Raw genomic sequence first — 57671 nt, forward strand, 5'->3', positions numbered from 1 at the left:
CCGCGCCCGCCGCGTGCGAGCGCACGAACGACTGCTGCAGCGCCGCGCGCCGCTCCGCGGGGATGTGGCGCACCGCGAGCGCGCCGAATCCGGTGGAGACCCCGTAGGTGGGTTGTTCGGCGGCGGCGAGCGCGTCGATGTGCTTGCGGGTGGCGTCGATGTCGCGTTCGGTGGCCGCGTCCAGTTCCACCGTCGCCCCGCCGCGGGCGATGTCGACGACCTGCCGCCCCGTCAGCGCCCCCGACTCGATCTTGTGCACCTGAGCCTGTTGCATTCCTCCATGCCACACGTGCGCGGCGCGGCGCAGAAGCCCGGTTAGAGTGGTTCTGTCTGAGATACCAGACAGCGGGGTGCGGCATGGGAGACAGCAGCGAGGTACCCGCGCTGCGGCGCGGGCTGGCGATCTTGACGGCGATGGGCGGCCGGGCCGGACCGGTGTCGGCGGCGACCTTGGCCCGCGAGCTGGACCTGCCGCGTTCGACGACCTACCACCTGCTCGCGGAGCTCACCGCCGCCGGTTTCGCGGTGCGGCTGCCCGAGGAGCGCCGGTACGCGCTGGGCGTGGCGGCGTTCGAGCTCGGTTCCGCCTACCTGCGCCACGATCCGCTGGAGCGCCTCGCGGGCCCGGTGCTGCGCAGGCTCGTCGACGAGGTGGATTGCACGGCGCACCTCGGCGTGCTGCACGGCGGCGAACTGCTGTACCTGATCAAGGAACGTCCGTCGCGTCCGCAGACGCTGGTCACCGACGTCGGGGTGCGGCTGCCCGCGCACCTGACCGCGTCGGGGCGGGCGATGCTGGCGCACCTGCCCGCCGCGCAGGTGCGCGCGTCGTTCCCGGCCGGGTTCGCGCGCCGCACGGGGCGCGGCCCGCGCACGTTGCCGGAACTGCGGCGCACCCTGGCCGCGGAGCGCCGCCTGGGCTGGGCGGTGGAGGACGGGCACGTGACCGGCGAGTTCGCCTCGGTGGCCTGCCCCGTGTTCGGCCCGGACCAGTGGCCGTCGGCGGCGATCAGCCTCACGTTCCGCCACGTGTGCGAGCCGGGCGGCCGTGCGGACTGCGGTTCGACCTGGCCGCACCTGGCCGCGGAGGTGCGCCGGGCCGCCGACGATCTGAGCGGTCGAATCGGCGGGCGCCGCTGAATTCGCCGGTCGAATCACGAACTCGCGGTGTCACCGGCGCCCGTCGTCCGGGAAGGGCGCGCGCAGCGATGTGCCCGGCCCCCTTCGAAAAGGGGACCGGGCACTTCTTTCCCGCGGCGGAAAGTTCGGGCTGTCAGCCCTCGTTGCCGACACCGGTCTCGGAGTCGGAGTCACCACCGTTGCCACCGTCGGCGGCGGTGCACGTGCCCTCACCCAGAATGCCGATGCCGCAGAGCAGGTTGAGGCCGGTGCCCCCGGAACCGCCGGAACCGCCGTCACCGGACTCGCTGGTGATCGACGGCTTGTCGTCGTCTCCGCCGGCGAACGCCGCGGTGGATCCGGCGCCGAGCAGGGCCACGGCGACGGCGGTCGCACCAAGGAGGCGAGTAGAAGTGCGCATGCGAGTTTCCCCTCGTTGTTGCTGAATCGGATTCAACCGATTCCCGGCGAAGTCCGCGGAACGAACCTCTCGGTGATCGGCGAAAGAACCATCGCACCGATACCGGACTCCAGCAGCTCGGGTAGCGCTAAAGTGGGTTTCGAATGCCCCGTTGGTGCCATTTTCACGCTGCGTCGATCCGCGGCTCGATGACTGGGAGAAGACCGGGGAGTTCGCGATGACACCCCGACGCATTCCTGAATAATCCGAATTCATTCGCCGCTGATTCGTCGGCTCCACCTCGCCGATCCCCTCCCGTGAAATGGATGCGCACAGCGATGTGCCCGGCCCCCTCCAGGAAGGGGGCCGGGCACTTCTTTCCCGCGGCGGAAAGTTCGGGCTGTCAGCCCTCGGTGTTGCCGACGCCGGTCTCGGAGTCGGAGTCGCCACCGCTGCCGCCGTTGGCTGCGTCGCACGAGCCCGAGCCCAGAACGCCGATGCCGCAGATCAGGTTGAGGCCGATGCCGCCACTGCCACCGTTGCCGCCGTCGCCGGACTCGCTGGTGATCTCCGGGTCGTCGTGCCCGCCGGCGAACGCCGCGGTGGATCCGGCGCCGAGCAGGGCCACGGCGGCGACGGTCGCACCAAGGAGGCGAGTAGAAGTACGCATGCGAGTTTCCCCTCGTTGTTGCTGAATCGGATTCAACCGATTCCCGGCGAAGTCCGCGGAACGAACCTCTCGGTGATCGGCCAGAAAACCATCGCACCGATCCGCCACTACAGCAGCTCCAGTAGCGCCAAAGTGGGTCGCGAATGACCCCTTGGTTGCACGTGTCACGCTGCGTGGACCGGTTGCTCGCACGATGCGGCGACAGCGGGCGCTCCCGAAAGGGAATCAGATTTCCCGCACCGAAGAATCCGATCTTCGAATGCACCGGTGGCCGCGCCCTCGCGGGACGCGGCCACCGGTGCGGCTCGACCGAGCGGGATCACAGGCCCGCTTCGGCGATGAACTCCCTCGCGACGTCGGTCGGGTTGGCCTTGTCGACCTCCAGGCGCCGGTTGAGCTCGGTGAGCTTCTCCGTTGTCAACGCCCGCGACGCCCGGTTCACGACGTCGGTCTGCGCCGGGGTGAGCTTGCCTTCGCCCGCCAGCGGCACCACGTGCTGCGCCGGGAACATGTCCTGCGGGTCGTCCAACTGCACCAGGTCGTTCGTGCTGATCTGCGAGGACGTGGTGAACAGGTTCGCGACCTGCACGGTGTCGCCGGTCAGCGCGTCCACCGTGACGGTGCCCGCTTCGAGGTTGCGGATCTCGCGGAACTCGCAGCCGTAGACCTCGGCGATGCGCTTCTCCCAGCGGGTCTTCCACTCGGCGGGGGCGCCGAGCACGAACTCGCCGCAGCGCGGCCCGAGGTCGGTCAGCGAGCGGATCCCGGTGCCCGCGGTCGCCTTCGTCACCGTGAGCACGTCGGAGTCCTCCGCCGGGGCCTGCTCCAGCACGTCGAGCCCCGGCGGCAGCTTCTGCTCCAGCGCGGCGTAGACCTGTTGCGACTCCGTCGCCGGGTCCTGCTCGTCGACGTACTGCAGCAGGTTCCCGGTGTAGTCCGGGATGAGCGAGAGCTCGCCTTGGGCGACCGCGTTGACGTAGGTCTCCCGCGAGCCGATGCGCGGTTTGGTCTCCACCTCGGCTCCGGTGCCGCGCAGCGCCTCGGCGTAGATGTTCATGATCAGTTCGCTCTCGGTGAAGTCGGCGGAGCCGACCACCAGCGATCCGTCCGTGCCGTCCCCCGCTTGGAACGGGTCTCCGCCGCAGCCGGTCAGTCCGGCCAACGCCAAGCCGGCCAAGGCCAGCGCACCCCATCGCTTCACGGCAGTTCTCTTTTCCATCTCAGTGACGAGTTCCGGGCTTCACGCGCCGCCCGCGGCGGCCGCCGGGCGCCCCACCCGGATGCCCCGCGGAGTGAGGATCCGCGACAGCCTGCTCAGCAGCGCGTCGAGCAGCACGGCGAGCAGCGCGATGAACAGCGCCGCCGCGAGGGTCTGGCCGTAGGAGTACGTCTTGATGCCTTCGAGCAGGATGCTGCCCAGCCCGCCGAGGCCCACGTACGCGGCGACGGAGGCGGTGGCGACCACCTGCAGCATCGCGGTGCGCACCCCGCCGAACAGCAGCGGCGCCGCGTTCGGCAGTTCCACCTGCCACAGCTGCTGCAGCGGCGTCATGCCCATGCCCTTCGCCGCGTCGCGCACGTCCTTCGGCACGCTCTGCACGCCCGCGTAGGCACCGGAGAGCACCGCGGGGATCGCCAGGATCACCAGTCCGGCCAGGGTGGGCGCTTCGCCGATGCCCGCGAGCAGCACGAACAGCGTCACCAGGCCCAGCGTCGGCAGCGCGCGCATCGAGTTGCTCAGCACGACGACCGTGGCGCCGCCGCGCCCGGTGTGCCCGATCCACAGCCCGATGGGCATCGCGATGATCGAGGCGACCAGCACCGAGAGCACGCAGTAGTACAGGTGCCACAGGGTCTGCACGAGCAGGCCGGTGGAGGAGAACCAGTTGTCCGGGTCGGACAGCCAGCCCAGCAGCTCCGTGATGATCATGTCAGCGTCCCCCCGAGGTCGCCCGCTGCCACGGGGTGCACAGCCTGCGCAGCGCCACGATCAGCAGGTCGCCCGCCATCGCCAGCAGCAGTGTCAGCACCACCCCGATGAGGATCGGGGTCAGGTAGTCGCGCTGGAACCCGTCGGTGAACAACCGGCCCAGCCCGCCGATGCCGATGAGCGCACCGACGCTGACGAGGCTCACGTTGCTGACCGAGGCGACGCGCAGCGAGGTGCTCAGCACCGGCAGCGCCAGCGGCACTTCGACGGCGAAGAACCGGCGCCGCGACCGGTATCCGAGCGCGGTGGCGGCGGTGACGATGTGCTCGGGCACCGAGTCGAGCCCTTCCATCACCGGGCGGGCCAGCAGCGCCGCGTTGTAGATCGTCAGGGCGATGACCACGTTGATCGACGCCGTCGCACCGGTACCGATCAGCGCCGGGATGATCACGAACAGGGCCAGCGACGGGATGGTGTAGAGGATGTTCGCCGAGCCCAGCAGCACTCCCCGCACCTTCGGCACCCGCTGCGCGAACCGTCCCGCGGGAACGGCGAGCAGCGCGCCCAGCACCAGCGGCACCAGCGCCAGGTAGATGTGCTGGCCCAGCGACTCCAGCACCACTTCGCGGTTGCTGGGGCTGGAGAAGTAGTGCGTGAGCTCGTCGATCACGGCCGCTCCCCGCGGCCGCCCTCGATGACGTCGAGCACGTGCCGCGCGCCGACGACGCCGACGTAGCCGCCGTGCTCGTCGACGACGACGCCGAGTCCCGACGGCGCCGACAGCGCCGCGTCGAGCGCCCCGCGCAGCGCCGTGCCCCTCGTGTACAGCGACCCGCCCGCGACCAGGCCGTCTTCGGTGACGGGTCCGTCGGGCGCGGCACCGGGCGGCAGCCAGCCGCGCGGCCGGCGGTCGCCGTCGAGCACCAGCACCCAGCCGGTGGCGGTGCTGCGTTCGCCGAGCGCGATCGTGTCGACCTCGCCGGGTTCGATGCCGTCGCTGTCCACGAAGGACAGCCGCCGGTAGCCGCGGTCGCGGCCGATGAACGAGGTGACGAAGTCGTCGGCGGGGCGGGCGAGCAGCTCGTCCGGGGCCGCGTACTGCGCGACGTGCCCGCCGGTGCGCAGCACCGCGACCTTCTCGCCCAGCTTCACCGCTTCGTCGATGTCGTGGGTGACGAACAGGACGGTCTTGCCGAGTTCGCCTTGCAGCCGCAGCAGTTCGTCCTGCAGCCCTTCGCGCACCACCGGGTCGACGGCGCTGAACGGTTCGTCCATCAGCAGCACCGGCGGGTCCGCGGCCAGCGCCCGCGCCACGCCGACGCGCTGCTGCTGACCACCGGAGAGCTGCGCCGGGTAGCGGTCGGCGAGCGTCGCGGGCAGCCCCACCAGGTCCAGCAGTTCCTGCGCGCGCCGCCGCGTGTCGCGGCGGGAGGCGCGGTACAGCCGGGGCACGGTGGCGATGTTGTCGACCACGGTGCGGTGCGGGAACAGCCCGGCCTGCTGGATGACGTAGCCGATGCCGCGGCGCAGCAGCGCCGGGTCGGCTTCGCGCACGTCGCGGCCGTCCACGAGCACGGTGCCTGCGCTCGGGTCGATCATGCGGTTGACCATGCGCAGCAAGGTGGTCTTGCCGCAGCCGGAGGGCCCGACGAGCACGGTGATCGTGCCCGCCTCGACCTTCAGGTCCACGTCGTCGACGGCCACCGCGCCACCAGGGTATTCCTTGCGCACGGACCGGAACTCGATCAACCGAGCCCCCTCGGATCACCGACAGTCACTTGCCGACCGCCGCAAACCTGGCCGACCCTAACCCGAACGCCGGAATCTTGCGATGATCCGCAACGCCTGCGTGATCTTTTTACCCGTACTCAACAGCAAGATCCCACGATCCGGGAGCCCCCCTTCCCCACCCGAACACCCCGACCGACGAAGCCGAGCAGGGCGCGAAGCCGTACTTCAGGCGCCAAAGCAAGCCCGCTCGACGACCGAAGGCCGTGCCTTCGCGGCGTAGCCGTGCCTAGGGCGGCGAAGCAAGCCCGCCTTGCGGCGAAGCCGTGCCTGTATGTGCGAAGCACATAGCCCACGTCGAAAAGGTGACGACCCGCGGGTTCTCAGTGGCTTCCTCGCGAGGACAGCTTTTTCCCTCGTGGCGGAGCCACTTGGGAAAAAGATCCCGCAGCGAGGAAGGCACTGAGGTTCCGCCACCCGACCCCCAAAGCAAAAAGAGCCCGGCACCCTCACCGATCGTTAAGCAGCGGAAGTGGTCCGGTTTCCAGCAGCGCGCGGAATTCGCGTGACGGCATGGGCCGGGAGAACAGCCAGCCCTGGTAGGCGTCAACGCCCACTCCGGAGAGCACGTGGAACTGGGTCGCGGTCTCGACGCCTTCCGCCACGCACAACCGGCCCATGGCGCGCGCCATGCCGACCACGGCCTGCGCCACCGCGAAGTCCGACGGATCGCCGCCGACGCCGGCCACGAACCTCCGGTCGACCTTGATGATCTGCGCGGGCAGGTCCTTGAGCCGGGCCAGCGACGAGTACCCGGTGCCGAAGTCGTCGACGGCGAACCGCACGCCGCGCGCCACCAGTTCTCCCATCGCCTGCCTGGTGCGTGAGGGCAGGTCGACCAGCGCTGTCTCGACGAGTTCCAGGATCACCCGGTTCCAGTCGAGCCCGCATTCGGCGACGGTGTCGGCGACGACGTCGACGAAGTCGGCGCCGCCCGGCACCAGACCGGCGAGGTTCACCGCGATGCCCACTTGGCGCCCGTTCGGGGTCGGCCACGTCGACGCTTCCCGCAGCGCGGTGCGCAGCACCCAGCGGTCCAGTTCGCGCAGCAGGTCGCCCTGCTCGGCGACCGGCAGGAACGCGTCGGGGCTCAGCAGCCCGCGGTCGGGGTGCGGCCAGCGCACCAGGGCTTCGGCGGTGAGCACCGTGCCGTCGGAGGCGACCACGGGCTGGTAGTGCAGGGTCAGGCCGTCGTTGTTCAACGCTTCCCGCAGCTGCCCCTCCAGGTGCAGCTGCCGGTCGGCGGACGCCATGAGCGCGGGGCTGGCCAACGACACCTTGCCCGCGCCGCGCCGCTTCGCCTCGAACATCGCGGCGTCGGCGAACCGCAGCAGGTCCTCCCCGCCGGAGCCGCCGCCGCTGGGCACCGCGGCCCCGATCGACGCCGACACGCGGATCAGCTGGCCGTGCACCGGCACCGCCGTGCGCAGCAGGCCCGCGACCCGCGTGGCGAGCGAGTCGAGCCCGCCGACGGCGCTGATGTCGGAGCAGATGATGAGGAATTCGTCGCCGGACAACCGGGCCGCCGTGCACCCTTCGGGCAGGCCGCCTTCCAGTCTTCGGGCAAGCGCGACCAGCAGTTCGTCGCCCGCGTCGTGGCCCAGTGAATCGTTTACCCGCTTGAAGTTGTCGATGTCGCAGAACAGCACCGCGACCCCCGCGGAGTCGGCGCGGCCGAGCAGCTGCCCCAGCAGCTGCTTCACCGCAGCGCGGTTCGGCAGCCCGGTGAGGTCGTCGTGGGTGGCCTGGTAGCGCAGCGCTTCCGCGGCGCGGCGGCGTTCGGTGATGTCCTGGAACACCACCAGCCAGAACCGGGTGCCGTCGTCCTGCACGGACAGCGCCACGTGCAGCTCGCAGTACACCGGTTCGCCGTCGGAGCGGATCAGCAGCCGCTGCGGCACCTTCCGGCGTCCCGAGCGCGACGAGGCGCTCTCGTCGGAGGCCGCGCGCAGCCCCGAATCCCGCTCGTCGGGGTGCGTCATCTGCCGGGCGCTCATGCCGCGCAACTGCTCCAGCCGGTAGCCGAGCAGGTCGCAGAGCGCGTCGTTGGCGTCCACCAGGTGCTCGTCCTGGTCGAACAGGCCGATGCCGACGGGGGTGACCGCCACCAGGTCGGTGAACCGCTGCGAGGACCGCTCCATCCGGGTCAGCGCGGTGCGCTGCTCGGTGACGTCCTGCGCGGTGCCCACCAGCACCAGCCTGCCGTCGGGGTCGCGGATCGCCGCGCCGTGCGCGCGCAGGGTGCGCACGGCGCCGTCGCGCCGGATGAAGCGGTGTTCGATCTCGACCGGCTCGAACCGCCGCGCGAGTCCTCGCCACGCTTGATCGACCCGGGTGCGGTCCTCGGGGTGCACGCCCTCGATGTAGCCGTCGTAGGTCGTGGGATCTCCGGGCAGGTGCCCGCAGATCTCGCGCATCATCTCGGACAGCTGGGTGGCGCCGGTCGTGGCGTCCCATTCCCAGGTGCCGAGGCGGGCGGCGCGCTGCGCGTCGTGCAGCTTGCGGCGCTCGTCGCGCAACTGCCGCTCCAGCAGCCGCTGCTCGGTGACGTCCTGCACGGTGCCTTCGATGCGTTCGATGCGGTCGGCGGCGTCGCGTTCGACGCGCCCGGTGCACAGGAAAACCCGGTCGGTGTGGTCGTGCAGTTCGACCTCGACCAGCTTGCCCACCGGCGCGGAGCGCAGCCGCACCCCGAAGTCGTCGGCTTTCGGCTGGTCGTCCGGGCGCACCGCCACGACCATGTTCACGCCGTCGAAGACGTCCTCGGTGCCGCTGGCGTAGAAGAGCTCCTTGAGCACCGGGCTGTGGTACATCTGCCCGGTCTCCGGGTAGACGCTCCAGCTGCCGACCTTCGCGATGCGCTGCGCGTCGATCAGCCGGGCGCGTTCGTCGACGACCTCCACGCCGACCCGGCTCCCGTTGTCCGGCAGCAGGTCGCGCACGTCGGTCAGCACGGTCACGCGCAGCGCGTCATCGTTCGGGTGCGGCCAGGTCAGCACCCGCACCGCCACGTCCTCGGCGCCGCGCAGCCGGGACACCGGCCCGTCGCGGACCACGAGTTCCGCGAGCCGCGCGCCGAGCAGGTCGGCCGCGTCGACGACCCCTGCCATCCGGATCGCCTGCTCGGTGACCTGCACGATCGTGCCGTCCGCTGAGCTCAGGATCGCGGGGGCGTCCGGTAATTCGGCGATCTCGTCGATCGTGCCCGCGTCACCGGCTCCTGCCGCGTCCACCGCTTTTCGCGCCCTGGAAGCGGGCGTCCCGTCGTACCGATCGGTCACCAGCACCCCTCCTGCGTAGCGGCCACGTTTGCCGGGCACACGACCGAAGACCGACCATCCCGCACGTGATCGGCACCACAGCGAGTTCCGGTCCTGACCTTACCGGCAGCGGCTCGGATGCGAACCGCTGGTGGGCCTTCGGTCGAAGCCACCCGCACGTGTGACGGCGCGCACCGGCCCTCGTGACGCGATCGCTGCGAACGGGCCCCGGCGAACAGACCACTGGGGCGCACCGCGAACGGTGCGCCCCAGTGGTCCGAATGCTGCAAGCTGCCCGCGCGGCGAGCCGGCCGCTCACGCGGTGGCGACCCCGTCCGCCCGCGCGGCGGCGGCGACGGCGCTGATCACGGCGGGTGCGACCCGCGGGTCCAGCGGGCTCGGCACGATCTTGTCGGCGGCGAGCTCCTCGGCGACGACCTCGGCGATGGCCTCGGCCGCGGCGACCTTCATCCGGTCGGTGATCATCCGGGAATTCTCCTGCAGCGCGCCCTTGAAGATGCCGGGGAACGCCAGCACGTTGTTGATCTGGTTCGGGAAGTCGCTGCGCCCGGTGGCCACGACCGCCGCGTGCCTGCCCGCGACCTCCGGGTGCACCTCGGGGTCCGGGTTCGACAGCGCGAACACGATCGCGTCGTCGGCCATGGTGGCGACGAGCTCCTCCGGGATCTGACCGGCGGAGACACCGATGAGCACGTCCGCGCCGTCGAGCGCGGACTCCAGCCCGCCGGTGATCCCCCGCGGGTTGGTGTAGCCGAGCAGCTCTTCCTTGATCGGCGTGAGGTTGTCGCGCCCCTCGTGCACGACGCCGCGCGAGTCGAGCACGACGATCTCGCCGACCCCGGCGGTGTGCAGGATCTTCGCGCAGGCCACCCCGGCCGCGCCCGCGCCGGAGATGACCACGCGCATCGAGTCCATCGGCCGGCCCACGATCTTGGCGGCGTTGCGCAGCGCGGCCAGCACGACCACGGCCGTGCCGTGCTGGTCGTCGTGCATGACGGGGCAGTCCAGCGCCTCGATCAGGCGGCGTTCGAGTTCGAAGCAGCGCGGGGCCGCCACGTCCTCCAGGTTCACCGCGCCGAACGACGGGCGCAGCCGCACCATCGTCTCGACGATCTCGTCGACGTCGGTGGTGTCGAGCACCAGCGGGATCGAGTTCAGCCCGGCGAACGTCTTGAACAGCGCGGACTTGCCCTCCATCACCGGCAGCGAGGCGCGCGGGCCGATGTCGCCGAGGCCGAGCACGGCGGTGCCGTCGCTGACCACGGCCACCAGGTTCTGCGTCCAGGTGTAGCGGTCGGCGAGCGTCTCGTCGGCGGCGATGGCGCGGCTGACCTTGGCCACGCCGGGCGTGTAGGCGATCGACAGGTCACGCGCGCTGTCCAGCGGCGCGGTCACGTCGACTCCGAGCTTGCCGCCTTCGTGCGCGCGGAAGATCTCGTCGTCGGTGAGTTCCGTTCCGTTCGCGGAAGCGGAAGTGTGATCGTTCACAGTGGTCACGGCGTCCCTCCTGTTGCCATGGCCTGCGAAAACCGGGCGATCCCGGTCTCCGGAGCGAAAGGGTGGCGACCTGCCACCCGGCGACGCGCTCGTCAGGCTTCCGGGCGGTACCGGAACTGCGACGGGCGTCGGGACGACCGGCGTCGAATTCCCTGGTGCGGAAAAACGAACCGGTGGACGCTGCGGTCCGAACAGTCTGCCAGCACGGGTCCCGCGCTGTCAGCGACCAGGGTCACAGACTTGATCGAGCAGGTCGGCGTAACAACGGCACTTTCCGGCGGGCAGTTTTCAACGACGCAAGATTTCCGGATTTTCCGCCGGACCGTCACCCGCGCCACGGGGCCACCGTCACCGGCCCCGCACCCCGGCTCCTAGGCTGCTGATCGTGCAGGTTCGCTCCTTCGACATCCACGGCGTGCACGAGTTCACGCCGAAATCCTTCCCCGATCACCGCGGGCTGTTCGCGGCGCCGTTCCAGGAAGCGGCGTTCGTCGAGGCCGTCGGCCACCCGCTGCGGCTGGCGCAGACCAACCACAGCGTCTCGGCGCGCGACGTGATCCGGGGCGTGCACTTCGCGGACGTGCCGCCGGGGCAGGGCAAGTACGTCTACTGCCCGCGGGGTTCGATGATCGACGTGGTGGTCGACGTCCGGGTCGGCTCGCCGACGTTCGGGGGCTGGACGGCGCTGCGGCTGGACTCCACCGAGTACCGCGCGCTCTACCTCGCCGAAGGGCTCGGGCACGCGTTCGTCGCGTTGGAGGACGACACGGTGATGACCTACCTGTGCTCCACCCCGTTCACGCCGTCCGCCGAGCACGGCATCAGCCCGCTCGACCCGGAGCTCGGCCTGCCGTGGGCGGAGCACCTCGGCGGCGAGCCGGTCCTGTCCGACAAGGACCGCGTCGCGCCGACGCTGGCCGAAGCCGCCGACGCCGGCCTGCTGCCCGACTACCAGGCCTGCCTGCGCCGCTACGCCGAACTGCGCGACGCGGTGAGCTGACGCGACCGTCCTGGGATCCGCCCGGGCGGATCCCAGGACGCGACGATCAGAAGTCCTCGGCGAGCACTCTCTCGATGTTGCGCTCGGCCAACGCCGTGATCGTGACGAACGGGTTCACCCCGGTCGAGCCGGGGATCAGCGATCCGTCGGTGACGTACAGGTTCGAATACCCCCGCACCCGCCCGAAGTCGTCGGTCACGCGACCCAGGACGTTGCCGCCCAGCGGGTGGTAGGTGAACCGGTTCTCGAAGGCGCGCGTGTCGCCGAACAGGTCGTGCCGGTAGGAGGTGCCGTTGGCCCGGTTGATCAGGTCGAACACGGCCTTCGCCTGGTCGATCCCCGGCTGCCCCTGCGACTCCTGCCACCGCAGCCGCGCCGAGTCGGTGGCCGCGTCGTACTCGATGCGCCCGCGCTCCCGGGTGCGGGTGATCGCCAGGTACAGGCTCGCCCAGGTCTCGATGCCCGCGGGCACCGGCGCGATCTCGGCGAACACCGGGTTCACCGGGTCGGCGCGGTTGTCGATGCCCAGCGCGGGCATCCCGGACTGCACCAGCCCGGTGGTGTCCCACGGGTGGTTCGCCCGGCCCAGCATCACGTTGCCGTTGGGCCCCCACTGCTCGCCGAGCTCCCCGGAGAGCTCCGGCAGCGCCCCGGTCTCGCGAGCGCGCAGCAGCAGTTCGGTGGAGCCGAGGCTGCCCGCGCCGAGGAACAGGTGCTTGCAGGCGACCTCGCCGACGCCGCGCACTTCGCCCAGCTCGTCGATGCGCTCGGTGGTCAGCACGTAGGTCCCGTCCGCTTCCTGCCGGAACGAGCGGACCCGGGTGAGGGTCTGCAGCGTGACGTTGCCGGTGCCGATGGCGGCGGGGATGTAGCTCTTGTCGAGGCTGCGCTTGCCGTAGTTGTTGCCGTAGATCACTTCCGAGCCCAGCGCGGACTTCGGGACCTCACCGGCCTCTTCGCGCTGGAGGTAGTCGAAGTCGTAGACGTTGGGCACGAAGGTCGTGCCGAACCCGGCGCGGTCGGCGTGCGCGCGCGACAGCCGCGCGTAGCCGTAGGAGTCGCACTGCTCGAACCAGTCCCGGTCCACCGAGTTCACGCCGAGCATCCGGTTCGCCAGCGGGAAGTAGCGCCGGTACATCTGTTCGGCGTCGACGCGCGGCAGGATCTCCTCGAAGTAGTCCCGCTCGGGCGTGACGGCCATGCCGCCGTTGACCAGCGAACCGCCGCCGACGCCGCGGCCGACGTAGACGTCCATCTCGTCGAAGTGCATTCGGTCCAGCACGCCCGCGTACGGCTTGATGTCGCGGTTCACCAGGTCCAGCCACAGGATGCTCGCCAGCGGCGCCTCGGTGCGGGTGCGGAACCACATGCTGCGGTGATCCGGCTGGATCATGTCGGGGAAGATCTTGCCGTCGGCGCCCGCGGTGTCCCACAACCGGCCCATTTCGAGCATCAGCGTCGGCACGCCCGCCGAACCGAGCCGCAGCGCGGTGGTGGCGGCGCCGTACCCGGAGCCGATGACGACGGCGGGCACGTAGGGCCGTTCGGCGGCGGACGCGCCGCGGGTGGACACGGTGGTGAGGCCGAGGGCGGCAGCCGCCTGCAGCGCGGTGAGGCCGAGCATGCGTCGGCGCGAGAGACTCATGACGCGGGATGATGCATCGTGCACACAGCGTTGTGAACCCTGTTTACGTAAACGCTGCAAAATAAAGTGAACGTCGTTCACCCACCGTGTTCGCGATGCCACCCGCAACGACGGCCGCTCCCCCTGCCGCGAACACCGAAGCAGACCCCTGACCAAGGAAAACCGCACAACCCGCCGCGCCGCCCCCGCCCGAGCGCCGCCCGGCCGCCGCAACGCACCGCGCACGACCCCGCCTAGACTTCGGACGTGGCGGAATCCGGAGAGCACAAGGTCTTCCTGCTGCGGCACGGCGAGACGGAGTGGTCCAGCAGCGGCAAGCACACCGGGCGCACCGACATCCCGCTCACCCCGCGCGGTGAACGGCTCGCGGCCGCGGCCGGGCGCACCCTCGCCGACCTGCGCAGCACCGCACCGCTGATCGCCCTCGCCAGCCCGCGCGACCGCGCGCGGCGCACCGCCGAACTCGCCGGGTTCACCCCGGAGGTCGAACCGCTGCTCGCCGAGTGGGACTACGGCGACTACGAAGGCCGCACCACACCGCAGATCCGCGAACACGTGCCCGAGTGGACGGTGTGGACCCACCCCAGCCCCGGTGGCGAATCCGCGGCCGACGTCACGGCCCGCGCGGACGCGCTGCTGGCCCGCGTCACCGCCGAACTCGGCCGCGGGGACGTGCTTTTGGCCGGGCACGGGCACTTCGGCCGGGCGCTCATCGCGCGCTGGCTCGGACTGCCCGTCACCGAAGGCGTGCGCTTCGCCCTCGACCCCGCCGGGATCACCGTGCTCGGCCACGAACGCGGCGTCCCGCAGCTCGAACGCTCCAACCTGCCCGCCGCCGCGGGCTGATCACGAAGGAAGACCATGCCGCAGCAAGCCATCCGCCGGGTCGCCGAAGCCGATGTCCCCGCCGTCGTGCGGCTCGTGCACGCGCTCGCCGAGTACGAGAAGGCCCCCGACGAATGCCACCTCACCGAACCGGACCTGCACCGGGCGCTGTTCGGCGAGTCCCCCGCGCTGTTCGGGCACGTGGCCGAGGACGACGGCGAGATCGCCGGTTTCGCGTTGTGGTTCCTGAACTTCTCCACGTGGGAGGGCCGCCACGGCATCTACCTTGAGGACCTGTTCGTGCTGCCCGAGCGGCGCGGCTCCGGGCTCGGCAAGGCGCTGCTGCGGACGCTCGCGCAGGAGTGCGTGGCGCGCGGCTACGCGCGGCTGGAGTGGTCGGTGCTGGACTGGAACACGCCCGCGATCCGGTTCTACGAGTCCGTCGGTGCCGGCGGCATGGACGAGTGGACGGTGCACCGCCTCACCGGCGACGCGCTGCGCACCTTCGGGTCCGCCTGAGCCGTTCGCTGCCGCCCTGGAACCGCTCCCGCGGAAAGATCCTCGCGGTGCGGCGGCTCCAGGGCGCTCAAGCCGAACCAGCGCCCGGCTGCCGGGCTCCGGAAGCCGGCGTCACCGCCCGCCGGAACCGTCCCCGCCGGGACCGCCACCGAGCCCGGGACGCCCGTACAGCGACCACGGCCTGCCGTGCCGGTTGAACATCAGCCACAGCACGGCCACCGGCGGCACCGCGATCGCGAACCCGATCAGCGGCTGCTCCGACGGCCCGATCGCGTACCAGGCGATCCCGACCAGGATCAGCTGCAGCAGCAGCGCCGGCGTACGCGCCCAATGCCTGCCCTGCCACATGCCGATGCCCGCGGCGAGCACCGCCAGCGAGATGATCGCGAAGTACCCGGCCTCGGCGAACGTGTCGGTGCGGTCCAGCGTGTTCACCGCACCGAGGTCGGTGGCGGTGGTGCGCACCAGCAGCGCCACGACGAAGGCGAGACCCGCCACCGCCTCGGCGATCGTGAGGGCGGCGGCGATGCGCACGGTGCGCGGAGGAGCGGAGGGCGGCACGGCGGCATCGCCTTTCAGACTCGGACTGACTGCGGTGCAGGTCACATTTCGCGGCGGGCGCCGGACACCGGGCCCTACCACCGATCGTGACTCTGCGTGTGCACTTTTCAGGGTAATACCGCCCGAACGCCGCATGGCTCGGGCCGGGCACGAGCGCGAAGATCCTCACATGGCAGGTGCGGCGATCGTGGGCAACGGGGTGTCCCACCGATCCGTTCCGCACCCTGCCGGAGCCGGCGACTCGCGCGGGTGCGCTCCGGGGTTGCGCGCCCTCGCGAAGCCGGTGCCGCAGGTCGACGACCGAGCCAGGCGAGGCGCACCACGACGCGGGACGGCAGCGCGACGCGCCGCCCGCACGGTGTCTCAGCCCGCCGCCGGTCCCGTCGACGGGGATCACGGCGTCCCGCTCCGTCCCGTGCCTCCGGCCGGGAGGAGAACCCAGATCCGATCCAGGTGAGACCACCGCCGCACCGCCCTGCCGGGGCCGCGGCGCGGTGAGGCCGCAGGAACCGGCGGGACCACCTCGCCTAGGCTGCAGGTCGTGCGCGCCGTGCTTGTCGTCAACCCGCAGGCGACCTCGACCACCGCCGCCAGGCGGGACGTGTTGGCCCACGCCTTGGCCGACGTGGTGAAACTGGAGGTCGTGCAGACCCGGTACCGGGGACATGCCGCCGACGCCGCCCGAGCCGCGGTCGCCGACGACATCGACCTGGTCATCGCGCACGGCGGCGACGGCACAGTGAACGAAGTGGTCAACGGCATGCTCAGCGAGCCGCGGCCCGAGCACCGGATGCCCAGGCTCGGCGTGGTGCCCGGCGGATCGGCGAACGTGTTCGCCCGCGCCCTCGGCCTGCCCAAGGATCCGATCGAGGCCACCCACCGGTTGCTGCAGGCCATCGCCGCGGACAGCAGCAGACTCGTCGGGCTCGGCAAGGCCAACGACCGCTGGTTCACCTTCAACGCCGGCGTCGGCTGGGACGCCGACGTGGTCGCCGAGGTCGAGCAGCTGCGCGGCCGGGGCCGCGACGTCACCCCCGCGCTCTACGCCCGCACCGCCCTGAGCTGCTACTTCCGCATGTCGCGCCAGGCCCCGCAGATCACCGTGCGGATCGGCGACGAGCCGCCCACCACCGGTCTGCACACGGCGTTCGTGGCCAACACCGACCCGTGGACGTACCTGGGTTCGCGGCCGATGCGGATGAACCCGGACACCACGTTCGACACCGGGCTGGGCGTGTTCTCGCTCAGTGACATGAATGCTTACGTTGTGTTGCGATACATAGCGCAGATGCTCCGCGGTAGAGCTAAACCACACGGAAGAAACGCGCTGCGACGTGCAGATGTCGGTTACATCCACGTAGCCTGTCAGGAGCCGTTGCGTCTGCAGGTGGACGGCGACAACCTTGGCGAGCGCTCGGTGATCGAGTTCGTGTCGGTACCGGACGCGCTGCGGGTCGCTGTATAACCTTCTCGTAACGGACCAGGATCGCTGATCGACGACCCCGTCCGTGACCAGCGATCATTCGAAACCGCTGGTCAAGAGCCGTCGATCTTTCAGGTGAGTTGGCTCACGGCACGAGATCGAACTCTTGACATCACGGCAGTTCGTGAAAGCATTCACAAGCACACGGACTCCGTGAAAGCATTCACAAACACCCCGAACGAACTACCGGCGCGCCATGTGCGTGCCTAGCGAGGAGCAAGGAATCATGGACTGGCGCCACGATGCGGTTTGCCGTGACGAGGACCCGGAGCTGTTCTTCCCCGTTGGGAACAGCGGTCCTGCGCTGCTGCAGATCGCCGAGGCGAAAGCCGTGTGCCGGCGTTGTCCCGTTGCCTCCGAGTGCCTGGCGTGGGCACTGGAGAGCGGCCAGGACGCCGGCGTCTGGGGCGGCATGAGCGAGGACGAGCGGCGTGCCCTCAAGCGTCGCAGCTCGCGCACTCGGGTGGCTCGTACCAACGCCTGAGCAGCGGACCTGCTGACAGCGTAGTGGGTCGGCCCACAAGCACTCCGGCCGACCCCGCGCTACCCCCCGGACGACCCGACACGGCGGTCGTCGAACAACAGCACATCCCCGACAAGAACCGGGGTCGATCAGCGTCGATGCCGGCCAGCGGCCACCCCCAAGGCGCACTGACCGAGCGGACCGACCCCAGGCAGGCCACCCCGTAAAGGCTTGCCGACCCGATCGACGCGCTTGCGGCGCCAGGGCTTCAGCGGCGGTACTTCAACGGAACGCGCAACACTGCTTCCGTACCGCGCTGCCGGCCCCGACCGCGCAAGCTCAACGAACCCCGCAGCTCAGACTCGACGAGGGTTCGCACGATCTGCAGGCCGAGACGTTCGGCGCGCTCGAGGGAGAAACCCTTCGGCAGGCCTTGACCGTCATCAGAGATGACCACGTCCAGCCAGCGCGCCGAACGCTCCGCCTGCACGACGACCTCTCCCCCGGTTCCTTCCGGGAAGGCGTGCTCGAACGCGTTCTGCACCAGCTCGGTCAGCACCATCACCAGCGGCGTCGCCAACTCGGCGGACACCACCCCGAAGCGGCCCTCCCGGCTCACCTTCACGCCGGTCTCGGCCACCGCGACATCGCTCATCATCGGGATCACCCGATCCACGACGTCGTCGAGGTCGACGCGTTCATCCACCGACATCGACAGCGTCTCGTGCACCAGCGCGATCGACGTGACCCGCCGCACCGACTCGTCCAGCGCGAGCCGCGCCTCCGAGTTCCCGGTGCGCCGCGACTGCAACCGCAGCAGCGCCGCCACCGTCTGCAGGTTGTTCTTCACCCGGTGGTGGATCTCGCGGATCGTGGCGTCCTTCGACATCAACGCCCGGTCCCGGCGCTTGACCTCGGTGACGTCCCGGACCAGCACCAACGCGCCCGCGACCTGGCCGCGCGGCTGCAGCGGCAACGCCCGGAACAGCACCGTCGCGCCGCGCGCCTCCGCCTCCATCCGCATGCTCGGCTCACCGGAGACGGCGCGGCGCACCCGCTGCGCCACCTCGTCCGCGTCGAACGGGTCGGACAGCAACGACCGGGTCAGCGGCGCGAGCTGCACTCCGACCAGGTCCGCGGCGTGGCCCATCCGGTGGTACGCCGACAACGCGTTGGGACTCGCGAACACCACGGTCCCCGAAGCGTCCACCCGGACCAGACCGTCGCCGACCCGCGGACTCGTGTGCACGTCGGGAGCGGGCTCCGGGGTGGGGAACGTGCCGTCGGCGACCATCTGGCACAGGTCGGCGGCACTGCCCAGGTAGGAGATCTCCAGCGGGCTCGGCACCCGCGGCACCGCCAGGTTCGTGTCGCGGCTCAGCACCGCGACGATCTCCTGCTCCAGCTTCACCGGGATCGTCTCACGGCGCACCGGCACCCCCAGGTGCCAGCGCGGATCCTCTTCCCGGCAGATCCGCCCTTCCAGCGCCGCGCGCCGCAGCTGCGGATGTTCTTCGGGGGTGACCTCGGTGGAGACCACGTCCTCCGGATGCGCGGTGGGCGCCGTGGTCGGCCGCGCCTGCGCCACGCACAGGAAGCGCTCCTCGGTGGCCCCTTCCGGGCCGACCGGAACCCACAGCAGGAAGTCGGCGAACGACAGGTCCGACAACAACTGCCATTCCGCCACGACCAGTTGGAGGTGGTCGGCAGCGGCCCCGGACAAACCGGTGTGCTCGGCCAGCAGGTCACTCAGCGTCGACAATGCGCTCCTTCGGTCAGGAATCGACGACCGCGATGAGGTCGCCCTCCTGCACGACGTCGCCGGCGCGCACCGCCACCGAACTCACCGTGCCCGCGGCCTCGGTCAGTACGGGGATCTCCATCTTCATCGACTCGAGCAGGACCAGCGCGTCACCGTCGTGGACGGCGTCGCCCTCGGCGACCGAGACGGTCAGGACGTTGGCCACCATCTCGGCGCGGATCTCCTCAGCCACGGTCTCCCCTTTGCGACAGACCCGTTGCGGGGCCCCTCGCGTCAAGGAAACCACGTCCCGGGCCACCCAACGGCACCAGGTGGTGCACATGCGAGACTAAACAGCCAGAACTCTGCAAGAGACCACAATCCCCGCCCGCGGCCGCGCGCCGCAGCGGTGGGACGACGCGAGGGAGGGGTCCACATGGGAAAGCGTTCCCGCAAGAAGAAGGACCGGCGCAAGAACAAGGCCAACCACGGCAAGCGCCCCAACGGCAGCTGACGTGACGGCCGCGCTCCGCGCGCCGCACACGGGCAAGAGCCCCGGACCAATCGGTCCGGGGCTCTTCGTCATTGCGCCCGAGCTACTCGGCGGGTGAGGTCCGCTTCTTGGCCCGCACCTCGACCGACGTGCCCTCCGGGCCGCGTTCGACGGTCACGTCCGCCTGCCGCAGCACCGTGTCGCGGATCGACGTGCGCAACCGCTCCTTCAGATCCGAAGGTGCGTGCTCCCCGCCGCACTTGCGGTGCAGCAGTTCCTTGAGATGCTCCTCGATGCCGTAGTGCTCCAGGCAGCTACCGCATTCGTCGAGGTGCTCCTGCAGCGCTTCGCGGCGGATCTGGTTGCACTCGTTGTCCAGGAACAGCCACACCTCGGCGAGCACGTCCTCGCAGGACGCCTCGTCATGCCCGTCACATGTCACGAGGTGCTCACCTCCTGCTTTTTCTCCCTGAGGAAACCACGGTCACGCGCCACATCGGTGAGCATGTCGCGCAGCTGCCGACGGCCGCGGTGCAGGCGCGACATCACCGTACCGATGGGCGTGCCCATGATCTCGGCGATCTCCTTGTACGCGAAGCCTTCCACATCGGCCAAGTAGACGACCATGCGGAACTCTTCGGCGAGCTGTTGCAGCGCGTTCTTCACGTCCGAGTCCGGCAGCCGGTCCAAGGCCTCCACCTCGGCCGACCGCAACCCGGTCGACGTGTGGTTCTCGGCCTGCGCGAGCTGCCAGTCGGCGATCTCATCGGTCGGCTGCTGCTGCGGCTGGCGCTGCCGCTTGCGGTAACCGTTGATGTAGGTGTTGGTGAGGATGCGGTACAGCCACGCCTTCAGGTTCGTGCCCTGCTTGAAGGACTTGAACGCCGAGTAGGCCTTCAAGTACGTCTCCTGCACGAGGTCCTCGGCGTCGGGCGCGTTGCGGGTCATCCGCAGCGCGGCACCGTAGAGCTGGTCCAGCAGCGGCATCGCGTCCCGCTCGAAACGGGCCATGCGCTGCTGATCGGTCTCCTCGACCTGGTCCTGCTCGACGGCCGCCGCTGCGGTGTCCGCCGTGCCGGCTTGGTCCGGGGTGTTGGCCACCGGGTTCCTTTCCCGCCGCCAGGAAGAGGTGGCTGCTGGCGACGAACCCATGCCGTCCTGCGCATGGACCCACTTCGAGGATACCCGTCCGATGCCCCGCTCACCTGCATCGGAGCGCTCGGGCAGGTTCTGCTGCCGTTCGAGTACGCAAGTGTTCGTCAACTCCGTCACGGTCCGTGCAACGTGGGGGGTGCGGCCGATATTCCTGCTTCTAAAGTCAGGGGCATGGCAGGCAAGGGCACACCGGCGACCGCGCTGCTGACCCGGCAGCGCGTCACCCACCAGGTGCACGCGTACGAGCACGATCCGCGAGCGGAGTCCTACGGGCTGGAGGCCGCCGACGCGCTGGGGCAACCGCCGGAACGGGTGTTCAAGACGCTCGTCGCCGACGTCGACGGCGCCTTGGCGGTCGGCGTGGTTCCCGTCACCGGGCAGCTCGACCTCAAATCGCTCGCCGCCGCGTGCGGGGGCAAGAAGGCCAAGATGGCCGACATGGGCGCCGCCGAGCGCGCCACCGGATACGTCGCGGGCGGCATCTCACCGCTCGGGCAGAAGAAGCGGCTGCCCGTGGTGCTGGACGCCTCGGCGGAGGCCTTCGACACGATCTTCTGCAGCGCCGGGCGACGCGGACTGGAGATCGAACTCGCCCCCGCCGACCTGGTCCGCCTGCTCGACGCGCACGTCGCCGACATCGCCTCCTGAAGTGACGGGGAGGTTCCCTTCCTCGCACCGATGACAGGAAGGTTCCCCTGCTCGCAGGGGCGGGTCAGTCCAGCAGGCGCAGGACTCGGGTGAGCCACTCCTGCGCCGCGCGGGACACGGCGTCCACATCGGCCTTCAGCGAGTGGTCCCCTGCGACGAGCACCACCTCGCGCCGGTGCGCGGGCTCGGGCTTGCCGAAGGCGTCCCGCTCGCCCTGGACCACCAGCACGGGCGGTTCGACGGCGTCGAGCTCGCCGAGCCGCGACTTCTCCGGCTTGCCCGGCGGGTGCAGCGGGAACGCGAGGCAGAGCACCGCGGCGGCGGCACCGGCCTCCGCAGTGCGGCAGGCGACCCTGGCCCCGGAGGACCGGCCGCCGAACAGCAGCGGCAGGTCCGCGAACCAGCGTTCGCCGAGGTCTTCGGCGACGGCCAGCCACGCCGCGTCGAGCTGGCGCGCCGGCGCCGTGGCCTTGCGCCCCGCGACCCGGTAGGGCTGCTCCACCAGGGCGACGTGCACGCCCGCGTCGGTGGCCGCGCGGGTCACCGCAACCAGGTCGGGCGCGGCGACACCACCACCGGCGCCGTGGCCGAGCAGCAGCGCGGCACGGCCCTCCTCGGCGCAGTGCAGTTCGGCCCGTGCGGGCCCGTGCGGAGTGTCGAGCTCAACGCGCGTCATGAGTCGAACAGCGCCCCTTGTTCGGCGGGTTCGGGCAGCGGATCGGCCGGTTCCAGCAGGTCAGGACGGTTGTTGCGCATGTTGTTCACATCGCTGGACACGGTGTTGAGCGTGAGCTCACCGAGCATCCCCGGGTCCGGTTCGAGCAGTTCGCGCACGTCGGTGCGCGCGGGATCGAGCCAGTCCGCCCACGCGTCGCGCGGCAGCACCAGCGGCATCCGGTGGTGCACGCCCACGAGTTCACCGACCGCGTCGGTGGTGACAACGGCGCAGGTCACCAGAGGTGCCGACGTGCTGTCGGGAGCCCACCAGGCGGAGAACACGGCCGCCATGGCGAGGCTGGCGCCGTCGCGGTGCGCGCACAGGTAGGGCTGCCTGCGGCGGTCACCGGGCTTCCACTCGTACCAGCCGGTGGCGGGCATCAGGCAGCGCCGCCGCGCGGCGGAATCGGCGTAGGCGGGCTTCTGCGTGATCGTCTCGGCCCGCGCGTTGATCATCGGCGGTCCGCTGGTGGCGTCCTTGGCCCAGGTGGGCACGAGCCCCCAGCGCACCGGCCGCACGCTGCGTTCGACGCCGGTCCCGGTGGCGCGTTCGACGACGATCGGCACCGTCTTGGTCGGCGTGACGTTGTAGTCGGGCGCGAGCAGCCGCTCGGAGCGGTCGACCGCGTCGAACTCGGCGGCCAGCGCCGCCGGGTCGCGCCGCACCGCGTAACGACCGCACATCAGCCCTCACCCCGCGTCCTGAGCATGATCCAACGCTACCGGCCCGGCCTGGTCGTCCTGCCGCGCGATGAGCTCGGCCCCGTTGTTGCGCACGTTGTTCACCGTCGAGGAGACCGGCCGCAGCTCCAGGGCGTCAACGACCTCCCGCGACGGCCCGAGCAGTCCGGTGATCTCCGCGCGGTCCGGGTCGAGCCAGTCGTCCCACCTCGCGGCGGGCAGCACCAGCGGCATCCGGTCGTGCACCTCGGTGAGCGCCCCGATGGCCGCGGTGGTCAGCACCGAGCAGGTCACCAGCGGCGGCGCGCCCTCGGGTGCGGCCGGGTCGTGCCAGGTCTCCCAGATCCCGGCCATGGCCAGGCTGGCACCGTCGGGGAAGGTCATGAAGTAGGGCTGCTTGCGCTCGCCGTCGCGCTTCCACTCGTACCAGCCGTCGGCGGGCAGCAGGCAGCGGCGGTACTTCGCGGCGGTGCGGAACGCGGGCTTCGACGTGACCGTCTCCGCCTTCGCGTTGATCATGCGGCTGCCGGCCTTCGGGTCCTTCGCCCACTTCGGCACCAGTCCCCACCGCATCAGCCGGATACCGCGTTCGCTGCGCAGCGGGTCCGGTTCGCCGTCGGCTCCCCTGGGGTGGCGCCGCACCACGGCGGGCACCTGCTTGGTGGGCGCCACGTTGTAGTCGGCACCGCGGGATTCGCCGCCGGTGGCGTCGGCGGCGGCGAACTCCGCCGCCAGCGCCGCCGGATCCTTCGTGGAGGCGTACCTGCCGCACATGCCCTGGTCACCTCCGCTGTCGCCGCCACCGCGGAACGGTCCCGCGCCGGAGTACCCATCGTTGCAGCACCCACCGACGACGTCGAACTCCTCGGGCGGCGGCCCCGTCCAGTTGAGCAGGGGCGAATGCGGGATCATTGGGGCATGACGCAGCTCTGGCCAGCCCCGGTCGCCGCAGGTCCGGTCCGCGCGACGGTCCCGGTCCCCGGCTCGAAGTCGATCACGAACCGGGCGCTGGTGCTCGCCGCGCTCGCCGACGGCCGTTCCACGCTGCGCGCGCCGCTGCGCAGCAGGGACACCGAGCTGATGGCCGCCGCGCTGCGCTCGCTGGGCACCGAGGTGCGCGACGGAACGGACGGCGAGTGGCTCGTGGAGCCCGCCGCGCTGCGCGGCCCGGCCACCGTGGACTGCGGCCTCGCGGGCACCGTGATGCGGTTCGTGCCGCCGGTTGCGGCGCTCGCCGACGGGCCCGTGTCCTTCGACGGCGATCCGCACGCGCGCACGCGACCGCTGGACACCGTGCTGGACGCGCTGCGCTCGCTGGGCACCGAGATCACCGGTGATTCGCTGCCGTTCGAGCTGCGCGGCACCGGCACGCTCAAGGGCGGCCGGGTCACCATCGACGCCTCCGCGTCGTCCCAGTTCGTCTCGGGCCTGCTGCTGTCGGCGGCGCGCTCCGAGCAGGGCGTGACCGTGGTGCACGAGGGCCCGCCGGTCCCGTCGCTGCCGCACATCGACATGACGGTCGCGATGCTGCGCGCCGCCGGGGTCGACGTCGACGACGCGCAGCCGAACACCTGGCACGTCTCCCCCGGCCCGATCCGCGCGCTGGACACCGAGATCGAACCGGACCTGTCCAACGCCACGCCGTTCCTCGCGGCGGCGGCGGCCACCGCCGGTGCGGTGACGGTGCCCGGCTGGCCGGCGGCGACGACGCAGGCGGGCGACGGAATTCGCGACATCCTGACCACCATGGGCGCGGAGGTCGCGCTCTCCCCCGCCGGGCTCACCGTCACCGGGCCGTCGCGGCTGGAACCGGTGGACATCGACCTGCACGACGTCGGCGAGCTCACCCCGACGGTGGCCGCGCTCGCCGCGCTGGCCACCGGGCCGTCGCGGCTGCACGGCATCGCGCACCTGCGCGGGCACGAAACGGACCGGCTGGCGGCGCTGGAGCGGGAGATCACCGGCCTCGGCGGGGACGTCGAGCAGACCGCGGACGGCCTGCTCATCCGCCCCCGGCCGCTGCACGGCGGAACCTGGCACACCTACGCCGACCACCGGATGGCGACGGCGGGCGCCATCCTCGGGCTGCGGGTCCACGGGGTCGAAGTGGAGGACGTCGCGACGACCGGCAAGACGATCCCCGACTTCCCGGGGATGTGGGCGTCGATGCTGGAGCCGGTGGCCTGATGGGCCGCCGCGGCTGGCGAGACCTGGACGAATCCGATGTGCGGGTGCGCCCCGGGCGGGGCAGCCGACCGCGCAGCAAGCTCCGGCCGGAGCACGCCGACGCCGCAGCCGCGATGGTCGTCGCCGTCGACCGCGGCCGGTGGACCTGCGCGCTCGACGGTGACCCGGAACGCCTGGTCACCGCGATGCGCGCCCGCGAACTGGGACGCACCCCGGTGGTCGTGGGCGACGCCGTGGAGCTGGTCGGGGACACCTCGGGCCGCCCGGACACGCTGGCTCGGATCGTGCGCGTCGTCGACCGCACCAGCGTGCTGCGCCGCACCGCAGACGACACCGACCCGTACGAGCGGATCGTGGTCGCCAACGCGGAACGGCTCGTCATCGTCGCCGCGCTGGCCGACCCGCCGCCGCGGACCGGGCTCATCGATCGGTGCCTCGTCGCCGCCTACGCGGGCGGGCTCACGCCCGTGCTCTGCTTGACGAAGTCCGACCTGGCCGCCCCGGACGAGGTGCTCGACACCTACTCGGCGCTGGGGCTGCCGATCGTCGTCACCAACATGCACGCCCTGCACGAGAACCTGCTCGACCAGCTCAGCGGCCGGGTCTGCGCGCTGGTCGGGCACTCCGGAGTGGGCAAGTCGACGCTGGTGAACACGCTGGTGCCGCACGCGGACCGCGCCACCGGGGTGGTCAGCGGCGTCGGCAAGGGACGGCACACCTCGACCTCCGCGGTGGCGCTGCCGCTGCCCGGTGGTGGCTGGGTGGTGGACACACCGGGCATCCGCTCGTTCGGGCTCGCCCACGTCACCGCCGACGACCTGATCAGCGCGTTCACCGGGTTCGCCGAGGCCGCCGAGGAGTGCCCGCCGAACTGCGGGCACCTGGGCGGGGGCGACGACCCGGAGTGCAACCTCGACACCTACGTGACCGAAGGCGGCAGCGTCGAGCAGCTGCACTCGCTGCGCAGGCTGCTGCGCTCCCGCGCGGGCCGCGACGACGCCTGACCCACTCGGCCGGGTGGGAAAACCTCCCGTCCCCCGCGGCGCACGCGTTCCGGGAAGGCGTTGCCGCAGAACGGGAATCCCGAGGAATTTCGAAAGCCGCCGGAAACCTCGGCGACGCGAACGGTGCCTGTGCCCCGCGCGCAACGTTGCTAGCGTCGGGACCGGCGACGCCGTCCCCCCGACGAGAGGCTCGACCATGCCCCGAGTCAGCGCCCGAATCCGCACCGCCCCGACGCACAGCGCACTGGCGCGCTCGACCACGGCGGCCCTGACCGCCGGTCTGCTCTGCCTGTTCGGCTCGGCGGGCTGCGCCCCGGCACCCGCGCCGCAGCCCTCCGCTCCCGCCGCGGCCCGGCCGGACCTGCGGCCGTCGGCCGAGCCGCTGCTCAACGACGTGCTGCGGCGCATCGACGAGCACGGGAGCGTGCTCAGCACCGTGCGCGGCGACCTCGGTTTCGCCGGCGAACTCGCCGGTGAGGGCCGCGTCCGCTACGCCGACGATCACGCCGACGTGGCATTGCGGGGCACGACCAGGCCCGCCGGGCAACCCCCGCAGCCCGTCGACCTCGCCGTGATCGACGACGTCGGCTACCTCAAGTCGCCGCTGCTGCGCCCGGAACCGGGCAAACCGTGGCTGCGGCTGGGTGCCGACGGCACCGACTTCGCCTCGAAGCTGCTCGCGCCCGCGCTCGGCCAGGTGCAGGACTCGACGGATCCGCGGGCGACGTTCGCCGGGGTCGAATCCGCCACCAAGATCGAGAGCAGCGCGCCGGACCAGGTCGACGGCACACCCGCCACCCGCTACAGCCTGCGCGTGCTCACCTCCCCCGCCGCCGCGGCGGCACCGGCGCCCGAGCAGCGCGCGCGGTTGCAGCGAGCCGTGGACTCCGGGCGCGGCGAGATCGGCTACGAGCTGTGGATCGACGAACGGGGGCTGCCCGTGAAGTTCGCCGCCTCGCAGAAGGTCGCGCAGGCAGGCCAGGTCTCGCTGACCTCCACCTACCGCGACTGGGGCTCGCCCGTCGACGTCGACGCCCCGCCCGCCGAGGAAGTGGGCGCGTTCCCCGACGGCCCGTTGCCGCAGGCGCAACCACCGCGCTGACGAACTTTCCCGAACCCCCCGCGCCGGGTGAGGCGTGCTGCTAGCTTCCTCCCGGTACTGATCCACAGGGGGAAGGAACACCGTGCGCCGCACGAGCATCGCAGTGTGCACCGTCGCGTTGACCGCGACTTTGGGGGGCTGTGCCCTCGGCCAGGACCAGGCCGGTTCCGGTGAGGCGGGGTCCAGCGAATCCGGGGCCCAGCAGGGCGGTGTCTACGACGACCTGACCTCGCTGGTCGCCGCGGCCTCGCAGACCATGTCGGAGAACAACTCGTACAAGCTGAGCATCGAGGCCGACCTCGGCGGCTCCGGCGGCATCAAGTCCGACTGCGACGTCGACGCCGCCAAGTCCGCGATGAGCTGCACGGGGACCACCGGGGAGATCGTCCTGACCCCCGAGTACACCTACATGAACAACCCGCAGGTCAACGCCCTCGGCGGCGACCCGGCCAAGCCGTGGGCGCGGATCGGCAAGGACAGCCCGGCCGCGGCCGTCGGCGGCGCGCAGACGGCGGCGCTGTCCGAGGCGTCCGATTTCCGCAAGCTGCTGCCCGAAGGTTCGCAGTTCACCGCGGCCGGACCCGACACCGTCGACGGGAAGCAGGCGAACCGCTACGAGGTCGTCACCGACCTCAACCAGGTCATCGCCTCCTCCGAGGGCCTCGCCAAGCAGAGCTACGAGATGCTGCTCAAGGGCGGCATCACCGAGATCAAGCAGACCGTGTGGGCCGACGAGCAGGGACGGCCGATGAGGGTCGAGCAGATCACGCCGCCGATGAACGTCATGGGCACGCAGATCGGCGAATCGAGCACCACGCTGACCTACTCCGACTGGGGCAAGCCGGTGAACGTCACCGAGCCCGACGCCTCCCAGGTCCGCGATTTCGAGATGCCGGGCCTGCAGCCCCCCGGCTGAGCAACGATTTCACCGGTCAGGTCTCTGCTACCCGGGAGATCGATCCCGCGACGAGGAAGCCGCTGAGCTTCCGCTGCGCGGGCCGTGGGCCGGGGCGCACTCGCGCGCCCCGGCCGACGGGTCACATCAGTTCCAGCAGGAACGGCACCTCTTGCGGGGCGTACCAGGACAGCTCGTGGTCCTCGGCCTCGCCCAGCACGAACTCCGCGTCCGGATCACCGAGATCCGCCGAGTCGATCACTTCCGCCGCCGCCCGCACCGCGTCCTCCGCCTCCGGCGAATCCACGTGCACCGCGGCGACCTTCTTCCACGGAACCGGGCCGGAGAGCCGGACCACGGCGTGGTCCAAGTCCGGGCGCAGCGTCGCGTCCTCCACATCGACGGAGACCACCACGCGGCGCAGCTCCGCCTTCTCGTCGTCCGCTCGCTCCGAGGCGATCAGCCGCAGCGACGCCCGCGCGGCCTCCCGCATCGCGGCGTACTCCAGCTCCTCGGTGTCCCCCGTGGCGTAGGACTCCCGCAGCGCGGGGGTCAACGCGAACCCGGTACCGCTGAGCGGCTGCAGCTGCTTGTCCTCCACCAGGCCGCGCGCCATGCGCACCGTGGCGGGCAGGTAAACCCTCATCCGTCGACCGTCCCGATCATCTCTTCCACTGACTCCCCGATCATCGCCGCGAGCACGTCCACGTCGGACATGGCGTCCCGGTCTCCGTTCAGGCCGAAGTACACCCCTCCGTCGTAGGAGGTGACCCCGATGGCCAACGACTGGTTCTTCGCCAGCGGCACCACCGGGAACATCTCCGTCATCTTCGCGCCCGCCGCGAACAGCGGGACCTGCGGGCCGGGCACGTTCGTCACCAGCACGTTGAACAACCGGTCCGAGAACCCGTTGGCCACCCGCGCCCCCAACGCGTGCAGCGTCGGCGGCGCGAAACCCGACACCCCCACCAGCGCCTCCGCCGCGACGGACTGACCCGACTCGGCGTGCGCCCGCAAAGCATGGCTGATGTGGTGCAGCCGCAACACCGGGCTCGACTCGCCCACCGGCAGATCCACCAGGTACGCCGCGACCCGGTTCGTGGCCGAGACGGACACCGGATCCGACCCGTCGCCGGCGACGTCGCCGCGCACCGACACCGGCACCATCGCGCGCAGCGTCGTCGAACCCGACACCACTTCGCCGCGGGACAGCAACCAGCTCCGCAGCGCCCCCGCGACCACCGCCAGCACCACGTCGTTGACGGTGCCGCCGTGGGTCTGCCGGATCGCGCGGAAGTCGTCGAGCCGGGCACTGGCCACCGCGAACCGGCGCTGCGTGGACGTGGGCCCGTTCAACGGTCCGCCGGGCGCGGGCAGCGCCGCGGCGCGCACCGCCGACGCGAGACCGCCGAGCGCCCCCGTCACCTTCCGCACCGTCGCCGTGGCGTCGCCCAGCGCGGAGCGCGCGTTCTCCACGACCGCCCCTGGTCGCTGCACGGCTTCCGTGGCCGCCTCCAGCACCAGCTGGGCGGGGCTGGGCTCCGGACGCGGCATCCAGAGGTCCTCGACCTCCGGGCCGTCCGGGGCCGCCGCCATGTCGAAGATCACCTGGCCGATGTCGATGGCACCGCCGCCGTCGACCATCGCCTGGTGCGTCTTCGTGATCACCGCGACCCTGCTACGCGACAAGCCCTCCACCAGGTACAGCTCCCACAGCGGCCGCGTCGGGTCGAGCTTGCGCGACATCAACCGCGCCACCAGGTCGTGCAGCTGCTCGTCCGTGCCCGGTTTCGGCAGCGCGGACCGGCGCACGTGGTAGGTGATGTCGAAGTCCTGATCGTCCACCCACACCGGGCGGGCGAGCTTGCCCGGGATCTGCCGGACCTTCTGCCGGTAGCGCGGCACCAGCGCCAGCCTGCGGTCGATCATCGCCAGCACGTTGTCGTACTCGAATCCGCTCCGGGGCCGGCGGAACACGGCCACCCCGCCCACGTGCATCGGCGTCGTGTGGTCCTCCAGGTACAGGAACGAGGCGTCGAGGGCGGAGAGGCGATCGGGCATGACCGCGATACTGGCACACGACCGGGCGGCTCAGAGCCCTCGCCGCAGCCCGTGTGACACTGAACCCCGTGACCAGCACTGCCTCACCCAAAGATCGCTTCGTTACCGTCTACGGCCGCAAACCGGTCATGGAGGCGCTGTCCGACCTGGACCTGCGCGTGGACAAGGTGATCATCGCCGAGGGGATCGGCGGCCCGGCGATCAACGACATCAAGGAGGCCGCGGCCGACCGCGCCGTGAAGGTGCAGCGCGCCAGCGCCCACCGGGTGAAGGTGCTCGCCGGCAACGGCCGCCACGACCAGGGCGTGCTCGCCGATGTGGTGGCCCGCAAGATGCGCCCCCTGGCCGACGCGCTCGACGACCCGGCTACCGCGCCGCAGCAGGTGCTGCTGCTGGACGGGCTCACCACTCCCGCGAACGTCGGCATGATCCTGCGCACCGCGACCGCGGCGGGCATCGACGGGATCGTCGTCCCGCACAAGGGAGTCGCCGGGCTCGATCCGCTGGTCATCAAGGCCTCCGCGGGCGTCGCGTTCCACGCCCCGGTGCTGCGCTGCGCCACCGCCGACGACGCCGCGGAAATGCTCACCGACGCCGGATACCCGCTGTACGCGTTGGAGGCCAACGGGGCCGAGAGCGTGTTCGATGCGGACTTCGGGGCGCGCGGCGTGTTCGTGCTCGGCAGCGAGACGGCCGGCCTGTCCGAAGAGGTGAGCACCCGCATCGCGCAGCGGATCGCCATCCCGATGCGGGGTGGTGTGGAGTCGCTCAACGTCGCCAGCGCGGCATCGGTGCTGTGCTTCGAACTGCTCCGTCGTCGCGGCGGCTGATCCCCGCCGGTCTTCGAAACGGGTGCGGACAGCACAATGCCCCGGCGCTGCAGGCGTCGGGGCATTTCTCCGTTCAGGGGTGGTGTGGTGCCCTGGAATAGCAGAAACGCCCCACAGTCTATGACTGTGGGGCGTTTCCCGTTGAGTATTGTCGGCGGTGTCCTACTCTCCCACACCCTATCGAGTGCAGTACCATCGGCGCTGGAGGGCTTAGCTTCCGGGTTCGGAATGGGACCGGGCGTTCCCCGCTCCGCTAAAACCACCGACAAACCACATACACCACAACCATCACCCAGTGAATCGCGTGGTGAAACCTATTCAGAAATCAACAACCCAAAGTTGTTGTCTCAGACACCGTATAGTGGATGCGTAGCAATCTTTGTGAACAAGTCCTCGGCCTATTAGTACCCGTCCACTCCACACATTACTGTGCTTCCATGCCGAGCCTATCAACCCCATCATCTCTAGGAGGCCTTAACCCACAAAGGGTGGGAGACGTCATCTTGGAACAGGCTTCCCGCTTAGATGCTTTCAGCGGTTATCCCTCCCGAACGTAGCCAACCAGCCCTGCTCCTGGCGGAACAACTGGCACACCAGAGGTCCGTCCGTCCCGGTCCTCTCGTACTAGGGACAGCCTTCCTCACATCTCCTACGCGCGCGGCGGATAGGGACCGAACTGTCTCACGACGTTCTAAACCCAGCTCGCGTGCCGCTTTAATGGGCGAACAGCCCAACCCTTGGGACCAACTCCAGCCCCAGGATGCGACGAGCCGACATCGAGGTGCCAAACCATGCCGTCGATATGGACTCTTGGGCAAGATCAGCCTGTTATCCCCGGGGTACCTTTTATCCGTTGAGCGACACCGCTTCCACCTGCCAGTGCCGGATCACTAGTCCCTGCTTTCGCACCTGCTCGACCTGTCAGTCTCACAGTCAAGCTCCCTTATACACTTACACTCAACACCTGATGACCAACCAGGCTGAGGGAACCTTTGGGCGCCTCCGTTACCCTTTGGGAGGCAACCGCCCCAGTTAAACTACCCACCAGGCACTGTCCCTGAACCCGATCAGGGTCCGAGGTTCAGATGCTCAGAACGACCAGAGTGGTATTTCAACAACGACTCCACACCCACTAGCGTGAACGCTTCACAGTCTCCCACCTATCCTACACAAGCCGCACCGAACACCAATACCAAGCTATAGTAAAGGTCCCGGGGTCTTTCCGTCCTGCCGCGCGAAACGAGCATCTTTACTCGTACTGCAATTTCACCGGGCCTGTGGTCGAGACAGCGGAGAAGTCGTTACGCCATTCGTGCAGGTCGGAACTTACCCGACAAGGAATTTCGCTACCTTAGGATGGTTATAGTTACCACCGCCGTTTACTGGCGCTTAAATTCTCCGCTTCACACCAAAAGATGCTAACGGGTCCTCTTAACGTTCCAGCACCGGGCAGGCGTCAGTCCGTATACATCGTCTTACGACTTCGCACGGACCTGTGTTTTTAGTAAACAGTCGCTTCTCCCTGGCCTCTGCGGCCACCACCAGCTCCCACCGCAAGGATGATCACCAGCCGTGGCCCCCCTTCTCCCGAAGTTACGGGGGCAATTTGCCGAATTCCTTGACCACAGTTCACCCGACCGCCTCGGTATACTCTACCTGACCACCTGTGTCGGTTTCGGGTACGGGCCATGCACACACATCGCTAGAGGCTTTTCTCGGTAGCACGGGATCACTGACTTCACCACAACGGCTACGCATCACCCCTCACCCTTCACGCCGCCCGGATTTACCTAGACGACAGGCTACAGGCTTACACCAGTACTACCACTCACTGGCACAGCTACCCCACTACGTCACCCCATCACTTGACTACCGCGGAATCAGGTCCCATGCACTCACACAACAACTCCGAAGAGCCACCATGCTCGCGGATGGTTAGTCTCAACCGTTTCACCATGGGCGCGTGCACACGGGTACGGGAATATCAACCCGTTCTCCATCGACTACGCCTGTCGGCCTCGCCTTAGGCCCCGACTCACCCTGGGCGGACGAACCTGCCCCAGGAACCCTTAGTCAATCGGCGGCAGAGATTCTCACTCTGCTCTCGCTACTCATGCCTGCATTCTCACTCCCACACACTCCACGCCAGCCTTACGGCGACGCTTCACTGCATGCAGGACGCTCCCCTACCCAACCAAGCAAAACTTGATTGACACGGCTTCGGCGGTGCACTTCAGCCCCGCTACATTGTCGGCGCAGGACCACTTGACCAGTGAGCTATTACGCACTCTTTCAAGGATGGCTGCTTCTAAGCCAACCTCCTGGTTGTCTGGGCAATCCCACATCCTTTCCCACTGAGCGCACACTTAGGGGCCTTAGCCGGTGTTCTGGGCTGTTTCCCTCTCGACGATGAAGCTTCTCCCCCACCGTCTCACTGCCACGCTCAACCCAGGCGTATTCGGAGTTTAGCTGACGTCAGTAACCCATAAGGCCCATCAACCAACCAGTGCTCTACCCCACCCAGGCAACACGCAACGCTGCACCTAAATGCATTTCGGGGAGAACCAGCTATCACGGAGTTTGATTGGCCTTTCACCCCTACCCACAACTCATCCCCCAGGTTTTCAACCCTGGTGGGTTCGGGCCTCCACACGGTCTTACCCGCGCTTCACCCTGGCCATGGGTAGATCACTCCGCTTCGGGTCTGCACCACGCGACTCAACGCCCTCTTCAGACTCGCTTTCGCTCCGGCTACCCCACACAAGGTTAACCTCGCCACGCAGCAGCAACTCGCAGGCTCATTCTTCAAAAGGCACGCCATCACACAACCCCAAAAGGTCACGCTCTGACGGATTGCAGGCACATGGTTTCAGGAACTATTTCACTCCCCTCCCGGGGTACTTTTCACCATTCCCTCACGGTACTATCCACTATCGGTCACCAGGAAGTATTTAGGCTTAGCGAGTGGTCCCGCCAGATTCACAGCACCCTCCACGGAAACGCTGCTACTCGGGAACACCACCACACGCGCCATGTGCATTTTCGCCTACGGGACTCTCACCCACTCCGGCCAGGCATCCCAACCTGTTCAACTAACACACACAACCACGCTGAAGAGCCGGCAGCCTCCTCCAGTAATGCCCCACAACACCGAACACGCAACCCCTGCCAGGTATCCCACGCGCCCGGTTTAGCCTCCTCCGCTTTCGCTCGCCACTACTCACGGAATCACCAGTGTTTTCTCTTCCTACGGGTACTAAGATGTTTCACTTCCCCGCGTTCCCCCCGCAACCCTATACATTCAGGAAGCGGTAACCCGACATCACTCGGGCTGGGTTTCCCCATTCGGACACCCTCGGATCACAGCTCGGTTGACAGCTCCCCGAGGCATTTCGCAGCCTCCCACGTCCTTCATCGGCCCCTGGTACCAAGGCATCCACCATGTGCCCTACATAACTTGGCCACAAAGATGCTCGCATCCACTATACAGTTCTCAAACAACAACCAAGAAAACACACCACGTGTGTTCTCTCAGACACCCAACAGCGTGCACGATGACAATCAAAACCGAGTGGCATTTCCACTAATCCTATGAGCCTTCCAGGCAGAAGAACATGCGTCTCCTACACCCGGAACACCCCACAACCCGGTCACCCGGACTATGGATGTGATATTGCTCCTTAGAAAGGAGGTGATCCAGCCGCACCTTCCGGTACGGCTACCTTGTTACGACTTCGTCCCAATCGCCAGTCCCACCTTCGACCACTCCCCCCACAAGGGTTGGGCCATGGGCTTCGGGTGTTACCGACTTTCATGACGTGACGGGCGGTGTGTACAAGGCCCGGGAACGTATTCACCGCAGCACTGCTGATCTGCGATTACTAGCGACTCCGACTTCACGGGGTCGAGTTGCAGACCCCGATCCGAACTGAGACCGGCTTTAAGGATTCGCTCCACCTCACGGTATCGCAACCCTCTGTACCAGCCATTGTAGCATGTGTGAAGCCCTGGGCATAAGGGGCATGATGACTTGACGTCATCCCCACCTTCCTCCGAGTTGACCCCGGCAGTCTCCTGCGAGTCCCCACCATCACGTGCTGGCAACACAGGACAAGGGTTGCGCTCGTTGCGGGACTTAACCCAACATCTCACGACACGAGCTGACGACAGCCATGCACCACCTGCACACAGGCCACAAGGGAAACCCCCTCTCAGGGGCGATCCTGTGCATGTCAAACCCAGGTAAGGTTCTTCGCGTTGCATCGAATTAATCCACATGCTCCGCCGCTTGTGCGGGCCCCCGTCAATTCCTTTGAGTTTTAGCCTTGCGGCCGTACTCCCCAGGCGGGGCGCTTAATGCGTTAGCTACGGCACAGGAACCGTGGAAACAGTCCCCACACCTAGCGCCCACCGTTTACGGCGTGGACTACCAGGGTATCTAATCCTGTTCGCTCCCCACGCTTTCGCTCCTCAGCGTCAGTATCGGCCCAGAGACCCGCCTTCGCCACCGGTGTTCCTCCTGATATCTGCGCATTTCACCGCTACACCAGGAATTCCAGTCTCCCCTACCGAACTCAAGTCTGCCCGTATCGACCGCACGCCCACCGTTAAGCGGCAGGTTTTCACGGCCGACGCGACAAACCGCCTACGAGCTCTTTACGCCCAATAATTCCGGACAACGCTCGCACCCTACGTATTACCGCGGCTGCTGGCACGTAGTTAGCCGGTGCTTCTTCTACACCTACCGTCACCCGAAGGCTTCGTCGATGTCGAAAGAGGTTTACAACCCGAAGGCCGTCATCCCCCACGCGGCGTTGCTGCGTCAGGCTTTCGCCCATTGCGCAAGATTCCCCACTGCTGCCTCCCGTAGGAGTCTGGGCCGTGTCTCAGTCCCAGTGTGGCCGGTCACCCTCTCAGGCCGGCTACCCGTCGTCGCCTTGGTAGGCCATCACCCCACCAACAAGCTGATAGGCCGCGGGCTCAACCTGCACCGCCGGAACTTTCCACACACAGACCATGCGGCCATGTGTCCTATCCGGTATTAGACCTCGTTTCCAAGGCTTATCCCAGAGTGCAGGGCAGATTACCCACGTGTTACTCACCCGTTCGCCACTCATCCACCCCGAAGGGCTTCAGCGTTCGACTTGCATGTGTTAAGCACGCCGCCAGCGTTCGTCCTGAGCCAGGATCAAACTCTCCAACAATGTTTAGAGAAAAATCCTGCCCCGAAATAAACGAGGCACCCCGATCAAAACCACAAAGGCCGACCAGGGCATAAAATCAATCTAATGAGTTACCACTCATCATCATCGGCACGCTGTTGAGTTCTCAAAGAACACACCCACACCATCACCCACAACCCCCAACCTCAGGGCCGCGAACTCCGGGGAGTCATTTCCGTCTTTCGTTCTTGCGATGTTCCAAACTCTAGCAGGCCCGTTTTTCCGCTGTTTCAGGGGGGTCAACCTCGCGGTCACCCGCACCCCGGAACGTCGAGAAACCCGACCCGTTTAGAGTTTGTTGTTTCCAAACCCTAGCAGGCCCGATTTCCGACTGATTCAGGGGGGTCAACCTCACGGCCAACCACACCGACCCAGCCAGAAAAAACCGACTTGCATTTAGAGTTTTTCACTTGAGTCACCCACACTACCAGTACTACCTGGAAGCTCAGTCAGACCCCCGCCGCACCCGGTCCGATTCGTTTTCGGCCCGTTCCGTGCTGGCAGAAAGAAATCTACAGGACCTCCACAGCCCCTTGAACACCACCCCCCTCCAATAGCGAAATCGCAGGTCACGGCGGGTGAACGGCGGGTGTCTCCCGTTTTGGCGGCGCTCACACCTTCGGGGCGATCTGCGCGCGAAGTGACCGCATCCGGGGTTCGGAGCCCTCCTTCTTACGAGACCGGCCGACCCGGTCGATCCGCAGCGCCCCGTTCAGGAGGAGTCATGACCGCTCCGGCCGCCCCGCACCCGATCCTGCTGCCCGCCGCCACCGATCCCTACCTCGTGCCGGACGGCCGGGCGATCGCCCCGAGCTCGCGCACCGAACTCGCGAACTCCTCCGCCGCCCCGGCGGACCGCACCTCGGGCGCGCTGGCCGGGGTGCTCGGCGCACCCGTCATCGACGTCCTGCTCGGACGCCGTCCGCTGAGCCAGATCAAATCCCGGGTGTCGCCGTGCGTGCACGGCCTGCTCAAGTCCGGCTCCGTGCGGCGGCTGCTGCACGAACCGCAGCAACGGCTGCTGTCGATGCACGCGTGCGCGATCAGCCCGGACCTGGTCGAGGGATGCGCGGTCATCGCCTCCCGAATCCGCACTCGCGCGCTCGTGCTGCGCTGGGAACGCAGTGACGGAGGCTGGTCGTGCACCTTCCTGTCCGTCGTCTGAACCGTCCGGCGCTCGAACACGACATCGCCCCGCACTCCTCGTGGAGTGCGGGGCGATGGGGGAACGCGGCGGGCGGGGCCTCAGTGCCGCTTGTGCTTCTTGGCCTCTTCCCGCGCGGCGGCACGGCGCTGCCGCCGGGTGCCGCCGTTGTCGTCGCCACCGTTGTCCTCGGTGCTGGTCTGCACCTCACCGGACTCGGCCGGACCGGAGTAGTTCAGCCGCGGGCGCTGCGGCGGGGTGAGTCCCTGACCGCCGAACGCCGGCGGAGCGCCGTCACCACCGACCGTGCCGCCGCCGAGCTGGCTCATCGCCGGGCCTGCGGAGCGGGAACGCTTGGAACGGGGCTGCGCCTCCGCACCCGAGGCCGCCTGCCCGCCCGCGCCGGCCTGCTGGCGCTGCTGGGCGGCCGAACGCGGCACGGCGGGCTGCACGTCCGTCGGGAAGTCCGAACCGTCGGAACGGCTCACCGACACCGGCACCGACGGCTGCTCCGGAGCGGGCTCCGGCTCGGCCGCCTCCACCTGGACGTTGAACAGGAAGCTGATCGACTCTTCCTTCAACGCCTCGAGCATCGCGTGGAACATGTCGAAGCCTTCCCGCCGGTACTCCACCAGCGGGTCGCGCTGCGCCATCGCACGCAGGCCGATGCCTTCCTTCAGGTAGTCCATCTCGTAGAGGTGCTCGCGCCACTTGCGGTCGAGCACGCTGAGCACCACCCGGCGCTCCAGCTCCCGCATGGCGCCCGTGCCGACCTTGCCGTCGACCTCGGCCTCGCGCCGGTCGTAGGCGTCCCAGCCGTCGTTGAGCACGGCCTCCTGGAGGCTCTCCTTGCTCACGTCGTCCTCGTCCTCGACCAGCTCCTCCCAGTCCAGCTGAACCGGGTAGAGGCCCTTCAGGGCCGTCCAGAGCTTCTCGAAGTCCCAGTCCTCGGCGTAGCCCTCGGAGGTGGCGCCGTTGACGTACGCGGCGGTCACGTCCTTGATCATGTGCCGGACCTGCTCGCGCAGGTCCTCGCCTTCCAGGACCCGGCGGCGCTCGGTGTAGATCACCGAACGCTGCTGGTTCATGACCTCGTCGTACTTGAGGACGTTCTTGCGGATCTCCATGTTCTGCTGCTCGACCTGGGTCTGAGCGCTGCGGATCGCCTTGGTGACCATGCCGTTCTCGATCGGCACGTCGTCGGGCACCTTCAGCCGCGTCATGACGGTCTCGACCATGGCGGCGTTGAACCGGCGCATCAGCTCGTCGCCCAGCGACAGGTAGAAGCGGGACTCACCGGGGTCGCCCTGCCGCCCGGACCGGCCGCGCAGCTGGTTGTCGATGCGCCGCGACTCGTGCCGCTCGGTGCCGAGCACGTACAGGCCGCCGGCCTCGCGAACGCTCTCGGCCTCCGCCTTGACCTGGGTCTTGACCTTGTCGACGACGCCCGGCCACTCCGCCTCGTACTGCTCGCGGTGCTGCACCGGGTCCAGGCCGCGGCGCCGCAGCTCGGCGTCGGCGATGTGGTCGACGTTGCCGCCGAGCACGATGTCGGTACCGCGACCGGCCATGTTCGTGGCGACCGTGACGGAGCCCTTGCGCCCGGCCTCGGCGATGATCCCGGCTTCCGATTCGTGGTGCTTGGCGTTGAGGACGCTGTGCGGCACGCCCTTCTTCGTCAGCAGCTTCGCCAGGTACTCGGAGCGCTCCACGCTGGTCGTGCCGACCAGCACCGGCTGACCGGAGCGGTGCTTCTCCTCGATGTCCTCGGCGACGGCCTCGAACTTCGCGGCCTCGCTCTTGTAGACCAGGTCGGGCTGGTCCTTGCGGGCCATCGGCTCGTTCGTCGGGATGCTGACGACGCCGAGCTTGTAGGTGCCCTGGAACTCGGCGGCCTCGGTCTGGGCCGTACCGGTCATACCGGCGAGCTTCTCGTAGAGGCGGAAGTAGTTCTGCAGCGTGATCGTGGCCAGCGTCTGGTTCTCGGCCTTGATCTCGACGCCTTCCTTGGCCTCGATCGCCTGGTGCATGCCCTCGTTGTAGCGGCGGCCGTGCAGGATTCGGCCGGTGAACTCGTCGACGATGGTGACCTCACCGTCGCGGACGATGTAGTCCTTGTCGCGCTTGTAGAGCTCCTTGGCCTTGAGCGCGTTGTTGAGGTAGCCGACCAGCGGGGTGTTCGCGGCCTCGTAGAGGTTCTCGATGCCCAGCTGGTCCTCGATGATCGTGACGCCGTCCTCGGTGACGCCGACGGTGCGCTTGCGCTCGTCGACCTCGTAGTGGGCGTCCTTGCGCAGCATCGGCGCGAGCCGGGCGAACTCCTGGTACCAGCGCGAGGACTGGTCGGCCGGACCAGAGATGATCAGCGGGGTGCGGGCTTCGTCGATCAGGATCGAGTCGACCTCGTCGACGATGGAGAAGAAGTGCCCGCGCTGCACGCAGTCGGCCAGGCTCCACGCCATGTTGTCGCGCAGGTAGTCGAAGCCGAACTCGTTGTTCGTGCCGTAGGTGATGTCGGCTTCGTAGGCGCCGCGGCGCTGCTCGGGGGTCATGTCGGCGGTGATCGCGCCGACCTCCAGGCCCAGGAAGCGGTGCACCCGGCCCATCCAGTCGGAGTCGCGCTTGGCCAGGTAGTCGTTGACCGTGACCACGTGAACGCCCTTGCCGGCGATGGCGTTGAGGTACGCGGGCAGCACGCAGGTGAGGGTCTTGCCCTCACCGGTGCGCATTTCGGCGATCTGGCCGAGGTGTAGTGCCGCACCACCCATGAGCTGCACGTCGTAGTGCCGCTGCCCGAGCGTGCGGTGCGCGCCCTCGCGGGCGACGGAGAACGCCTCGGGCAGCAGTTCGTCCAGCGATTCGCCGTCGCTGTGGCGGCGCTTGAACTCGTCGGTCTTGGCCCGCAGTTCGGCGTCGGAGAGCGCGACCGCTTCGGCTTCGAGCTCGTTGATGTGCGCCGCGATGGCGCGCAGGCGCTTGAGCGTCTTGCCCTCGCCGGCGCGGAGCAGTCGGGACAGGACCATCCGGTCGACCTCACTAGCTGATCGTGATGCGCCCGTCACGGACGCCTTGTGGTCATCGTATTAGAGCCGGGTTGCCTGGGTGGCGGTTCCGGCGGAGCGTCGGTCGGCACCGGGCCCCGGACGGCGACCGTCCCCCGCGCACACGGTACGCGGGGGACGGTCGGTGGGGTCGGGCGCTGGCGCAGACTCGCCGGACGCCCGCTGATCGTCCGGTCAGGCGGCCAGCCGGATCACCCCGTAGTCGAATCCTCTGCGCCGGTACACCACGCTCGCGCTTCCGGTGTCCGCGTCGGAGAACAGGTAGAAGTCGTGGCCGACCAGTTCCATCTCGTAGAGGGCTTGGTCGACGGTCATGGGCGTGGCGGTGTGCTCCTTCTCGCGGACGATCCGACCGGGTTCGTAGCCGTCCCCGTCCGCGCTGCCGCGGGGCATCGGGACCTCCCGGTCCGTGCCGGGCATCGCGGTCTCGGCGATGGTCATGTCGGCGTCGTCGGCCACTTCCTCGGCGGGGGCTTCGAGGAGCCCGACCGCGGTGGTACCGCCTGCCGCGACGGTCTGCGTGGTGTTCGCCGAGGTCGCTTCCGCGACGGAGGTGGACTTGTGCCGCCCGTAGTGCACTTTTCTGCGGTCGTGCATGCGGCGGAGGCGGTTCTCCAACTTGCTCGTCGCCGAGTCGAGCGCGGCGTAGAAGTCCCCTGCGGCGGCTTCCGCTCGGACGGCGGGCCCTCGGCTCTTCAGGGTGATCTCCACGCGTTGGCAGCTCTTCGCCTGTCGCGGATTGCGTTCGTGGAACAGCTCCACGTCCGCCCGAATGGTCTTTCTGTCGTAGCGCTCCAGCCGGGTCAGCTTGTCGGCGATGTGCTCCCGGTAGTGCTCGGGAACCTCAACGTTGCGACCCTTGACGACGATGTCCATTCACGACCTCCGTTCCTTGCGTACATCCCGTGGACGTGTCCGCACGGCGGCACCGGAACCGCGATCGATCTCAGTTCGCTTCCGGCGCCAGGGACATGGGTTCCTCACTCCTTCCCAAAGCCCGGGTACGACTGAATGCAGGCACGTTAGCTAACTTCGCCAACGGGAAACAGCCCCCGAGACGGGCGACGTCAAGCCACCACTGAGCGTGATGTGCAGGGCTGAGCGGGCGACGCGCGAGGCTCGCGGCGGGCGTTTCCACGGCGTGTCCCACACCACTCGTCTCACTCTTTCGGGCTAGAAGTGATCGAGTTGCGGTCACCGAACGCCACTGCGCGACCTGGGTCCCGCCGCAGGTCCCCGGAGCTCCCCCGCAGGTCGGAGCGCCCGGGCACGAGTGCCGTCGACTGCTCATACCCGCTGAACGAACGAGGGGCGCCCGGAAGTTCCTCGGATGTCGGGCCGCCGGACAACACACGATCGTGTTAACCCGAGGTCGCGGTCAGCACCAGGACCGCGGTGACCGGCACGCCGTGCCGCGCCAGGGCGTGCACCGCGCTCATGGCGGTGGCGCCGGTGGTGAGCACGTCGTCGATCAGCAGCACCGGCTCACCTGCGGGCGGCGCCCGCCGCGGCAGCACCGCCACCCTCCCGGCCAGGTTGCGCAGCCGCTCCGCCGGGGCGAGCCCCACCGAGTCGCGCGCGCCGGGTGCGGCCACCAGGCAGTCGGCGACCTCGGCGGCTCGGCCGCGTTCCGCGAGCACCGCCGCCGACCGGAGCGCCACCCGCGTCATGTGCGCCCCACCGCGCCGCCGCGAGGTGATCGCCCTCGACGGAGCGGGCACCAAGTGCCACGTCCCTGCCGCCGCGAGGTCCGGCCCGGTCATCGACGCGAACGACCCACTTCCGGCGGAATCCGGCTCCCACCGGAGGAGCCCCTCCAGGCCGTCGGCGATCGCGGTGCCGAACGGATCGGCGAGGTCGCGGCGGCCCGCGGCCTTGTAGGAGACGACCGCTCGCCGCGGCGCGCCGCGGTACCGGCCCAGGGCGAACACGGGCGGCGCGGCGGTGGAGTCCGGCGGCGCCGGCAGCTCGCGGACCACCTTGCGCAGCCCGCCGAGTTCCCGGGCGCACTCGGCGCACCACCCGGTTCCGGGCCGGGCGCAGCCCGCGCAGCGCAGCGGCAGCACCAGGTCGAGCAGCCCGGACGCGGCGGCGGCGAGCCCGGTACCGGTTCGGTGCCACCGAGATCCGCTCATGCCGTGCAGGGTGCGCGAAGTCGCCGTCCGACTCACCGGGGCGAGTCGGACCGCCCGCGGCGAACCCGGATCAGCCGGGGAAGAACGGGAGCGAGTTCCCCTCGATCTCGCCCGGCAGCACGCTCCACACCGCGTTCGACGCGGTCGCCTCCCAGAGCCAGCGCTGATCGGCCACCACGACGCGCTTGCCCGGCCCGACGGTCACGGCGTTGATCGGTTGCGTCAGGTTCGCCGAGGCGTACTCGGTCCAGTCGAAGCCGTCCACGGTGACCTCCATGACCGGCGAGGAACCGTCGGTGGCCGCCACCAGGGACTTGTCGGTGAGCCAGTCCACGCCCGTCACGCGGAAGTCCCGGTCCGCGCCCAGCGTCACCGGGTGCCGCAGCGCGACGCGCCCGTCCTCGTCCACGACCGCCCCGACGACGATGCGCCCGTCGACCACGCCCGCCGCGCGGGTCCCGTCGTGCGACAGGCGCAGCTGGGTGAGCTGCCTGCCGCCGGAGAACTCGGCCACGTCGACCGGCCGGACGCCCCACGACTCGCCTTCGTCGACCGCGCGGAACACCTCGTGGCCGTTGACGACCGCCCACACCTCGGAGTCGCCCCGCCAGGTGGGCCTGCTCATGAAGCTGCCGGTGGGCGGCAGCTCGGGCATGTCCTCGCCGTACGGGCCGACCCGCAGCCCCACCATCCCGGAGGGTTTGCGGGCCACGGCGGCGAGCCGCGAACCGTCGCCGGACTGGGCGGCCTGCACCACTTCCAGCGCGCCGGACCCGGCGGGCCCGGGGATGGGGCGGACGTTCTCGTCGAGCACGTGCAGCCGTTCCCCGATCACGGCGAGACCGGGCAGGCCGGGGCTCACCGCGTTGTCGCTCTCGAAGGACTCGACGTCCGCCGGTTGCAGGTCCCGCTTGCCGGGCAGCAGCGCGACACCTTCTTCCTGCAGCCGCACCCGGGCCTTGCTGACGTTCTGCAGCGACAGCACGACCTGTGCGGCGAGCATCTGCCGCGACTCCATGTCGGGTTCGCCGAGGCCGCTGAGGTTGACCACCAGCGCGCCGTCGTCGTCCTCGCTGACGTTGGTCTTCGTGCTGGCGCCCCGCGGGAGCTGGCTCGCCATCGCGTCCTTGAAGCCCTCCGAAGGACCGGCGATGAGCAGTTCGATCACGCGCTGCGGCAGCGTGACCTCGGGCTGGGACCCGACCCAGCGCAGGTCGGGCACCACGCCGCCGCCGTCGTGGTCCGCGAAGTAGATCGGCACCGCCATGAAGCCGTCCTTGAAGGAGGCCCTGCTGATCACCATGTCCTTCGGTGGCGAGGCGATCCGCCACTGCCCTTCCCGGTTGCGCTCGACCCGGACCTGCACCTCGTACGGGCCGACCTCGGGGACGAACGAGGCGTCCGGCCGCAGCCTCCCGACCCGGTCCGCCTGCAGGCTCACGAGCTGCACGTTCTCCGGCAGGTTCGGCGGCGGCGGCACCGGGATGGTGTCGATGTTGTCGACGATGAGCACCGAGTTTTCCGGTTCCCAGCGCCGTTGGGCCTCGTCGGTCAGGTACTCCTTGGCCGCCGCGAAACCGCTCTCCGGGGTGGAACCGGTGTCGGCGAAGCTGCGCACGAGGTCGAAGGAGTTCACGCCGCGCGGCGGTTCCGGCGTCGTGGCTCCGGGCGCGTTGCCCTCCACGACGGGCTGCACCGCCATCGGATCGGACCGCTCGGGGATGGAGGCGCAGGCGCTCAGCGGGAGCAGGGCCAACACCAGCACGGCCAGCCGTCGACGGGTCATCGCAGGTCCTCCCAGCCTCGTTCGACGGGCGCGGCGCGACCGCTCCTGGCGTGGTCGGCCTTCGCCTGATCGACCCTCGCCTGGTCCTCGCTCGGCGGGTGCTCCGCGCGCTCCTGGTCGGCGGAGTCGTGCGGGGACGGTTCGGAGAGCCGTGCGGGACCGGTGTCCCGGACCGCGCTCTCCCCCTCCTGCTCGCCGTCGGACTGCGCGTCGAGGGTGCGGGCCAGCAGCGCCCCAGGGGCGGCGATGCGGCGTCCGACGGGCAGCGCCAGCGGGCTGTCGGTGAAGTCCTGCCCCGGCGTGCGCGGCAACGTCAGCCGGAAGCACGATCCCGAGCCCGGTTCGCCCCACGCGTCGAGCAGCCCGCCGTGCAGCCGCGCGTCCTCGGAGCTGATGGACAGGCCGAGTCCGGTGCCGCCGGTGCGGCGGTTGCGGGACGGGTCGGCGCGCCAGAACCGGGTGAACACCAGTTCCGCTTCGCCGGGGCGGAGTCCGACGCCGTAGTCGCGGACGCTGACGGCGACGGCGCGGTCGTCGGCGCCGAACCGGATCTCCACCGGCCCGCCTTCGGCGTGGTCGATGGCGTTGGCGATCAGGTTGCGCACGATGCGTTCGACGCGGCGGGCGTCGCCGACCAGGTCGAGGTCGTCGCCCGCCACCTCGACGCGCAGCGGGACCTTGCTGGTCTCGGCGATGCCGCGCACCGAGTCGACGGCGCGCTGCACGATCGCGGGCAGGTCCAGCGGTTCGGCGGCGAGTTCGGCGACGCCCGCGTCGAGCCGGGAGATCTCCAGCAGGTCCGCGAGCAGCGCCTCGAACCGGTCCAGCTCGTCGACGAGCAGCTCCGTGGAGCGGGCCAATCCGGGCGGGAACTGCTCGCGGGAGGCGTGCAGCACGTCGGCGGCCATCCGGACCGTGGTCAGCGGGGTGCGCAGTTCGTGCGAGACGTCGGAGGTGAAGCGGCGTTGCAGCTGGCCGAACTCCTCCAGCTGCTTGATCTGCTGCTTGAGGCTGTCGGCCATCTCGTTGAACGACTCGGCGAGCCGGGCCACGTCGTCCTCGCCGATGACCCGCATCCGCTGGTCCAGGTCGCCGTCGGCGAGGCGCGCGGCGTTCTGGGCCGCCTGCCGCACCGGCCGCACCACTTGGCGGGTGACGAGGTTCGTGATGGCGCCGAGCAGGACCACCAGGACCAGCCCGCCGACCAGCAGGGTGCTCTGAACGAAGCCGAGCGTGCTCTTCTCCGAGGTCAGCGGGAACAGCAGGTACGCCTGCAGTGAGCGGGTGGAGCTGTCGACCGGGGTGCCGACGACCAGCATCGTGACCGGCTCGTTCCCGCGCGGCACCGTGGTGATCTGCTTCGCCAGCTGGCCCTGTTCGACGAACCTGCGCAGCCCGCCCGGCACGTCGCGCAGCGGACCGGCGAAGGGGTGCGGCTCGGATCCGGCACCCGCGCCGTCGACCAGCACGGGTTCGAAGGCGCCCGCGGCCGGTTGCTGCGCGGAATCGTTCGAATTGGGCGTGGTGAGGCGGTTGAGCGCCTGTTCGAGCTGCTGGGAGACGTCGTCGGAGTTCGGGTCGACGGCGGTCAGTTCCCGCTCCAGCACGGGCAGGCTCGACTGCACCTGGCCGATCGCGGCGCGTTCCTTCGCCGTCATCAGCTGGTAGGTGATCTGCGTCTGCAGCACCATCCCCAGCACGCAGATGACCACCGAGGACAGCGCGAGCGTGCTGACCACGACGCGCAACTGCATGGAGCGCCGCCACACGCGTTCGAAGCGCTGCCAGCGTTCCCGCAGCTCATCGCGGGCACGCGTGCCCCACCGGCGCAGCACCTCGCCCCGGCTCGCCCACCCGCTCAACGCGACCTGAGCCGAGGGGTCACGGCGGGCCCGCCTTGTACCCGACACCGCGGACCGTCAGCACCACCTCGGGGCGTTCCGGGTCGCGCTCCACCTTGGACCGCAGCCGCTGCACGTGGACGTTGACGAGCCGGGTGTCGGCGGCGTGCCGGTAGCCCCAGACCTGTTCCAGCAGGACTTCGCGGGTGAACACCTGGCGCGGCTTGCGGGCCAGCGCGACCAGCAGGTCGAACTCCAGCGGGGTGAGCGCTATCGGCACGCCCTCGCGGGTGACCTCGTGGCCGGGGACGTCGATGCTGAGGTCGCCGATGGCGAGCACCTCGGCGGGTTCGGCGTCGGTGCGGCGCAGCCGAGCGCGCAGCCGGGCGACGAGTTCCTTCGGCTTGAAGGGTTTGACGACGTAGTCGTCGGCGCCGGATTCGAGTCCGAGCACCACGTCGACGGTGTCGCTCTTGGCGGTGAGCATCACGATCGGCACCACGGACTCGGTGCGGATCGCCTTGCACACGTCGATGCCGTTCATGCCGGGCAGCATGAGGTCGAGCAGCACCACGTCGGGTTTCAGTTCGCGCAGTGCGGGCATCGCCTTGGTTCCGTCGCTGACCACAGCGGTTTCGAACCCCTCGCCCCGCAGGACGATGGTCAGCATTTCGGCCAGGGCCGGATCGTCGTCCACCACGAGCACGCGCGCCTTCATGCCCCACATGGTTGCACTTCTCACTCCTGGGCCGGACAGCACCCGCCGATCGTCACCGCAGGTCGTCATGCCTGCACTGAACGCGGAGGGACTTGTACCGCCGAACGGGGTACTCAAGGTGCGAACCGGCCGCGGTGCGCGCACCGCCCGCGATCACCGCGGGTTTCCGGGCGCGTCAGCCGGTGATCTCGGCGGCCAGCTCGGCGTAGTCGGGGCGTTCGGCGCCGTCGATCACCCGCCACGGCGACCACCAGCCGATCTCGGCGAGCCCCTCGTACACCGCGCCGCAGCGCTGCTGCAGCGAGGAGTCGGATTCGAAGTTGTCGCGGCGCCGGGTCTCGGTGCGCTCCCGGTGCTCGGCGCGGGAGGCCGCCACGTCGGCCGGGACCCGCAGCAGCAGCTGCAGGTCGGGCCGCGGCACGGCGAACCGCTCGATCTCGAGTTCCCGCACCCACCGCACGAACTCCCCGTCGGCGCCCTGGTGCAGCCGGGCGGCGCCGTAGGCGGCGTTGGAGGCGACGTAGCGGTCCAGCAGCACCACGTCGTGCGCGGCGAGGTCCGCGCGCAGCGCCTCGGCCGCGTCGCGCCGGTCCAGCGCGTAGAGCACGGCCATGCCGTGCACGGATTCGCCGAGGTCGCCGTGGCCGCCGTGCAGCGCTTCGGCGACGAGTTCCGCGTGCACGTCCGCGGAGTAGCGCGGGAACGCGGCGTGCGCGACGGTGCCGCCGCCCTGGCGGATCCGCTCGGTGAGCCCGGCGGCGAGCGTGCGCTTGCCCGCGCCGTCCAGTCCTTCGATCACGATCAGCCGCCCCACGCCGAGGACGATACGCAGCGACCGCGCGCAGACCGCCGATAGGGTTGACGTGGCGCGAAAACGGTTCACATCCGCGTGCGATGCCGCAAAACTCGACTCCCGTGGCGCTCCCCCTGCCGGACGGCGGTTACCGCACCTTCCGCGATCACCTCTCGGCGGACGAGTGGCATGACCTGCTGCGCGTCGGCGCTCGGGTCGATTTCGAACCCGGCGGCGCGCTGCTGGAGGAAGGCGACGACGGCGATCACGTGCTCGTGCTGCTGTCCGGGGCCTGCCAGATCGTCGGCGCGCGGCTCGATCAGGGACGCGCGCTGCTCGCGGTGCGCTGGGCGGGGGACGTGATCGGCGAGCAGGCGGATCTGGACCAGCAGCCCCGATCGGCCAGCGCCTACGCCTTGTCGAAGTGCTCGGCGCGGCTGCTGCGCGGCACCGAGTTCGCCGCGTTCATCCGCCGTCGCAGGCTCGATCGGCAGCTCACCCGCTACGTGAGCGCGAAGTTGCGGTCCAACAGCAGCATGGTCGCCGAGCTGGCCGGGTTGTCGGTGAAGTCGAAGGTCGCGTGGCTGCTGTGCCGGCTGGCGGCGGCCGACGAGGTGGACCGGTTCGTGCAGCTGTCCCAGCGCGAACTGGCGGATCTGCTGGGGATGTCGCGGACGTCGGTGGCGGCGAGCCTGTCCGATTTCCGCGCCCTGGGGTTGTTGCGCACCGAGTCGCACGGCGTGCAGGTGCTGAAGATCGACGCGTTGCGGGCCGAGATCAACCCACCTGAACACATGTGATCCACTTCATAATCGAGGGTGTCCGAAATCGGACACCTCCCCCAGCTGATCCGTTCGATGCTGGATCTCGACGAGCCGAGCGGCGCCGATCCGGCGCGGCGCCCGGCCGAGGCAGGAAGGACACGTCATGTCGACCGGTACCAGCTCCACAGTGCGACGCACCAAGCAGCTGCCGCCGTACCGCGCGGTGTTCGCCGTGGACACCAAGGACTTCAGCAACAGTCCCAGCGCGCACCAGGAACAGCTCAGCCAGGACATCCCCGCACTGCTGGAAAAAGCCCTGGCAAGCTGCGAACTGTCCCGGCTGTGGGACCAGCGGGTGTTCGGCACGTCCACCGGCGACGGCTACTACTTCGGCGTCGACGCCACCGACGTGCCCTTCCTCGTCGACCCGTTCCTCACCGAACTCGACGAAGTCCTCCAAGAACACGACGAGGAAGTGCGCCGCCGCGACCGCGACCTGCGCCTGCGGCTGCGCGCCAGCATCCACCTCGGCCCCATCCCCGACAGCGGACTGTCCACCGCGATGAACGAAACCCACCGCCTGCTCGACTCCGCGCCCGTCCGCAAGATCCTCGACGAGTCCGACCCGGATTCCACCTTCCTCGCCGCGATCCTCTCCGAACGCGTCTTCACCGACGTCATCCGCGGCGCCTACGTCAAACTCCGCCCCGCCCGCTTCGCCGAACGCGCCGTCAAGGTCAAGAGCTACGAAGACGTCGGCTACCTCTACACCCCCACCGCCTCGATCAACCCCGACCGGCTCGACGGGGTCGACGCCGCCCCGGTCGACGCCGCGCAGCTCCAGAAGGACCAGCAGAAAGCACCGGAACCGCCAGCCCAGTCGTCGGTCACCAACACGGTGCACAACACGGTGCACAACGAGTTCTCCGGCTCCAGCAGCGGTTCCGTGCTGCAGGTGGGACAGGCGCGGGACATCAACGGCTTCAACGGGCAGAGCTGAACGAACGTGCGGGAACGGCGCCCGGTCCTGCACGAAGGGGGTGCAGGACCGGGCCCGAGGAACCGCGGAGGGGACGGTTCCTCGGACCGGCGGCCTCGTTCGCCTTCTGGGGATAGGCGAACGGGGCCGCCGTGCGCGTTCGCGCCGCGACACGCCTGGCATCACCCGGACGGTGCCCCCGTCCGGAGGCGCACGCAGCGCGGTGCACGCCCCTGACCTGGATCTCCGCGCCAGTCCCGGCGAACCGGGGACAGGCGGGGGCGAGGGCCGTCACAATCGGGTGTCGGAGGGCTCGCCACGAGTCGATCTGCGGTGGACAATCACTGCCAAGTGATCATCACCGACCCGATGGCCAGGAGGCACAAGTGCAGATACCGGGGCCCGACACCCGCGTGGTCGAGCTGCGGGTGCACGGCATCCTCGGGACCACCGGGGATGCGCTGACCGACTCGGTGGCCTCGGTCGACGTCGCGGGTGACGGGGTGGGGCGCATCGTCCGGCCCGCGGACCGGCTGCGCCGCCCGGTGCCCGGTCCGATGCTCACCGCCGGCGACCGCACGGTGCCACGGATCGTCGAGGGCTACGTCTGGGGCGGGATGACCTCCGGCGGCTGGGCGAAGGCCAGCTGGGCGCTGATGTTCCCGTTCGCGCTGAGCAACGTCGCGCACTGGATGCTGCCCCCGCCCAAGCCCGGGAGCGCCGTCGGCGGCGCGCTCTCGCACGTGCTGCGGGCGCTGCTGCGGGTGAGCGCGCTGCTGCTGACGATGCTGTTCGTCGCGCAGCTCGCGGTGGTGCTGCTGGATCTGCTCGCGGCGCAGTGCCTGCGGCCCGGAGCGCAATGCCTGACCTACGTGCCGGAGTCGCTGCGCGCCGTTCCCGCGGTGCGCGCGGTGCCCGCGGCGCTGCTGCTCGGGCTGATCGTCCTGCTGATGCACCGGCTCTCCAGCGTGTCCTGGAAGGTCTCCGGGGCGTGGAAGCCGCTCGGGGGCCGCGGCGACAACTCCCGGCACTCGGCGCGGGCCGCGGTGCTGCCGGGCGCCAACGTCGTCGCCGACCCGGACACCCCCGCGCTGCGCGCGCTGCACGTCGTCGGGGCGCTGTCGGTGATCTCGGTGCTGGCGCTGGGCGGACCGCTGACGCCGAGCGCCGATCCGCGCTGGCTGCTGGCCGAATTGCTGCTGGTGGTCTCCCTCGGCGGCACCCTGCTGCTCGACGACCCGAGCGGCATGGGTTCGGGCCCGGTCGCCGCGGTGGTGCGCGGCCTGCTGAGCCGCGCCGCTCGCCGGATCGTCGTGGCCGCCGCGGGAGTGCTGCTGTTCTCGGTGGCGATCCTGCCGGGGCCGCTGAACGCTCCGCTGCCAGGTTCCGGCGCGACCGTGGACGTGATCACCGTCGGCCTGCTGCTGACCTGCGTGGGCGTGGCGGTGCTGCTGGTGCCCGCGGCGCTGCTGGCGCGGCCAGGCTGGTCCTCGGTGCCCCGCGATCTGCGCCCGTGGGCGGGCGGCTGGATGGCGGCTCCGGTGCTGATGCTGGCGTGCATGCTGGGCGCCGGGTTCGGCGCGGGCCTCGCGCTGACCCTGCGCCAGGCGCTGGGTGCGCCGGAATTCCTGCGGCTGCCCGCCGCCTACGACGACGTGGCGTTGTTCTGGGGCAGCGCCGCCGTGCTGTTGGCCGTGGGCGGCGCCGGTCTGGGCTGCTGGATGCTGATCAGGCGCTGGTTCCCCCACGGCACCGACGACGTGCCCGCACAGGTGGCGCTGCTGCACGCGGGCAGGCAGCAGGACCAGCGCAACGCGGCCGGGTCCTGGCGGATGGCCGACGTGCAGCGCCGCTACTCGCACCACGTGCTGCTGCTGGTGGCGGCGGTGCTCACCGCCAGCACCGTGCTGGCGCTGGGTCTGCGGGCGTGGAACTTCCCGCGCACCGAGTGGGCGGACTGGCTGCGCACCCTCGGCGTGCTGGCCCTGGGTCTGCTCGCGGCGGGGCTGCTGCGGATGGTGCAGCTGGCCGCGAAGGAACGCACCGCCGGTCGCTACCTGGGAATCCTGTGCGACCTCACGTTGTTCTGGCCGCGCGAGGCGCACCCGGTGGTGCCGCCGTGCTACGCGCTGAAGGTCGTCCCGGAACTGGCGGCCCGCGCCGCCGAGCACTTGGCGGAGCCGGACACCCGGGTCGTGCTGGTCGGGCACAGCCAGGGCAGCCTGCTGGCCGCGGTCGCCACGGCGCGGCTGCTGGAGTCGCTGCCGGAGGCCGATCGGGAACGGGTCGGCCTGGTCACCGCGGGTTCCCAGTTGCAGTGGGCGTATCCGCGGGCGTTCCCCGGTGTGGTGCCGCACCAGTCGCTGCGCGATCTGGCCGGGTCGCTCAGCGGGCGCTGGCGGTCGTTGTGCCGCGGTACCGACCCGCTCGGGGGCGCGGTGACCACGTGGAACCGGCAGGTCTTCGACGGGATGCTGATCGGCGTCGGGTTGCGCCCGGACGGTTCGCACGGTCCGCTGCCGCCCGCGACGCGGGGCCCGACGGGCGCGCTGGTGCTGGGCGGAGATCACTGGTTGCCCGATCCGCAGCGCGGACCGTTCTCGTTCCGCCGCTGGGTTCCGGGTGTGCTGGGGCATTCGGACTACAGCGGGGACCCGGAGTGGGACCGGGCGGTCGCGATGGCCGCCGGGTTGGAGATCCCGGTCCGGGGAGCCACGTTGCCGCTGCGCACGCCCGCGGCGACGGCGGTGGCGCAGGCCTCCGATCCGCTCGGCGCGCTGAGCGAGCCGCGCCGCACCGGTGAGGCCGAGGAGGCCCGCCGCGGTGGCACCGAGTCCACCGCGGGCGCGGCATCGGCGGACGAGCCGGCCTCGGGCGAGGACGCGACCGTGACGGACCTGCTGGGCTGGGACCCCGACGAGGCCGCCGAGTCGGACGAGGCCGCGGCCTCCGCCGCCGGCGAAGCAGCCGACGAGGAACCCCCCTCCCGCTCGGCGCTCCCGGAGCTCACCGACCCGCGAGGCCGAGTCGCCCCCTGGGAACGCGGCAACGCCCTACGCGCCGCAGACCGCTGACCCCCGGTCCGTCCAGGCCCGCGGAGAACCGCTCCCCCGGACCGAGCCACGCCCGGCACCTGCTCAGCCTTCACACCAAGCCCGGCCGAAGACCACACCACACGGCCGGACTCCCTACGTTGAGCAGCGAAGCCGTGCCCTGCGGCGAAGCCGTGCAGTCGGGCTGCGGAGCAAGCCTGCCTTGCGGCCGTAGGCCGTGCCTGTATTCGCGCAGCGAATAGCCCACGTCAAGAAGCCGCCCGCCGGCGGGTTCTCAGCGGCTTCCTCGCGAGGACAGCTTTTTCCCTCGTGGGAGCCACCCGGGAAAAAGATCCCGCAGCGAGGAAGCAGCTGAGGTTCCGCCACCCGACCACCGAAACCAAAACGCCCCGCTCCCCAAACCAGGGAAGCGGGGCGTTCGGGCGGTTGTTTAGACGGAGCCGCCGGAGGCGACGTCGCGCTGCTGCTGGCCGAGGCGGGAGTGGTTGCGGCTGTAGAGGAAGTACACCACCACACCCGCGATCATCCACACGATGAACCGGACCCAGGTCAGGGCGGTCAGGTTCAGCATCAGCCAGATGCACGCGATGATCGCGAGGATCGGGATCAGCGGCACCAGCGGCGCCTTGAACCCGCGCGGCAGGTCCGGCCGCGACCGCCGCAGGATGATCACACCGGCCGAGACCAGGATGAACGCGAACAGCGTGCCGACGTTGACCATCTCTTCCAGCTTGTCCGCCGGGAAGAACGCCGCGGCGAGCGCCACGACCCCGCCGACGATCAGCGTCGCGCGCACCGGGGTGCCGTTCTCGCTGTTGGTCTTGGCGAGCGAGCGCGGCAGCAGGCCGTCGCGGGACATCGCGAACAGGATGCGCACCTGGCCGAGGAACATGACCATGACGACCGTCGTGAGCCCGGCCAGCGCGCCGACCGTGATGACCCCGGCCGCCCAGGTGATGCCGTTGAGCTGGAACGCGGTGGCCAGCGTGGCCTTCTCCCCGTCCGGGGTGGTGCCCAGCTGCTTGTAGTTGACCATGCCGGTCACCACGACGGCGACGGCCACGTACAGCACGGTGACGATCGCCAGCGAGCCGAAGATGCCGCGCGGCGCGTCGCGCTGCGGGTTGCGGGTCTCTTCGGCGGTGGTGGCGACGACGTCGAAGCCGATGAACGCGAAGAACACCAGCGAGGCACCGGCGAGCAGGCCGAACACGCCGAAGCTGCTCGTCTCGCCGCCCAGCAGCAGCGACAGCAGCGACTGGTCGAGCTTGGAGGCGTCCTCCGCACCGGACTCGGCCGGCGGGATGAACGGCTTGTAGTTGTCGGCGTTGATGTAGGACAGGCCCACCACGACGACGAGCAGCACCACGAACACCTTGATGGCGCTGATGACGAGGCTGACGCGCGCCGAGAGCTTGGTGCCGACCGCGAGCACGGTGGTCAGCGCGCCGATCAGCAGCAGAGCGCCCCAGTCGAACTGCAGCGGCCCGAGTTCGAACTTGGTGGGCACGCCGCTGATCCCGACGAGTTCGAGCACCTGCTGCAGGTAGCTCGACCAGCCCTTGCTCACCGCGGCGGCGGCGACGGCGAACTCCAGGATCAGGTCCCAGCCGATGATCCAGGCGATGAACTCGCCGAAGGTCGCGTACGAATACGTGTAAGCGCTGCCCGCGACCGGAACGGTCGAGGCGAACTCCGCGTAGCAGACCGCGGCGAGGCCACAGGCGATCGCCGCGATGACGAAGGACAACGACACCGACGGCCCCGTCGTGTCGCCGGCCGTGGAGGCGGCGAGCGTGAAGATGCCTGCGCCGATGACGACCGAGACGCCGAAGACCATCAGGTCCCAGGCACCGAGGTTCTTCCGGAGCTTCGTGTCCGGCTCATCGGTATCTTTGATCGATTGCTCGACCGACTTTGTTCGCCACAGCCCGGTCCCTGGCACTGTCGCCCTCCTCTTCCAACCCGAATGGTGGAACGCACCCTAGCGGGGGAGTGTTGCACCGGATTCGCTGGAAAACAGTGTGGCCGGAGCAATTCGTTAATGCTCTGTGACCGCTCCGTCCACCCGGCGGACATCGTGATCCTCCGAATGCATCGGATCGATCACCGTCCGTGCACATAGCACGTGTCACCGCAGGTAGAAGGCCCGCTAACAAGACAATTTCCCGGTTTTCCCCAGATCATCGGGAAAGCCTGCACAAGCGGATAAATCGCCGAAGATTCAATCCTGTCCCGGGACCGCGGGCGCGTTCTCCTCGGCCGGGTCCACGCCCCGGTCCAGGTCGGGTTCGAGGTAGATCAGCCGGGCCGCGGGGACCTTCGCCCGGACCCTGGCCTCCGCGTCGTCGATCGCTTCGGCCACCTCGGCGGCGGTGATCGACGGGGCCAGTCCGATCTTCGCCGCGATCAGCAGCTCGTCCGGGCCGAGGTACTGGGTGCGGATGTGGATGACCTTCTGCACCTTGCCGCCGCGCAGCTCGCCCACGATGTCGTCGAGCACCGACCGGGTCGCGCCCTCACCGATGAGCAGGCTCTTCGTCTCGACGATGAGCACGACCGCGATGACGCCCAGCAGCACGCCGATGCACGCGGTGCCGATGCCGTCGAACACCGGGTCACCGGTGAGCACCGACAGTCCGACGCCGCCGAGCGCGAGCACCAGGCCCAGCAGCGCCCCCGCGTCCTCCAGCAGCACCACCGGCAGCTCCGGCGTCTTGGCCTGGCGGATGAACTGCCACCAGCCGAGCCCGCCCTTGATGGTGCGCGACTCCTTGATGGCGGTCGCGAAGCTGTAGGACTCCAGCGCGATGGCGACCACCAGGATCACCACGGCCACCAGCGGCGAGGTCAGCTGCTCGGGGTGCTGGATCTTGTGGATGCCCTCGTAGAGCGCGAACACCGACCCCAGGCTGAACAGCAGCAGCGCCACGACGAACGAGTAGAAGTAGCGGTCCCGCCCGTAGCCGAACGGGTGCTCCTCGGTGGGCTTGCGCACCGAGGTCTTCTGGCCGAGCAGCAGCAGCCCCTGGTTGGAGGTGTCTGCGACCGAGTGCACGGACTCCGCGAGCATCGACGAGGACCCGGTGAACAGGAACCCGCCGAACTTGGCCACCGCGATGCCCGCGTTCGCGGTCAGAGCCGCCAGGATCGCCTTGGTACCGCCGCCTGCTGACACGATGTCGCTCCCGAGTCCGATGGTCGAAAAGTCCTCGGGGAATGTACCGGCATGATCGGCCCGCTCAGGGCGATACCGGACAACTCGCGACCACCGGCGGCGCGATCATCGCGCCCGAGCGGCGGCTACGCCCCCGCGGCGGCGCGGAACAACTGCGCCGTCCCGTCCTGGCACGCCGGGTGGGCCAGCACCGCCGGATCGGACGCCGCCAGCCACACCGACTGGCCCTTCACCACGTCCAGCTCCACCCGCTGCCCACCGGGGCCCTCCGTGGACAACCGCACGCCGCCCTTGGTGCACAGCAGGATCTGCGGGCCGTGCGAGTCGAGCCGCACCGCCGTCGAGTTCGCGGGCGACCAGTCCACCCTGGAGAGCCGGAACTCCTCCGCGGGCGTCTGGTAGACGGTGAGGTTCCCGTCCAGCGACTCCCCCTTGTGCACCCGCATGTCGGCGCAGGTGAAGTCCAGCACCCGCAGCAGCTCGGGCACGTCCACGTGCTTCGGGGTGAGCCCGCAGCGCAGGATGTTGTCGGAGTTCGCGAGGATCTCCACCCCGGTGCCCTGCAGGTAGGCGTGCAGGTTGCCCGCGGGCAGGTAGATCGCCTCGCCCGGCTGCAGCACCAGCCGGTTCAGCAGCAGGCTCGCCAGCACCCCCGCGTCGTTCGGGTAGGCCTCCCCCAGCTCCAGCACGGTGCGGCACTCCAGCGCGAACTCGCCGTGCTCGCGCACGTGGCGCACGCACGCGTCCAGCAGCTCCGGCAGCAGGTCGCGCAGGTAGTGCTGCGGCAGCGTGATCCACGTCGTGAACAGCGCCCGCAACCCGTCCGCGTCCGGTTGCGCCGCCAGCAGCCCGGTGTGCGGGCGCAGGCTCGGCACGTCCAGCTCCCCCAGCAGCCGCACCGTGCGGTGCGCCTCGCGGAAACCGGCCAGCGCGTGGAACTCGGTGAGCGCGCAGACCAGCTCCGGTTTCGCCGTGGGATCCGGGTAGTTGCGGTTCGGCGCGTTGCGCGGGATGCCCGCGCGCTCCTCCCGCGCGAAGCCCTCCGCGGCCTGCTCCGCCGACGGGTGCGCCTGCAGGCTCAGCGGCTCGTTCGCGGCGAGCACCTTGAGCAGGAACGGCAACCGGCTGCCCCAGCGCTCGGTGCACACCGGACCCAGGTGGTGCGCCGGGTCGGCGTCGAGCAGGTGCAGCAACGACTCCTCGGACCCGTCCGGGCGCACCAGCTTCGACGGGTCGCCGGGGTGCGCGCCCATCCACAGCTCGGCCTCGGGGTGCGGAGTGGGAACCGGCCGGCCGAGCAGATCCGCGATAGCGGTACGCGAGCCCCACGCGTAGGGGCGCACCGCGTTCCGCAGTAACTCCACAGTCCTTCTCGCTCTCTTCACCGCTGGTCAGGCATGCCGCTGCGGCGTGCCGGGCTCACCGCGCACGCCACGACGCCTACCTCGGCGTCAGCTTCGACCAGCATCGTCGGCGTCGGCCCTGGACCAGGACATCGCCTCTCCGCCACCAGTGCATCAGGGGCGCCCCTGGTAATTGCCCAAGGTTTTCGCCCCGCCCGTTCAGCGCACGGCCAGTGCCTGCCTGCCCGGACCTCCGAGCGTGCCCGCCGCGAGGCCCAGGTAGACCGCGGCGAGATCGAACCGCAATGCGAGCAGCGCCACCCGCAGCACCGCGTCCGCGTGGGCCGACTCGCCGGGAACGATCAGGTCGGCGCTCGGCAGCGACGCGGTCGCGGCGCGTTCCTCGTTCTCGGCGCGCGCGTCGTGCCGGGTGCCGATCAGGAAGACCCGCGGTGTCGTGCCCTGGTCCAGGTCGGGGTCGGCGAACAGGTCCGAGCCGGATTCGCGCACCGAGCGGTACAGGGCGTGCCGGGTCGTCGCCTGCGCGTGGTTCGTGACGTCGCAGGCCAGCCCCGCGTGCACGCCGAGCGCGTACGCGCCGTGGCCCGCGACGGCGGTGGCCAGCCGGTCCACGCCCCACAGCAGCGGTTCGTGGTCGGCCAGCCGCAGCGCCAACGCCTTCGCCGGGTTCATCAGCGGTTCCTGGCCGGGGTGCGCGCGTTCCGCCTCCCGGTCCAGCTCGTCGGCGAGCTGATCGGTGTCGCAGCGGGTGAGCCCCAGCGCGACGAGCACGCTGAGCCCCACGGTGAACACGTGCGCGAAGGTCAGCTCGTCGGGCACCGGGATGCGCGGGGCCACGACCTTCGCGCGGCCCGCGCCGGACGCGGCCACCGGCCCGTCCTCGGGCACGGCCAGCACCACCGAGGCGCCCCGCCGGGTCGCGGTGGCCACGCCGTCG

48 protein-coding genes and 3 rRNA genes (2 of these 51 only partly in view) are annotated in these 57671 nt (G+C 69.8%); 17 read left to right on the top strand and 34 right to left on the bottom strand.

The window, feature by feature from the left end; translation table 11 throughout:
• On the bottom strand, nucleotides 1-274 hold the start of the coding sequence (gene hutH, locus BJ969_RS23740) for a histidine ammonia-lyase (RefSeq protein WP_184482226.1). Its footprint begins 1274 nt before the window's first position; the window shows 274 of its 1548 coding nt (coding positions 1-274); its start codon is at nucleotides 272-274; its stop codon lies beyond the left edge, outside the window.
• A gap of 83 nt (nucleotides 275-357) precedes the next feature.
• Here hutH and BJ969_RS23745 point away from each other — a divergent pair, with 83 nt between their 5' ends.
• Entirely contained in the window at nucleotides 358-1140 is a 783-nt protein-coding gene (locus BJ969_RS23745; protein WP_184482228.1) for an IclR family transcriptional regulator, read from the top strand.
• Between the two features lie 133 nt (nucleotides 1141-1273).
• Here the strand turns inward: BJ969_RS23745 and BJ969_RS23750 are convergent, their stop codons facing one another.
• The 8 genes from BJ969_RS23750 to BJ969_RS23785 all read right to left on the bottom strand — a co-directional run bounded on the left by BJ969_RS23750 (nucleotide 1274) and on the right by BJ969_RS23785 (nucleotide 10685).
• Nucleotides 1274-1540, bottom strand: coding sequence for a hypothetical protein (locus tag BJ969_RS23750; RefSeq protein ID WP_184482230.1), 267 nt, complete (start codon nucleotides 1538-1540; stop codon nucleotides 1274-1276).
• A gap of 382 nt (nucleotides 1541-1922) precedes the next feature.
• On the bottom strand, nucleotides 1923-2189 hold the full coding sequence (locus BJ969_RS23755) for a hypothetical protein (RefSeq protein ID WP_184482232.1): 267 nt from the start codon (nucleotides 2187-2189) through the stop codon (nucleotides 1923-1925).
• 319 nt (nucleotides 2190-2508) lie between these two features.
• On the bottom strand, nucleotides 2509-3390 hold the full coding sequence (locus BJ969_RS23760; protein ID WP_343071568.1) for an ABC transporter substrate-binding protein: 882 nt from the start codon (nucleotides 3388-3390) through the stop codon (nucleotides 2509-2511).
• A gap of 39 nt (nucleotides 3391-3429) precedes the next feature.
• The gene (locus tag BJ969_RS23765) at nucleotides 3430-4119 is read right to left on the bottom strand and encodes an ABC transporter permease (protein ID WP_184482236.1); all 690 of its coding nucleotides are present in this window, start codon (nucleotides 4117-4119) and stop codon (nucleotides 3430-3432) included.
• Nucleotide 4120: 1 nt separating this feature from the next.
• Nucleotides 4121-4789 (bottom strand): ABC transporter permease, encoded by a 669-nt coding sequence (locus BJ969_RS23770; protein ID WP_343071569.1) that lies wholly within the window; start codon nucleotides 4787-4789, stop codon nucleotides 4121-4123.
• Nucleotides 4786-5868: an ABC transporter ATP-binding protein gene (locus BJ969_RS23775; protein ID WP_184482238.1), complete on the bottom strand. Its 1083-nt coding sequence runs from the start codon at nucleotides 5866-5868 to the stop codon at nucleotides 4786-4788. The genes BJ969_RS23770 and BJ969_RS23775 overlap by 4 nt, the downstream gene beginning before the upstream one ends.
• A gap of 488 nt (nucleotides 5869-6356) precedes the next feature.
• Nucleotides 6357-9194, bottom strand: coding sequence for a sensor domain-containing protein (locus BJ969_RS23780; RefSeq protein WP_425503574.1), 2838 nt, complete (start codon nucleotides 9192-9194; stop codon nucleotides 6357-6359).
• Nucleotides 9195-9482: 288 nt separating this feature from the next.
• A complete protein-coding gene (locus BJ969_RS23785) occupies nucleotides 9483-10685 on the bottom strand; it encodes an NADP-dependent malic enzyme (RefSeq protein WP_184482240.1) in 1203 nt (400 codons plus the stop codon).
• 385 nt (nucleotides 10686-11070) lie between these two features.
• On the opposite strand from BJ969_RS23785, the gene BJ969_RS23790 reads away from it, so the two are divergent.
• On the top strand, nucleotides 11071-11685 hold the full coding sequence (locus BJ969_RS23790; protein ID WP_184482242.1) for a dTDP-4-dehydrorhamnose 3,5-epimerase family protein: 615 nt from the start codon (nucleotides 11071-11073) through the stop codon (nucleotides 11683-11685).
• Nucleotides 11686-11731: 46 nt separating this feature from the next.
• Here BJ969_RS23790 and BJ969_RS23795 read toward each other — a convergent pair whose 3' ends face one another.
• The gene (locus BJ969_RS23795; RefSeq protein ID WP_184482244.1) at nucleotides 11732-13330 is read right to left on the bottom strand and encodes a GMC oxidoreductase; all 1599 of its coding nucleotides are present in this window, start codon (nucleotides 13328-13330) and stop codon (nucleotides 11732-11734) included.
• Nucleotides 13331-13576: 246 nt separating this feature from the next.
• Here BJ969_RS23795 and BJ969_RS23800 point away from each other — a divergent pair, with 246 nt between their 5' ends.
• Together BJ969_RS23800 and BJ969_RS23805 are read left to right on the top strand one after the other, a co-directional pair.
• Entirely contained in the window at nucleotides 13577-14176 is a 600-nt protein-coding gene (locus tag BJ969_RS23800; protein ID WP_184482246.1) for an acid phosphatase, read from the top strand.
• Between the two features lie 15 nt (nucleotides 14177-14191).
• Entirely contained in the window at nucleotides 14192-14674 is a 483-nt protein-coding gene (locus tag BJ969_RS23805) for a GNAT family N-acetyltransferase (RefSeq protein ID WP_184482248.1), read from the top strand.
• 111 nt (nucleotides 14675-14785) lie between these two features.
• Here the strand turns inward: BJ969_RS23805 and BJ969_RS23810 are convergent, their stop codons facing one another.
• Nucleotides 14786-15235 carry a hypothetical protein gene (locus BJ969_RS23810; RefSeq protein WP_184482250.1) on the bottom strand — a complete coding sequence of 150 codons (450 nt, stop codon included), beginning with the start codon at nucleotides 15233-15235 and terminating at the stop codon, nucleotides 14786-14788.
• 541 nt (nucleotides 15236-15776) lie between these two features.
• Here BJ969_RS23810 and BJ969_RS23815 point away from each other — a divergent pair.
• Entirely contained in the window at nucleotides 15777-16700 is a 924-nt protein-coding gene (locus BJ969_RS23815; RefSeq protein ID WP_184482252.1) for a diacylglycerol kinase family protein, read from the top strand.
• A 244-nt stretch (nucleotides 16701-16944) separates the two neighbouring features.
• Nucleotides 16945-17202 (top strand): WhiB family transcriptional regulator, encoded by a 258-nt coding sequence (locus BJ969_RS23820; RefSeq protein WP_184482254.1) that lies wholly within the window; start codon nucleotides 16945-16947, stop codon nucleotides 17200-17202.
• A gap of 247 nt (nucleotides 17203-17449) precedes the next feature.
• On the opposite strand, the gene BJ969_RS23825 is transcribed toward BJ969_RS23820, so the two are convergent.
• Both BJ969_RS23825 and BJ969_RS30345 read right to left on the bottom strand, forming a co-directional pair.
• Entirely contained in the window at nucleotides 17450-18943 is a 1494-nt protein-coding gene (locus BJ969_RS23825; RefSeq protein ID WP_184482256.1) for a PAS domain-containing sensor histidine kinase, read from the bottom strand.
• Between the two features lie 13 nt (nucleotides 18944-18956).
• A complete protein-coding gene (locus tag BJ969_RS30345; protein ID WP_343071572.1) occupies nucleotides 18957-19175 on the bottom strand; it encodes a biotin/lipoyl-binding carrier protein in 219 nt (72 codons plus the stop codon).
• Between the two features lie 183 nt (nucleotides 19176-19358).
• On the opposite strand from BJ969_RS30345, the gene BJ969_RS31060 reads away from it, so the two are divergent.
• Complete coding sequence (locus BJ969_RS31060) at nucleotides 19359-19436, top strand: 50S ribosomal protein bL37 (protein WP_373690061.1); 78 nt, start codon at nucleotides 19359-19361, stop codon at nucleotides 19434-19436.
• 82 nt (nucleotides 19437-19518) lie between these two features.
• Here the strand turns inward: BJ969_RS31060 and rsrA are convergent, their stop codons facing one another.
• Complete coding sequence (gene rsrA, locus BJ969_RS23835; protein WP_184482260.1) at nucleotides 19519-19857, bottom strand: mycothiol system anti-sigma-R factor; 339 nt, start codon at nucleotides 19855-19857, stop codon at nucleotides 19519-19521.
• A complete protein-coding gene (locus tag BJ969_RS23840; protein ID WP_184482262.1) occupies nucleotides 19854-20516 on the bottom strand; it encodes a sigma-70 family RNA polymerase sigma factor in 663 nt (220 codons plus the stop codon). The genes rsrA and BJ969_RS23840 overlap by 4 nt, the downstream gene beginning before the upstream one ends.
• Nucleotides 20517-20741: 225 nt before the next feature.
• Between BJ969_RS23840 and ybaK the strand changes: the two genes are divergently transcribed.
• Nucleotides 20742-21218: a Cys-tRNA(Pro) deacylase gene (gene ybaK, locus BJ969_RS23845; protein ID WP_184482264.1), complete on the top strand. Its 477-nt coding sequence runs from the start codon at nucleotides 20742-20744 to the stop codon at nucleotides 21216-21218.
• Between the two features lie 64 nt (nucleotides 21219-21282).
• Here the strand turns inward: ybaK and BJ969_RS23850 are convergent, their stop codons facing one another.
• Genes BJ969_RS23850 through BJ969_RS23860 form a run of 3 tightly spaced genes read right to left on the bottom strand, consistent with a single transcriptional unit; the run spans nucleotide 21283 to nucleotide 23390 of the window.
• Nucleotides 21283-21894, bottom strand: coding sequence for an alpha/beta hydrolase family protein (locus BJ969_RS23850; RefSeq protein WP_184482267.1), 612 nt, complete (start codon nucleotides 21892-21894; stop codon nucleotides 21283-21285).
• Nucleotides 21891-22619: an SOS response-associated peptidase gene (locus tag BJ969_RS23855; RefSeq protein WP_184482269.1), complete on the bottom strand. Its 729-nt coding sequence runs from the start codon at nucleotides 22617-22619 to the stop codon at nucleotides 21891-21893. The genes BJ969_RS23850 and BJ969_RS23855 overlap by 4 nt, the downstream gene beginning before the upstream one ends.
• 6 nt (nucleotides 22620-22625) lie before the next feature.
• Nucleotides 22626-23390 (bottom strand): SOS response-associated peptidase, encoded by a 765-nt coding sequence (locus tag BJ969_RS23860; RefSeq protein WP_184485718.1) that lies wholly within the window; start codon nucleotides 23388-23390, stop codon nucleotides 22626-22628.
• Nucleotides 23391-23534: 144 nt separating this feature from the next.
• Between BJ969_RS23860 and aroA the strand changes: the two genes are divergently transcribed.
• From aroA to BJ969_RS23880, 4 genes are all read left to right on the top strand, one after another.
• Complete coding sequence (gene aroA, locus BJ969_RS23865) at nucleotides 23535-24803, top strand: 3-phosphoshikimate 1-carboxyvinyltransferase (RefSeq protein WP_184482271.1); 1269 nt, start codon at nucleotides 23535-23537, stop codon at nucleotides 24801-24803.
• Entirely contained in the window at nucleotides 24803-25807 is a 1005-nt protein-coding gene (rsgA, locus tag BJ969_RS23870) for a ribosome small subunit-dependent GTPase A (protein WP_184485720.1), read from the top strand. Before aroA ends, rsgA begins: the two co-directional genes overlap by 1 nt.
• Nucleotides 25808-26003: 196 nt before the next feature.
• The gene (locus tag BJ969_RS23875; protein WP_246457087.1) at nucleotides 26004-26909 is read left to right on the top strand and encodes an SCO4651 family lipoprotein; all 906 of its coding nucleotides are present in this window, start codon (nucleotides 26004-26006) and stop codon (nucleotides 26907-26909) included.
• 82 nt (nucleotides 26910-26991) lie between these two features.
• Nucleotides 26992-27825: an SCO4651 family lipoprotein gene (locus BJ969_RS23880; RefSeq protein WP_184482273.1), complete on the top strand. Its 834-nt coding sequence runs from the start codon at nucleotides 26992-26994 to the stop codon at nucleotides 27823-27825.
• A 121-nt stretch (nucleotides 27826-27946) separates the two neighbouring features.
• On the opposite strand, the gene BJ969_RS23885 is transcribed toward BJ969_RS23880, so the two are convergent.
• Both BJ969_RS23885 and BJ969_RS23890 read right to left on the bottom strand, forming a co-directional pair.
• On the bottom strand, nucleotides 27947-28450 hold the full coding sequence (locus BJ969_RS23885; protein WP_184482275.1) for a DUF6912 family protein: 504 nt from the start codon (nucleotides 28448-28450) through the stop codon (nucleotides 27947-27949).
• On the bottom strand, nucleotides 28447-29865 hold the full coding sequence (locus BJ969_RS23890) for a WS/DGAT/MGAT family O-acyltransferase (protein ID WP_184482277.1): 1419 nt from the start codon (nucleotides 29863-29865) through the stop codon (nucleotides 28447-28449). Before BJ969_RS23890 ends, BJ969_RS23885 begins: the two co-directional genes overlap by 4 nt.
• A gap of 68 nt (nucleotides 29866-29933) precedes the next feature.
• Between BJ969_RS23890 and BJ969_RS23895 the strand changes: the two genes are divergently transcribed.
• Nucleotides 29934-30695, top strand: coding sequence for a TrmH family RNA methyltransferase (locus BJ969_RS23895; RefSeq protein WP_184482279.1), 762 nt, complete (start codon nucleotides 29934-29936; stop codon nucleotides 30693-30695).
• Between the two features lie 149 nt (nucleotides 30696-30844).
• Here the strand turns inward: BJ969_RS23895 and rrf are convergent.
• The 3 genes from rrf to BJ969_RS23910 all read right to left on the bottom strand — a co-directional run bounded on the left by rrf (nucleotide 30845) and on the right by BJ969_RS23910 (nucleotide 35899).
• Nucleotides 30845-30962, bottom strand: a 5S ribosomal RNA gene (gene rrf, locus BJ969_RS23900).
• 114 nt (nucleotides 30963-31076) lie between these two features.
• Nucleotides 31077-34158: ribosomal RNA gene (locus tag BJ969_RS23905) — 23S ribosomal RNA — on the bottom strand.
• A 221-nt stretch (nucleotides 34159-34379) separates the two neighbouring features.
• Nucleotides 34380-35899, bottom strand: a 16S ribosomal RNA gene (locus BJ969_RS23910).
• Together the 16S, 23S and 5S rRNA genes form the textbook arrangement of a ribosomal RNA operon.
• 742 nt (nucleotides 35900-36641) lie before the next feature.
• Between BJ969_RS23910 and BJ969_RS23915 the strand changes: the two genes are divergently transcribed.
• Nucleotides 36642-37082 carry an Rv3235 family protein gene (locus BJ969_RS23915; RefSeq protein ID WP_184482281.1) on the top strand — a complete coding sequence of 147 codons (441 nt, stop codon included), beginning with the start codon at nucleotides 36642-36644 and terminating at the stop codon, nucleotides 37080-37082.
• A gap of 80 nt (nucleotides 37083-37162) precedes the next feature.
• Here BJ969_RS23915 and secA read toward each other — a convergent pair whose 3' ends face one another.
• From secA to BJ969_RS23950, 7 genes are all read right to left on the bottom strand, one after another.
• Nucleotides 37163-40084, bottom strand: a complete 2922-nt coding sequence (gene secA / locus BJ969_RS23920; protein WP_184482283.1) for a preprotein translocase subunit SecA — start codon at nucleotides 40082-40084, stop codon at nucleotides 37163-37165.
• A 213-nt stretch (nucleotides 40085-40297) separates the two neighbouring features.
• Nucleotides 40298-40999, bottom strand: coding sequence for a ribosome hibernation-promoting factor, HPF/YfiA family (gene hpf, locus BJ969_RS23925; protein ID WP_184482285.1), 702 nt, complete (start codon nucleotides 40997-40999; stop codon nucleotides 40298-40300).
• A 485-nt stretch (nucleotides 41000-41484) separates the two neighbouring features.
• Nucleotides 41485-42258: a ComF family protein gene (locus BJ969_RS23930; protein WP_184482287.1), complete on the bottom strand. Its 774-nt coding sequence runs from the start codon at nucleotides 42256-42258 to the stop codon at nucleotides 41485-41487.
• A 70-nt stretch (nucleotides 42259-42328) separates the two neighbouring features.
• Entirely contained in the window at nucleotides 42329-44044 is a 1716-nt protein-coding gene (locus BJ969_RS23935; protein ID WP_184482289.1) for an LpqB family beta-propeller domain-containing protein, read from the bottom strand.
• Nucleotides 44041-45906: an MtrAB system histidine kinase MtrB gene (gene mtrB, locus BJ969_RS23940; RefSeq protein ID WP_425503575.1), complete on the bottom strand. Its 1866-nt coding sequence runs from the start codon at nucleotides 45904-45906 to the stop codon at nucleotides 44041-44043. Before mtrB ends, BJ969_RS23935 begins: the two co-directional genes overlap by 4 nt.
• Before the next feature lie 19 nt (nucleotides 45907-45925).
• Complete coding sequence (gene mtrA / locus BJ969_RS23945) at nucleotides 45926-46603, bottom strand: MtrAB system response regulator MtrA (protein WP_221315928.1); 678 nt, start codon at nucleotides 46601-46603, stop codon at nucleotides 45926-45928.
• A gap of 175 nt (nucleotides 46604-46778) precedes the next feature.
• Entirely contained in the window at nucleotides 46779-47417 is a 639-nt protein-coding gene (locus BJ969_RS23950; RefSeq protein ID WP_184482293.1) for a dTMP kinase, read from the bottom strand.
• Nucleotides 47418-47518: 101 nt separating this feature from the next.
• Between BJ969_RS23950 and BJ969_RS23955 the strand changes: the two genes are divergently transcribed.
• The 3 genes from BJ969_RS23955 to BJ969_RS23965 all read left to right on the top strand — a co-directional run bounded on the left by BJ969_RS23955 (nucleotide 47519) and on the right by BJ969_RS23965 (nucleotide 52213).
• Nucleotides 47519-48196, top strand: a complete 678-nt coding sequence (locus tag BJ969_RS23955) for a helix-turn-helix domain-containing protein (RefSeq protein ID WP_184482295.1) — start codon at nucleotides 47519-47521, stop codon at nucleotides 48194-48196.
• A 127-nt stretch (nucleotides 48197-48323) separates the two neighbouring features.
• Nucleotides 48324-49160, top strand: a complete 837-nt coding sequence (locus tag BJ969_RS23960; RefSeq protein WP_184482297.1) for a hypothetical protein — start codon at nucleotides 48324-48326, stop codon at nucleotides 49158-49160.
• A gap of 365 nt (nucleotides 49161-49525) precedes the next feature.
• Entirely contained in the window at nucleotides 49526-52213 is a 2688-nt protein-coding gene (locus tag BJ969_RS23965; protein ID WP_184482299.1) for a hypothetical protein, read from the top strand.
• 409 nt (nucleotides 52214-52622) lie between these two features.
• Here the strand turns inward: BJ969_RS23965 and BJ969_RS23970 are convergent, their stop codons facing one another.
• The 4 genes from BJ969_RS23970 to BJ969_RS23985 form a co-directional block, all read right to left on the bottom strand.
• Complete coding sequence (locus BJ969_RS23970; protein ID WP_184482301.1) at nucleotides 52623-54137, bottom strand: amino acid permease; 1515 nt, start codon at nucleotides 54135-54137, stop codon at nucleotides 52623-52625.
• A 279-nt stretch (nucleotides 54138-54416) separates the two neighbouring features.
• Nucleotides 54417-55370 (bottom strand): cation diffusion facilitator family transporter, encoded by a 954-nt coding sequence (locus tag BJ969_RS23975; protein ID WP_184482303.1) that lies wholly within the window; start codon nucleotides 55368-55370, stop codon nucleotides 54417-54419.
• Between the two features lie 125 nt (nucleotides 55371-55495).
• Nucleotides 55496-56734 (bottom strand): mannose-6-phosphate isomerase, class I, encoded by a 1239-nt coding sequence (manA, locus tag BJ969_RS23980; RefSeq protein ID WP_184482305.1) that lies wholly within the window; start codon nucleotides 56732-56734, stop codon nucleotides 55496-55498.
• Between the two features lie 198 nt (nucleotides 56735-56932).
• Nucleotides 56933-57671 carry the 3' portion of a hypothetical protein gene (locus tag BJ969_RS23985; RefSeq protein WP_184482307.1) on the bottom strand. It continues 335 nt past the right edge of the window, so the window shows 739 of its 1074 coding nt (coding positions 336-1074); its start codon lies off the right edge, out of view — the gene reads right to left on this strand; the stop codon is at nucleotides 56933-56935.

The organism is Saccharopolyspora gloriosae (assembly GCF_014203325.1).
In the GTDB taxonomy this organism is placed as follows: domain Bacteria; phylum Actinomycetota; class Actinomycetes; order Mycobacteriales; family Pseudonocardiaceae; genus Saccharopolyspora_C; species Saccharopolyspora_C gloriosae.

What these genes read in the sequence shown, in the direction of transcription:
- mtrA (WP_221315928.1), bottom strand. Translation starts at nt 46,603, where the DNA reads ATGAAGGCGCGCGTGCTCGTGGTGGACGACGATCCGGCCCTGGCCGAA.
- ybaK (WP_184482264.1), top strand. Translation starts at nt 20,742, where the DNA reads ATGGCAGGCAAGGGCACACCGGCGACCGCGCTGCTGACCCGGCAGCGC.
- BJ969_RS23850 (WP_184482267.1), bottom strand. Translation starts at nt 21,894, where the DNA reads ATGACGCGCGTTGAGCTCGACACTCCGCACGGGCCCGCACGGGCCGAA.
- aroA (WP_184482271.1), top strand. Translation starts at nt 23,535, where the DNA reads ATGACGCAGCTCTGGCCAGCCCCGGTCGCCGCAGGTCCGGTCCGCGCG.
- BJ969_RS23930 (WP_184482287.1), bottom strand. Translation starts at nt 42,258, where the DNA reads ATGAGCGGATCTCGGTGGCACCGAACCGGTACCGGGCTCGCCGCCGCC.
- BJ969_RS23755 (WP_184482232.1), bottom strand. Translation starts at nt 2,189, where the DNA reads ATGCGTACTTCTACTCGCCTCCTTGGTGCGACCGTCGCCGCCGTGGCC.
- hpf (WP_184482285.1), bottom strand. Translation starts at nt 40,999, where the DNA reads ATGGACATCGTCGTCAAGGGTCGCAACGTTGAGGTTCCCGAGCACTAC.
- BJ969_RS23890 (WP_184482277.1), bottom strand. Translation starts at nt 29,865, where the DNA reads ATGCCCGATCGCCTCTCCGCCCTCGACGCCTCGTTCCTGTACCTGGAG.
- secA (WP_184482283.1), bottom strand. Translation starts at nt 40,084, where the DNA reads ATGGTCCTGTCCCGACTGCTCCGCGCCGGCGAGGGCAAGACGCTCAAG.
- BJ969_RS23745 (WP_184482228.1), top strand. Translation starts at nt 358, where the DNA reads ATGGGAGACAGCAGCGAGGTACCCGCGCTGCGGCGCGGGCTGGCGATC.
- BJ969_RS23935 (WP_184482289.1), bottom strand. Translation starts at nt 44,044, where the DNA reads ATGACCCGTCGACGGCTGGCCGTGCTGGTGTTGGCCCTGCTCCCGCTG.
- rsgA (WP_184485720.1), top strand. Translation starts at nt 24,803, where the DNA reads ATGGGCCGCCGCGGCTGGCGAGACCTGGACGAATCCGATGTGCGGGTG.
- BJ969_RS23875 (WP_246457087.1), top strand. Translation starts at nt 26,004, where the DNA reads ATGCCCCGAGTCAGCGCCCGAATCCGCACCGCCCCGACGCACAGCGCA.
- BJ969_RS23885 (WP_184482275.1), bottom strand. Translation starts at nt 28,450, where the DNA reads ATGAGGGTTTACCTGCCCGCCACGGTGCGCATGGCGCGCGGCCTGGTG.
- BJ969_RS23960 (WP_184482297.1), top strand. Translation starts at nt 48,324, where the DNA reads ATGTCGACCGGTACCAGCTCCACAGTGCGACGCACCAAGCAGCTGCCG.
- BJ969_RS23860 (WP_184485718.1), bottom strand. Translation starts at nt 23,390, where the DNA reads ATGTGCGGCAGGTACGCCTCCACGAAGGATCCGGCGGCGCTGGCGGCG.
- BJ969_RS23765 (WP_184482236.1), bottom strand. Translation starts at nt 4,119, where the DNA reads ATGATCATCACGGAGCTGCTGGGCTGGCTGTCCGACCCGGACAACTGG.
- BJ969_RS23805 (WP_184482248.1), top strand. Translation starts at nt 14,192, where the DNA reads ATGCCGCAGCAAGCCATCCGCCGGGTCGCCGAAGCCGATGTCCCCGCC.
- BJ969_RS23795 (WP_184482244.1), bottom strand. Translation starts at nt 13,330, where the DNA reads ATGAGTCTCTCGCGCCGACGCATGCTCGGCCTCACCGCGCTGCAGGCG.
- BJ969_RS31060 (WP_373690061.1), top strand. Translation starts at nt 19,359, where the DNA reads ATGGGAAAGCGTTCCCGCAAGAAGAAGGACCGGCGCAAGAACAAGGCC.
- BJ969_RS23855 (WP_184482269.1), bottom strand. Translation starts at nt 22,619, where the DNA reads ATGTGCGGTCGTTACGCGGTGCGGCGCGACCCGGCGGCGCTGGCCGCC.
- BJ969_RS23820 (WP_184482254.1), top strand. Translation starts at nt 16,945, where the DNA reads ATGGACTGGCGCCACGATGCGGTTTGCCGTGACGAGGACCCGGAGCTG.
- BJ969_RS23915 (WP_184482281.1), top strand. Translation starts at nt 36,642, where the DNA reads ATGACCGCTCCGGCCGCCCCGCACCCGATCCTGCTGCCCGCCGCCACC.
- BJ969_RS23750 (WP_184482230.1), bottom strand. Translation starts at nt 1,540, where the DNA reads ATGCGCACTTCTACTCGCCTCCTTGGTGCGACCGCCGTCGCCGTGGCC.